The following is a 51,320-nucleotide window of genomic DNA, read 5'->3' on the forward strand; positions in this document are numbered from 1 at the left end:
TTGAAACTGGAATAAACATTAAATATGTTTGTATCCCAGCTACCCTTATCGCATTAGACTGTTCTCGAAAAGTGGGCTGTCACGATTCTTTGAAGAGATTGATTCTTATCAACAAATATATTCGGAAATTCAGCAATAGTATCAAAAACAAGAGAATTCTTAAGCAATCATTAGTTTGCGTATAACTGGAGAGAGTGCGGCTATTCAAATAAAAAATTATATTGAGTCACATTCGTATTTAGAAAATACGGATATAATTCTATTAGTGATTTCTGATCATGAATACTTGCTAAGAAAAGTAAATCAAATACAAAAAAACAAAGGATTGTGTGTGAGGTAGGGATTTATAATCAAGAATTATATGGTATACCATACATTCCAATTTCAAAACTATTTGATATTTCATCAGATAAACTAGATATTTTGTTATCTTTAGAAACTGTAGAATCTGTCATGTCAGTAAATTATGATGCGATATATGCTTACTTGGAAGAACAGTTGGAAGGTTTTGACCTTCAGTTATTAAAGAAAATTTTGCCAAAGAAAAGAGAATAAATCAATAAGAAATGAAACAAGCCTTTATATAATGATTTCAAAGAAAATTTACAACTGTTTGAAAAAGAATTTTGTATAAAATTTGATGATGACGAGTTAGCTAATATAATCCAAATTAAAAAATGTTAAATCATTACTTTTTTATTAAAATTAGTGTATGAAGTTACAGTAATTGGCTAAAAGAACTCTTTAATTATAAAAATGAAATAAAAGATTTGAATAATGATGTTGGCTTATGCATCTTTTTAATCGTTTTTCATTTATACTAGTTTATTATTCTAAATTCTGAGCTAAACTAATAGTAGCAGATTATAATGATATTGGAGGTATAAGATATGAATGATCAAAAAAAAATTCAAGTATTACAAGATGTTATTCGAATTCCATCAGTAAACGGGAAAGAAGCAGAAGTAGCATCCTATCTTTCTAAACTATTTATAGATTACAGTATTGAAAGTGAAAGAGTGCCTTATTGTCCAGGACGAGATAACTTGGTTGTAACTATTTCTACAGGGCACGGCAAAGTCTTAGGGCTTTCTGGGCATATGGATGTTGTGTCTGCTGGAAATGAAAGCATGTGGAATTATCCACCTTTTGAGGCGCATATTGAAGGTAATCGTCTCTATGGACGCGGATCGACAGATATGAAGGCCGGATTAATGGCGATGGTCATTGCTATGATTGAATTAAAAGAAGAAGGATGTCCATTTAATGGGACAATCAAATTGTTGGCGACTGTTGGGGAAGAGGTTGGAGAACTAGGAGCTGAACAATTGACAAAAGAAGGTTATACAGATGATTTGGATGCACTTATTATTGGGGAACCTACTGGATATGTTTTAGGCTATGCTCATAAAGGATCTATTAACTATACGGTAGTGTCTAATGGTAAAGAAGCACATAGTTCAATGCCACAGGAGGGATATAATGCTATTAGATGTTTAAATGATTGCATTATGGTATTCAATCAAAAAATGGACAAGATATCAAACGATTATATCAATGAAGAATTGGGAAAAACAATACATAATGTCACAATTATTCACGGTGGAACCCAAATAAATAGTATTCCAAATAAGGCTATTGCACAAGGAAATATACGGACTATACCAGAATTTGATAATGGTAAAGTGATTGCTCTATTAAAGGAAACAGTTGCACAATTAAATCAAGATAATTTATTTCCATTGGAGTTAACTATTAATTACAACAAAATTCCCGTTGAAGCCAACAAAAACTCCACATTGATTCAAGCTATTCAAAAACAGTTTGATACACCATTGCCAGTTTTAGGAGGCCCTGCTACTACAGATGCTGCAGAGTTTATAAAGTCACAGAAACAATTTGATATAGTGGTTTTTGGACCTGGTGTTACTACAGTTCCTCACCAAATCAATGAATATGTGGAAATTAGTAATTATTTTGAACAAATTGACATCTATAAAAAGATAATTACTACCTACTTAAGTGATGAATAATTGATGAACTTTATAGAGAAAAATAGTAATTAGATTTTTTCGCTGATTAGGTATTGTACAGTGTATGAAGCACTGGTACTATGTCAAGATTTCGGACAATTTAAATACAAGAATTTAGTAAGTCTAATCTAATATTTTATATTTTTTCTCAAATTGGTCCGGCAACATATATTCACAATGCGAACGTATTCTCATTGTGTTTAAAAATTTTTCCAACTATTCAAATATTAGTTTTCATAACCCTGGATTTTAAATCTGTTTATCCACTCACGTTTTATTGATGCATGAAATGTTTCTATACATGCATTATTTCGCAGGTAGCTTTTTTGAATAGCTTTTTATCATATTTTCTGTCAATTCTTTATATATGAGAGATAGAGTTGGATAAAATACACTAAATTGGACAGTTTTTAAGAAAATTATTATATGAAAAAAACAAGAAATGAGGTAATCTGAAATGGTAATCGACAGGATTGTGAGAAAATTAAGCAAGAACTTACATAATTTATAAGTATCACACTAGAGATGGAATTTAGTAAAGAAAAAACTCTGATTACACATAGTAATACTTTTGCTCGTTTTCTCGGATATAATGTCAGAGTACGCTGTGACCAGCAGATTAAACCAAAAGAAAAATTCAAAACCTATTCTATGAACAACAAGGTAGAATTGAGTATTTCATTCAAAGATAAGATAGAGAAATTTCTCAACAAATGGAATTATAAAGCAGAGATCAGACAATGGGAAATTAGAGCCTATACACCGATCACAATTGCTTAACAGAACAGATTTGGAAATAGTGACTATCTATAATGCAGAATTAAGAGATATCTGTAATTACTATGAATTGGCAAGCAATTTTAACAAGCTAATCTATCTCAATTGTCTTGTGGAATATAGCTGTTTGAAAACACTAGCATGAAAGCACCATTCCAAAATTTTTAAAATTAGTACTATGTATAAAGACTGTGCAGGTAAACTTCTAAAAGTATTTTGGAAACAAACGCCCTACGCCAGAAGAATACATTTACAAGATCACTAAAAAGGCAAAAATAAAATTATAAAGAAGTGTATTGACAATATTTCTTAAAAATGACACTTGCATTATTGTAATTGTTATGCTCTGTATAGAATGACGATTTAGGTGTTGCGTGATTTCTAGTAATCGTTGCTTGATTTTAATAAGCAAATTTCCTAAAATAATAGCATAAATAAAGGAGGTTTTGCTATGGAAATCAAACTAAAAAATAAGGGATATATCTTTTTTGTGCTTTCCTTTGCTCTGTTTGGCTTAGCTGGAATGTTTCTTGTTCCTGTTGTAATATTAATTATAAAAATATCAAAACGTTATCCAAAAGTTTTTACATGGATTACTATTGTTGCCTTTTCTTTGATGTGTATATATCTGTTGATAGTTGAGCAGGAATGGAATTTGAGTTTTTTGTTAATGTGTATAGCTGTCGCCATTGGAAATGTTTTAGATACTAAAAACAGATAATGGCGGAACATGGAAATTTCAAAAATAATAAAAGAGGCAAGAATAAAAAAGGAATGACTCAACAACAATTAGCAGACTCTGTGTATGTTACCAGACAGACTATTTCAAAATGGGAGTTAGAGAAAAGTATATCTGATGAAGCATCGCTAGATTTATTATATCAATGTTTGGAAATTAACAATGAGGAGAAAACGGTATTACAGAAACTCGTTCATAATAAGTAAACTATATTTTTGATTGTTGTTAAAGCAGAAATTAAATTTCTTAAAAGAATAAGAGGTGGTTCTATGGATAAGCAGTCATGGGTATTATGTCCATTTTGTAGTAATAAGATACGGACAAGAATACGAGAAGATAGGAACTGGTAAATTTCCCCTTGTTCTGTCCGAAGTGAAAAAAGGAAACTTTAATCAATATAAAGCAGGGAAAAGTAATTATTATCAAAGCGCTAATTGCTAAGACGCAGAGCCGATAATTTGTAGGCTATTGTAACTTATAGATTGTTGGCTTTTATTTGTTTTCTGCAAAGCAGATCAACAAATAAGCCCTTAAGAAATGCAACTAAAAAGTATTTTGTTCATCCCTCTTTTCCGTTCTGCCCTCGTGTAGTTGCACATATTGTTGTTAAAGGTTATTGTCTTTTTCCACTGCACGTCTGCTAGAGGAAAAAGTGATATTCCCTTAATTGTGAAAGTATAATAATTGTTTTTGAATTGTCTGCTGCATAAAAAAGGAGTTAACTATATAAAATTCAAGTAGTTTTTATGAAAAAGTTTGAAAATGTAAAACAATTAGATTTTATAGTTAGTTGAAACTAGATTTTTGAAAATGTGAATATTGGATTAAATACAGGCATGCTGAAAAGAACTTTTAAAATTGAATTTTTAAAAAGTTGCCCTATCTCAATAAGGCAGGGTCAAATGATTGACCTATTTCTAGCAGATGATAAATGATGCTAAGTAGCTTTCTTATGCAGTAACCTTGAGTACTGCGGTGTCCTTTTCTTCGGAAAATCTTTAATTGGTAGTATTGAGTGAATACAGGGATTATTATTGATGACAGGCAGTATGATTTGATACAACGTTTTTCTAAGATATTTAAAACCCTTCTTGGTTATGGCTGTGTACTGTGCATTAAACTGACTCGATTCATAGTGATATAGGGTTATACCTGCAGATTTAATAATTTGAGAAGGCTTAGAATAACCGGTTTTGAACTTTTTCTTTTATTTATCAATGTATATTATTTAAATACCGGAGATATTAAATAATTAAATAATATAAGTTAGAATTCATCTAATTCGGATTGCATGTAAATTATTGAGTTATAAAAATAGAAAAGAATTTTGTAAAGATCTAAGAGCAGTCTACAAGTGATAAATAATTAGAAGCGCTAGACAAGGGCAAAAGTAGGCAAAGAAAAATCTTCCTGTTACTACACAAGAAAAGCAGCAAATAAAGAAGATAGGGTATTACGATAAAATCAAGTATAAATCATAAACGTGTCAAAAACGAAATTTCATAACATCAGAATGTAATCAAAAATTGCCAACTGATATATCAGAATTTTATATAGCAGCAGGTAAACTATATCTATCACCTATTTTAGATCTGCATAATAGAAAGATATTGTCTGATATCTCAGCTTCGCCAAGCTTTGTCCAAATTACAAATATGCTGGATGAGGCATTTTCAAAGTATGGTAATCTTGAAGTGATGATTATACATTCAAATCAAAGATGGCAGTATCAGATGTAGAACTACAAAAAGAAGTTAAATGATAAAAGAATAAAGCAGTCGACGTCAAGAAAAGGCAACTGTTTAGATAGCTCGCCAATAACATATTTTTGAAACATTAGGTGATTTAAAGATTACGATGGAAGAATATGTCGAATATTATAATACAAAGAGAATCACAACAAAATTAAAAGGATTGATTCCTGTACAATACAGGAATCAATCCTTATTAACTATCTAAAAACAAGTTAAGTTAGTGTCCAACAATTAGAGTTCGCTTCAATCACGCCGTGCACCGCTTTTTAGTAATTAGCTGCGGTTGCTACAAAGGAATGATTATGATAGCTGAAGAAAATATAAAATTAAAAATGGATATTTCATCAGTGATTCATAAAAAGTGTGTAATATATTTTATGAAGCGGTTATGGATAACTGTTGTGTAATAAATAAAGGAGGAAAAATTATGATGGGAATTTGAAAAAAACTTGTGTTCTGAATATGGATTGTTGTTTGTACTCAGGCGTAAAAGAATTTTGTTCAATAGAAGTTAGTTTAAGATTTACTACGCGAGATTCCGTTTTCAAAGAAAAAAGTATTTGAAGAGGTTAAGATGTGTAATATTACTATTTTTATTCCTTGTTAACATGTTAGAATAGAGGGGTTCGTGCTCCTGCGAACTTATTTATCTAGTTGAGATTTTAAGAAATACCTCTTATGTCGCTAAAATAGAAGTATGAGAGAGATATAGGTATTTTGCACCATTGAAAGGTAATGATTTTGATATTTCCGTTATTTATTGCTTTCGATAGGAATATACAGAATTTTTTAAGTGTGATTTTCTTCTGAGAGGATCTTTATTCATTTTATAGTATTATAAAGGAAGTATGTTAATTGCGCTAATGTGGGAATACTTATTTTGTGGAGTGAAAAATAGAGGGGGCGTAAAAAGATGAAAAAAAATGCTATAGCATATATTACAAGAAAGAGAAATAGAACTTTAATAATTTTTATCATATTAACTATAGTTCTTTCTTGCTTGTATTCTTGTTTAACAATAATGAAATCAAGCAATGAAATAGAAAAGGCTTTATATGAAAGTTCTAATTCTTCAATATCAATAACAAAAAAAGATGGTAAATATTTTAATGTTAATCAATTTAAAGATATTGAAAAATTAAAAGAAATTGAAGAAAAAATAATTCAATATGATGGATTAGCAAAACTAAAAGATGCTAAAGTAGTTAGCGGAGAACAAAGAATAAATAGAGAAGATTTATCTGACGAGTTTAAGAATGTTGTTTCACTCGAAGCTACAAATAATACTAAAAGAAATATTTTATTTAGTAGTGGGGTATTTACAATTAAAGAAGGTAAAAATATAGAAGAAAATGATAAGAATTCAATTATTGTTCATGAAGAATTTGCTAAACAAAACAATCTAAAATTAGGTGATGAAGTTGATCTTGAATTACTAGATATTGAAAAAAGTGGAAAAATAAAAAGTCATAAATTTAAAATTATAGGAATCTTTTCTGGTAAAAAACAGGAAACATATACAGGATTATCTTCTGATTTTAGTGAAAATATGGTGTTTGTAGATTATTCAACAAGCCAAGAGATATTAAATAAATCAGAAAATAATAAAATCGCAAATAAAATTTTAATGTATTCTGGTAGTGCAGAATCTACAGACTTAGCCTTAAACAAATTGAAAGAGCTTAAAATTGATGAGTCAAAGTATTTTGTTGAAAAAGATTCTAATGCGTTTGAAGAGTCTTTAGAGTCAGTGAGTGGAATAAAACATATAATAAAAATAATGACTTATTCTATTATGTTAGGTGGGATGGTTGTTCTTTCATTAATCTTGATTCTATGGTTAAGAGAAAGAATTTATGAAATAGGTATATTTTTATCTATTGGAACATCTAAGATACAAATTATAATGCAATTTATATTCGAGTTAATATTCATATCGATACCAAGTATAATATCTTCCTTATTTTTAGGAAATGTATTACTAAAAGTAATTGTAGATGGATTCATTAACTCAGAGGACTCAATGATTTCCGGTGGAAGTTTAATAAATAATAGTAGTTTTATGTTAAATATAACAACACTTGGACAAAGTTATTTAATATTAATAAGTATTATTGTTTTATCAGTTGTATTTGCTTCTTCATTAATATTAATCAAGAAGCCTAAAGAAATATTATCAAAAATAAGTTAGGAGAAAATAATGGATATATTAGAAATAAAGAATGTAGCATATAGTTATGCAAATTCTAAAGAAAAAGTTTTGTCAGGAGTAAATCAAAAATTTGAACTTGGGAAGTTTTATGCGATAGTAGGAAAGTCAGGAACAGGAAAATCTACACTTCTCTCCTTACTTGCTGGACTTGATAAACCTCAAACAGGAAAAATATTGTTTAAGAATGAAGATATACAAAAGAAAGGATATAGTAATCATAGAAAAAATAATATATCTTTAGTATTTCAAAACTATAATTTAATAGATTATTTATCACCAATTGAAAATATTAGATTAGTAAATAAATCAGCAGATGAAAGTATCTTGTTTGAACTAGGTTTAGATAAAAAACAAATAAAAAGAAATGTTATGAAATTATCTGGTGGACAGCAACAAAGAGTAGCTATTGCTAGAGCATTGGTATCAGATGCTCCAATAATACTAGCTGATGAGCCTACTGGTAATCTAGACAGTGTTACTGCTGGAGAAATAATTAATATATTAAAGACATTAGCTAAAGATAGAAATAAATGTGTAATAGTTGTAACACATAGTAAGGAAGTAGCAGATTCTGCGGATATCATTTTAGAACTAAGTGGTAAAAAGTTGAAAAAAGTAAATAAAATGAATTTGGAGGTTGAATAATGATAAAAAATGCATTTGCTTATGTAACTAGAAAAAGCTTAAAATCATTAATTATTATATTAGTTATTTTATCTATGTCAACTTTAAGTCTCATTAGTTTATCTATTAAAGATGCTACGGACAGAGCTTCAAAAGAAACATTTGCTAATATAACAAATAGTTTTTCTATGGAGATAAATAGACAAGTAAATCCAGGAACACCTAGAGGTGGGGGAAATGTAAAAGGTGAAGATATTAAAAAGATATCTCAAACAGATAGTATAGACTCCTATGTAAAAAGAATAAACAGTGTTGCAGATTTAGTTGATTATGATATTATTGAAACTCAAGAGACTCTTGCGAATCAATCACCTGAAAGAGCGAAGAATTTTAAAAGAACAGTTATGATAACTGGGGTTAACGATTCATCAAAAGAAACAAAATTTGTATCAGAAGCATATAAATTAGTAGAAGGAAAGCATTTAGAAAATGAAGATAAAAATAAAATCTTAATGCATAAAGATTTAGCTGAAAAAAATAATCTTAAAGTTGGAGATAAGATAAAAATAAAATCTAATTTGTTTGATGCTGATAATGAGAAAGGTGCAGATGAAACAGTAGAAGTAGAAATTAAAGGTCTATTCGATGGGCATAATAGCGGTGGAGTAAGTGCAGCACAAGAACTATACGAAAATACATTAATCACTGATGTTCATACAGCTGCTAAAGTTTATGGTAATACAGAAGATACAGCTGTATACCAAGATGCAACATTCTTTGTAAAAGGTGATAAGAATCTTGATAGTGTAATAAAAGATCTTGGGAAATTAGATATAAATTGGAGAGAATATAATTTGATTAAAAGTTCATCAAATTACCCTGCATTACAACAATCTATATCAGGTATCTACTCAATTTCAAATAAATTATTTGTTGGCTCATTAATATTTGCAGGAGTTGTAGTTTCATTATTATTATTCTTATGGATGAATGCTAGAAAGAAAGAAATAGCAGTATTACTATCATTAGGTATATCAAAATTAGAAATTTTTGGTCAATTCCTAATTGAGATGGTATTTATATCAATCCCCGCATTCGTTGGTTCTTATTTTTTAGCTCAATATACAGCTGATAAGCTTGGGAATAATATATTGAATAAGGTTACTGGTGATATAGCTAAACAAATAGCTAGACAATCTGCATCTAGCCAATTAGGTGGTGGGGCAGAAGCTGAAGGATTTAACAAGACATTATCAAGTTTAGATATAAATGTATTACCTAAATTCATAATTTATGTAGTTATATTTATGAGTTTAGTGCTTCTTGTATCATTGATTATTTCTTCATTCAATATATTAAGAAGGGATCCAAAAGAATTATTAATTGACAATAATTAAAATTTTCGGTGCTTTCTAGCACCGAAAGTTTTTTGACTTTTAAATATCAAATAATATGCTGTATAATATAAGTGTATAGGCTTAAGTGGAGGTATATATGAAAATATTAACTGTTGAAGATGATAATATGATAAGAGAGGGAATAAGTGAATATCTTTCAGAATTTGGATATACTGTTATTCAAGCTAAAGATGGAAGAGAAGCCTTGTCAAAATTTAATAGCAATATAAATTTGGTTATCTTAGACATTCAGATACCTTTTATAAATGGTTTAGAAGTGTTGAAAGAAATTAGAAAGAAAAGCAATTTACCAATTCTAATCTTGACTGCATTTAGTGATGAAGAATATAAAATTGACGCATTTACTAATTTAGTAGACGGGTATGTAGAAAAGCCATTTTCATTGCCAGTATTAAAGGCTAGAATAGACTCTTTAATTAAGAAGAATTATGGACATTTAGAGAAGTTTGAATATAAGGAGCTATCAGTTAATTTTAATAGCTATACAGCTAAAATAAATGGTGAAGAAATAGATGTAAATGCAAAAGAACTAGAAGTATTAAAATGTTTATTGGATAATAATGGACAAGTGTTAACAAGAATGCAAATTATTGATTATGTATGGAAAGATAGCGAAGAAATTCCTTATGATCGAGTAATAGATGTATATATAAAAGAACTTAGAAAAAAATTACAATTAGACTGTATAACTACTATAAGAAATGTAGGATATAAATTGGAGAGAAAATGAAAAAATTAAAGATATTTCCCAAAATGTTCATACAAATATTTTCTGTTCTTGGAATAATAATTATATTAGTTCATTCATTAGTTTTTTTTATTTTTCCTAAAACATATTTGGAAACCAGAAAAGAAGAGATTCATAATAAGGCAAATGAAATTTCCAGTAATATGAATGGAAAAGAAATAAAATATATAGAACAAACGCTGGATCTTTATTCTAAGAGTAGTGAAATAAAGGCATTTATAAAAGAAAAAAATAATAATAATGAATTACAAATCAAAGATAATATAAATTTTAATTTAGAAAGCAATAGTAATTCTTTGATAATTGAAGAAAGAGAAATAAAGCTTAATGATGGTAAAAAAACACATCTACAATTTGTTTCTACAGCTGATATGCAAAAAGATGCGAAAGATTTAAGCCTTAAATTTTTACCATATTCTTTATTAATATCAATTTTATTTTCTGCTATTATTTCTTTAATTTATGCAAAATTAATAAAAAATAATATACAAGAAATAAAAATTGTTACTGATAAAATGATGAAACTTGATAAAAAAATGCGTTTAAAAGTTAGCTCTAATGATGAAGTTGGAGAATTAAAACAACAAATTAATGATTTGTATTCTACTTTATTAAGAACAATTGACGATTTGGAATTTAAAAATAAAGAAATTTTAAAATTAGAAAAGTTAAAATATGACTTTTTTAAAGGTGCATCCCATGAACTTAAAACTCCTCTTGCTAGTCTTAAAATAATACTGGAAAACATGAAATATAATATTGGAAAATATAAAGAAAGAGATATTTATATTAACGAATGCATTGAAATCGTTGATAGTTTAACAAAAAATATTTCTCAAATATTATCAGTTCATTCTATAGAAAATTTGAATAATGATGAAGAATACTTGAAAATAAATGATACATTAGAAGATGTATTAAAAAAGTATGAAATATTAGCAAATCAAAAGAAAATAACTGTTAATAATTATATATTAGACGAGAATGTCTATATAGGAAAAACAGCTTTAAAAATTATTCTATCTAATTTGATTAGCAATGCAATAAAATATACTGACGTAAATGGAATTATTAATATTGGATTAGATAAAGGCTGGTTGTATATTGAAAATTCATATAGAGATAATAAAGTTTCTGATATAACTAAATTATTTGAAGTCAAATTTGATTTGAATAAGGAAAGTAGTAATGGTTTAGGATTATATATTGTAAGCAATCTTTTGAATAATTATAATATAAAATATAAAGCTCTACAAAATAAAGATTTTTTTGTGTTTAAAATAAAAATATCTTAATAAAAATTGTGAAGTCAATCCATATGTTACTGATTTAAACAGATATATTGTACTTTTTAATCGAGATTGTAAAATAATTTGTGTAAAACACCCCTTCATCGGTAGAGTGGTGTCATCTACCAAAGAAGGGGTGTTTGTTATAGGTAAAAAGGATATTATAAAATATATTATTGGTGGTGTGAAACGTTTCTATATGGCAAAAGTAGAAACCATTATACAAAAGGTGTAGGCCTATACAGTCTTATTATTTCTAAAAACAACATACTGCTTTCTCATCGGAATATCAAAAGTAATACAGGAAGTTCCACTATGAGAACAGACGGTATTCCATATCGCTGTTTCTTCTAGCGGACGTGCAGTGAAAAAAATACGATAACCTTTAACAATAATATGTGCAACTATGCGAAAGATAGACGAATTTTAGTGTATAAAAAAATTAGATGGATGTATACAACCTGTATGAATTTTTAAAAGGAATATAGTGTAGGACTGATTACGTATTAACTGTCTAGAGCTATATTCCTTTTTCTAATTAAAGCATTAGATAATTATTAATAGATCAAATGTAGTTCGTTTGATTAATTTAATGATAACTATTTGCTAATAACTATTAGTCAATGTTTTTTAGTACAAAAAATATTTATGAATTAGGAGAAAAAAGTGATTAAGAAAAAAATATGTGACTATTTGTATCTAGTGGCAGGTATATTATTTTTTATCAGTGGATTTATTTACCACAATTCAACATTCTATATCTTAGGGGTATATTTTGTTACTATATGTATTGTGGAGAAAAATAATGACGATAAAAATAATTTAGATAGAGTATATTTAATAAGAAATATACTCTATAGGACAGTATCAGATAGGACAGTATCAGCGGAAAAGTAAAGATTATGAGAAGATTGAGACAACTTATATGATAGTCTAATTTGATAAAATCTATAAGTAAAAATATAGATCGAGTGTATAAGTTATGACAAATAAAACGCCAAGAGTGAAAGAAACTGGAGGTAGAGTTAAAAGTATATTAATCATCTGGAGATAGAGTATGTGTCAAAGAAGAAAGGATAGCGGTGAGAGCGGTGAAATTTGAATATAAACTTGAAGAAACATACAGGAGTAGCATAGGAGCGGTGTTCATGATAGATATGTCTCTCAGTAATATTTTATCAAAAATTGATAGAAAGAACGTATATGACTATATCGTTTACAGCGATGAGATGACATTTATGATAGATGGTATTATTGAGATGGAAAGTTATTGGTATGACATAGAGCTGATTTTTAAATTTTATGGAGAGTATTCATTTTTTAGAGGAAAAGTAATAAGTGGTAGTATTAAGGAAAATGGTTGTATAGCAGTAATCAAGAATACATCGGTGGTAAAAAAAGATCTCAAGGTACTAATGAAAATGGGTAGGAATGATATGAAAAAAGCATATATAGAGCTAAAGAATAAGATGTTAAATAGTTTTGAAGATATTTGGGAATTTCTGAATAAATTGAAAATATTCTACTTGAAAACGATCCGGTTTAATAGAAGTATACTGTTGTTTTGTTAATGAGAGAAAGGGCAAGGAGATTATACTCTGTCAAAATTTCGGACAAAGATATCCTAATTTTTTAATATTTCGTTGAATTCTTTTTCATAATTTAATGGTGATTGGTAATCACAATGTTCATGAATTCTTAGAGTGTTATAAAAACTATTAATATATTCAAATACTAATCTAGATACATGATTATAGTCACATATCTTTTGCCCATTTAAACATTTCCTTTTAATTAATGAACGTAATGAACGGAAGGATTTGGTAGAAGCATTATCCTAAGGTGTTACCTTGTGAGAATAGCTTATAATCATATTGATGCAAGAATAAAAAGTGTAGTTTGAGGGAAATGTAGAGCGGTTTATTAATATTGATAAATAGAGAAGTACATGGCAGGCCATAAAAATGTCTTAAAGATTGGTGATATTATATAATATGTGAAATGGGCTAGACGTATATCCTATAAATGATGACTGTGGTTTTCCCCCTATGTGTATATTTTAATAGTGAAAATATGTAGGTTGATACAGGATATACTCCACACGCCAATTATATTAGTTAAATATAAAACCTTAATTTGTCAGTTAAAAGTAAATAATTAATGTTTAAGTGTGTAGTTCAAAACAATTACATAAAATTCAAAAGATATAGGCAAAGTTACTTACTTCTCTTATACACATTCCTATTTTATATATTATGTTTGTGTATCTATTGCCAAATTGTAATCTTGCATGTTTTACATATTTTGCTGCTGTTATTATCATTGTTTTAATGTCTGTTGATAGTCGCTTTCTTGCCACCGTATGACTCTTATTTCTTTTTTATGTATCATTATAGGCTGAATTGTCCAATATTCGTAAAGTATTATATGCTCTCATAGTTAAATGAAGTATAAAATGTTTGTTGCGAATTTTCCGCTTTTATATGTAATATTTTCAACTTTTATATTCTTAATAAAATGCTTCTCTAAAATAAATGATGAAAATATTTTATCGTATTCACCAGATGAGTGCATTGTATAATAGAAAAATGTTTAGATTATTTCTCATATAATCCAAATATTTGTATTTTTCATCACGTATACAGGTATTATTAAATATTTTGCTAAAAGTGATAAAACATGCATAAAAGGCTATTGAACATACATTTTTATAATGATATGATTGTTGTAGAAGTGAATGCAGTGTTAGGTTTTTATAAAAGAATATGATAATTTTATTTAAACCAAATACATTATGTAAGGAGGGATGTAAGCGCTAACTTTAAATATTTGTATTTTAAAAGGGAAAACAAAAATCAAGAAAGGAGTTAAATTAGTATTTAAATAACGCATAAAACACTAATGAATGATTAATGTTGAAATGTTAATGGGTATTACTTATAGTTTTGGGACTCGCTCTAATAGACATTCACAAACACAGTAGAGTTACTATTCTACTAAATTATAATGATTTACTAATATCGTATTATTGATAAAACAACTGATAATAATTATCATAAATTAAACCTTTAGATAAGGTATTTTAGTCATACTGTTTTTTGTTTATATGGAGGATCTGATTTACCTAATCTGCAACATTAATAAAAACTAGTATATGTATTAACTTATTAATTTAAAGTGAGTAGAAAATGAAAGGGAAAGTATCAATGAATAGGCTACTTAAAGTAGCTGCACCGGCACTTTTGGTAGCTGCTATTATTTGTCAATCAGTAGGTTTTCAAGGCGTTTTAGCTAAAGATAATGTTACAACAGCATCTAGCGATCATGTTTCAAACCTTACTGATCAACAATTACAGGCATTAACAAATCCCGTTCTTCAATCTTATAAAGCAGATAACAGCCATAAAGTTTGGAAAATGACTGCTGATAGTCGATTAGCTGTTCTAGCAAATCAAACTAATATCGAAAATGTAAGATTGCAAGAAGTGGTGAAATTAGTAAATTCAGAATTTGTTGAAAAAGGAATTATTTCATCTCCATTAGCAATGGTTTTTGCTCAAGAAAAAGATGTTAGTTATGGAGATATTTTAATCAATATTGATAAAACAAATCCAATTACAAATAACTCTAATAGCGAAGAAGCATATAAAATCACAATTGGAGAAGATGGAGTTCGTTTAACTGGTGCCAGTGAAAATGCTGTTATGCATGGATTAAGAACAATCCAAAATTTAGCTATTACTAATGATGGTTTAGTTTACGGTGAAATCATGGATTATCCGAATGTTGCAGAACGTAGAGTACATGTTGACTGCGCTAGAAAATACATTTCTAAAGATTGGTTTATTCGCCAAATTAGAGAAATGTCTTATATGAAAATGAATGCTCTTCAAATTCATTTTTCTGAAAATATGGGATTTAGAATTGAATGTGAAACTGATCCAGCTATCGTTTCTGATCAATATTTAACAAAAGTAGAAGTTAGAGAAATTTTAGCAGAGGCTAAAAAATACGGTATCAAAGTTATTCCATCATTTGATAGTCCAGGTCATGTTGACCAAATTTTAAAAGCTCATCCTGAATACGGGCAAGTTAATAATAGCGGAAATCATTATAGATCTGGTTTAGATGTTACTAATCCTGAAGCCATTGCATATATCCGTAGTTTATATGATGAATATATGGATTTATTTGAAGGATGTACTGATTTCCATATTGGTGGCGATGAGTATATGGAGTTTGACCGTCCGCCATTCACTACAGAATATAAGAGTGTATTAAACTCTTATGCAGTTGAAAAATATGGTCAAGGATATATTTGGAAAGACGTAATTGCCGGATATATTAATGATTTAGCTGAATATGTACATGATCGTGGATTTACACCAAGAATTTGGAATGATGGTGTTTATTACGGTGAAAGCTCTTATGAAGGTGCACAAAAAATAAAAATGCATGACTATATTGGAATTGATTTCTGGTCACAAATGTCATGGAATTCAAGTATTGCAAATTTACAAACATTCATTAATAAAGGTCATGATACAATTTATAACATCAATGCAAGTTTCTTCTATTATGTATTACGTAATGATAAACCTACTGATGGTAGAGAACAACACTCATTTGATAATTTGAATGCAGATCGTAAAATCTATAATGAATGGACACCTGGAAAATTCCAAGGTAACCCAGCTGTAGATGATAATTCTGATTTTATTAAAGGTGCTTCAATGGGAATTTGGTGTGACAATCCAAATTTATGTAGCGAAGATGTAATTACTGAAGATATTGCTGATGAATTACGTGCATTAGCTTCTAAATCATGGAATACAAGCAGTAACGCAATTATCAATTTTGATGGTTTCCAAGAAAATTATGCTAAATTAGGTAATGTTGCTGGATTTGAAAAAGGATCTACATTACCAGATGCTGGAGAATTCTTAACAGCTGGTGATTTAGGAAAAATTACTATTCGTTTCGTAGATGAAAATAATCAAGAATTAAAACATGAAGTAATTAAATACGGAACAGTTGGTGAAAAATTTGAATTTAGTGCTGATCCTATTTATGGATACCGTGTAATTGATAATACACCAATTACTGGTACTTACACTAAAGAAGGTGCTGTTTATATATTCACTTATGAATTATATACAGATAAGGCGGCTTTAAATAACGAAGTAACAAATGTATTAAAAGAAAAAGATTATATCAATGAAACATTTAGTGAATATAAAACAGCATTAATAGCTGCTAAAGCTATTAATGATAAAACTGATGCAACACAGGCAGAAGTAGATGAAGTATATGATGAACTTATCGAAGCTAAAGCAAAAGCAGTTAAAATAGAATATTATTCATTATATGTACAAAGTACATATCCACTAAAACAAGATGATTATGTTGGTGGATATGAAGCATATAAACAAGCTGTAGATGCTGGTAAAGTATTATTATCTAGCGATACTTTAAATGCTGAGACTGCTAAAGGAGCTTATGAAGCAATTAAAACTGCTAAATCAAACTTAGTAAAACCTGATGGAAACATTCCAACAATTACCGCTACAGATAACTATTACGAAAAGAATCAATGGTATCCAACTAAAGAATATAGTTATGAAAAAATGTTAGATAACGATTTGAATACTAAGTGCTGGTTTGGACAAGAACAAGCAGCGGATAAAGAATTTAAATTTACTTTTCCTACAGCTGTCAACATGACAAGTGTTCAGGTTATTCAGCCTTCTAATGTAGGTGATGATGCATTGAAAGCTGCTGATATCGAAGTTTCATTAGATGGTGAAACATGGACTAAAGTTGGATCAATTACTGAAAATGATTTAGATTACACAGCAACATTTGAAAAAATTGCAGTTAAATATGTAAGAGTCCGCTTAACTGAGGCTAAACCAGGCTACTGGTATCAAGTTTCTGAAGTGAAATTTGCTTATGAACAACCACAAGAAGATAACACTTTAAGAGATATGATTAATGAAGCAGAAGCATTAGATATAAATGGTAAAGCCCCTATCTTAGTATCTAATATGGTTGATGCTCTAATTGCTGGTCAAAAAGAATATGTTAAAGGTACTACTGATACTACAACTGTAGAAACGACTTTAAGAAATGCTATCGATGCATTAAAAGATGCAGCTGATATTACTAATTTATCAGGACTGATAGAAAAAGTACAAAAATTAAATAAAGCTGATTATACAGTAGATTCATGGAATAATTTAGAAGCTGCTTATAACAAAGCATTAGAAGTTTTGGAAAATACAACCGCAACTCAAGAACAGGTTGATAAGGCCTGCGATGATTTAGATAGGGCTATTAATGCATTAGTTAAAGCTCCTATAGTAGCAGATAAAACTGAATTATTAAAAGCTATTGAAGCAGCTAAAGACTTAGTTGAAAAAGATTATACTTCAGAATCATGGAAGACATTACAAGATGCATTGGATGCAGCAAATAAAGTAGTGGCTAATAAAGATGCTACTCAAGAAGAAATTGATGCTGCAGTTGATGCAATCAATGATGCAATTGATAAATTAGAAGCTAAACCTGTTGAACCAGAAAAGCCAATTGAACCTGAAAAGCCAATGGATCCAGTAAAACCTGCTAAACCAAACCAACCTGCTAAACCAAACCAACCTGCTAAACCAGGTGTAGCAACTGGTGATAATGCAAACTTTATGGCTATTGGAACTCTTATCGCAGCAACTGCTGTTATCGCTTTGTTAAAAAAAGAAAACTAAATTAATTAATGATAATGGACCGTAAATTATCATAAAAAGTGCGGTCCTTCTATATATTTATTTATGTAAGCGCTTTGATGAGGTGGAATGATATGAAAAAAATTAAAAAGCTATTTAAAATTGGACTTTCTATAGCCATTGTGATGTCTGGATTTTTAGCAACTGCTAAAGTTGCTAATGCATCAACATCATTAATGACTTATCCAAATGTTCAACAATATACTAAAGAAGCGGGGCAAGATTTTACTCTTGCTGAAAATAGTCGAATTTTTGTAGTAGCAAATGAAAAAACATTAAATAATACTATTTTATTAAAAGATTTAAAATTAACTAGTTCAAATTTTGAAGCCGCTGGAGTTTTATCCAAAGCCCCAATAATAGTATTCGGTAAAGAAGAAAATGCAGTAGTTAATGATATTGTTGTTAGAATGGAGGATGTGGCTGAATTAGAAGGAAAAGCTGAAAGCTACAAATTAGATATTACTGATAAAATCACAGTAACCGCTAAAGATGAAATTGGTATTTATTATGGTTTAATGTCAGTAATTCAAATGTTAAAGATTAATGATAAAATATTAGAGAAAGGAACTGTTATTGATTATCCAGATGTTGAATTACGTTCAATGCATTTAGACATTGCTCGTAAACCATTCTCTAAAGAATGGATAATTCGTCAAATCAAAGATTTATCTTGGCAAAAATATAATGCGGTTCAACTTCATTTTTCTGAAAATGAAGGATTTAGAATTCAAAGTGATACTCTGGATGCAATCGAAGGATTTAAATATAAATATGATGATGTATTAAGTAAACAAGATATTTTAGATATTATTCAAGTTGCTAATGATTATCATATTGAAATCGTGCCTTCTTTAGATTCTCCAGGTCACCTGGGAGCAGTTTTACAATATCTGCCAACTGATTACAGTTGTAGAGAACTATTCCCAACCGATGATCGACGAAATCAATGCTTTAATATCTTTACAAATCCTGAAGCTAGAGAATTCTTAGTAAATTTAATGACTGAATTTATTGAATTCTTTGGTGATGCGGGATGTAAACATTTTAATATTGGCGGTGATGAGTTCTTAGCTAAATTCTCTAGTTTTAGTAATGAACAATACGGACAAATTATGACATATTTTAATGATATTTCTAAGATAGTTAAAGATAACGGAATGACTCCAAGAGCATGGAATGATGGTTTATTATTTGGTGATTATGAGGGTTATACATTGGATAGTGACATTGAAGTTTGTTACTGGGCAGCTCCTGAAAACTGTGCATCGGTAGCGGATTTTGTTGCTAATGGTAACAAAGTAATCAACTATTCTGATGTTTATATGTACTATGTACTTTCTTGGTGGTGGCAAACTAATGCAGTACCAGAAGGTGATCGTATTTATGATGAATGGCATCCTGGTAAATTCTCTAACTTATCCGGAACAGCACAAACTTTTGAAGAACCTTATCCAGAATATGTAATGGGTGGTTCTTACGCAGTTTGGTGTGATGATCCAAATTATGAAAGCGAACAAAGCGTAGAAGATAAAATCTATCATCGCACACGTGCAACAGCTTATAAGATGTGGAACGCGAACGATAATCAACCAGACTATGATGTTTTTAAAGCTGCTGTTGATAAATTGGGAAGAACTCCAGGCTTCAATGAGGCTTTACCTGCTCCGGGTGAAGTGTTCCAGGGTGAAGATACAGCAACAGTTACTATCAAATATATTGATAATTTTGGTAAGACTATTGCTGCAGATGATGTATTCTATGGTCTAAATGATAGTGAGTATCATTTTGAAGCAAAAGAATTATTTGGATATAGTTTTATTGAATCAGATTTACCATTAGATGGTAAATATAACGGTAATATGACAATTACTTTAAAATATCAATTACATTGTGATAAAACTGATTTAAAAAAAGAAATATTTGAACCATTAGCAGTAAGTGAATATATTAATGAAACTGTAGCTGATTATAATAAAGCATTAACAATGGCAAAAGAAATATATTTTGACGAAACAAGTGGACAATTAGCTGTTAATAACGCATTAAGAGCATTACAAGATGCTAAAAATAAAGCTGTAAAATTGGAATATTATTCATTATATGTTGAAGTTACATATCCATTAAATGAAAGTGACTATTCAAGTGGATATCAAGCTTATAAAAATGCTGTAACTACAGGAAAAACATTACTTAATAGTGAAGGATTAACTGTTGAAAAAGCTAAAGAAGCTTATAATGCAATTCAAACAGCTAAGCAATCATTAGTTAAACCTAATGCTAAAGTTCCAACTATTTCAGCAACTGATACTTATTATCAATCTAATAACTACAATAATATGATTGATGGTAATATTAATACTAAATGTTGGTTTAATAGCAACCAAGAAATTGGTAAAGAAGTTAAATTCACATTTACTCGTCCAATAAATATTAGTTCTATCCAAATCATTCAACCAAGCAATGCTGGTGAAGATATAATTGATGGTGCTGATGTGCAAATCTCCACTGATGGAAAAAATTGGACAACAGTAGGAACGTTAGATAATTCAGCATTTGAAAAAACTATTACTTTTGATAAGACATTGACTAAATATGTTAGAATTGTTCTTACCGAAGGTAAGGGGAACTGGTATCAAATTGCAGAAGTTAAGTTTGAATTAGAAGAAATACCTGAAGATTCAACTTTAAAAGATATGATTTTAGAAGCTGAAACATTAAATATTACTGGTAAATCTAGTGGCTCAGTAAATGAAATGATTGATGCATTAATTGTTGCTCAAAAATCTTATGTTGAAGGAAAAGTTGATGTAACTGAAGAAACTAATAATTTACGTAATGCAATCAATGCATTAAGAGATACAGTTACCTCAAACAAAGAAAAACTAACAAATAAGATTAATGATGCAAAAGAAATAGAAAATAATAACTATTCTATTGAATCATGGTCAAGATTTGAAAAAGCTTTATTAGAAGCAATCATTGTTAATGAAGATAGTAATGCTACTCAAGAACAAGTTGATAAAGCACTTAAAACACTTGATGATGCTATCAAAGGTCTTAAAGCTCCTAGTGATACAAGTGAATTAGAGACTGTTATTGATAAAGCAAATAAGCTGGATGCAAGCAAGTATACTGAAAAATCATGGAACGCATTGCAAAATGCAATTGATGCTGGTAATAAAGTTCTAGAAAACAAAGATGCTACTCAAGAAGAAATCAATGCAGCAGTTGATGCAATCAATAATGCAATTGATAAATTAGAAGTTAAACCTGTCGATCCTGATAAACCGGCAAAGCCAGAAAAACCAATGGATCCAGTAAAACCTACTAAGCCAGGTGTTGCAACTGGGGACAATACAAACTTTATGGCTATTGGAACTTTACTAGTAGCAGCTACTGGGATTGCTTTACTTAAAAAGAAGAAAAAAGAAAATTAATTAAACCTGAATCCGTGACGAATTGTTTATCACGGATTTGCTTAATTATAATCATTATAGCTATGATTTAATCTCAGTTACCCTGTTTTAGGACATAGTAAAATTTAGATGTTAAACTATTCTTAGATTTAATATTATATCTGAGAATAGTTTTATTTTACTGGTAGAATCAAGAGATGCTATTATTAATTTTAGTTAAAACTATTGAATTGAGGTAGAATTAATTCAGTATTGACAAATATGTAAAACAATTTGAATATGCGTATGCTTGAAGCAGTCCGAGGGTGTGTTTGATAAAGAAGAATTAACTCCTTCACGAATGCTGACTATTACGTTAGATATGATGGGGTTTCATCAGATATGGTAGAAAAAATGAGTGAAATGGATCCAGCCTCTATGATGAACCAGATGTATTATAGTGCAATGAGGTTACTTCCAATATTTATTCTGATTATTATTTTATCAAATTCTTTAATTGCAGACCAGGTAGATCAAGGGGCAATGGCTTTTGGAGGTGGACTAAGTATGTTTTTTCCTTGCTTCAACGATTGGTATGTTTGGCTCTGGAAATATGCTTAACACTGGTATGGGTGTTACAGAATTAAGTATATTTAATAAACTTACCTAGTGGGGGTGTATGATATGGGGTCATTAAAGCATATGGCAGAGATGATAAGTCTTGAAACTGGAATAAACATTAAATATGTTTGTATCCCAGCTACCCTTATCGCATTAGACTGTTCTCGAAAAGTGGGCTGTCACGATTCTTTGAAGAGATTGATTCTTATCAACAAATATATTCGGAAATTCAGCAATAGTATCAAAAACAAGAGAATTCTTAAGCAATCATTAGTTTGCGTATAACTGGAGAGAGTGCGGCTATTCAAATAAAAAATTATATTGAGTCACATTCGTATTTAGAAAATACGGATATAATTCTATTAGTGATTTCTGATCATGAATACTTGCTAAGAAAAGTAAATCAAATACAAAAAAACAAAGGATTGTGTGTGAGGTAGGGACTTATAATCAAGAATTATGGGGACAGCAACACAAACGCTATCTGAAAGAATATAAAAATGTAACTTACACAACGCTCTTGATAAGTGGCAAATTGAACAGCTATTTTGCTGACATCAACAAACAGGCACTGGAACGTTTAGAAACATTTATCGAACAAATGAAACAGGCGCAAGGTGTAACAGAGCAGTTAAAAGCTGAAAATGCTTTTGAATGGATTGGAAGAATGAATAACATTCGAGCTTGTGCTGTGGAGATTGTGAACACGGAAATCATTTACGCATAAGGCAAAGCGACAGGGAGAAATCACTGCCGCTTTGTCTTTAGGAAAACGTGAAAGTTAGAAATATTTCACTTACCTTATTGACATTCATAAGTTAAGGCGATATATTTATAACATCTCAAGTGCGAAATATATAACATGAGAGGAGCCTAATATGAATAAAAAAGTATCTTTAAAAGAAATTGTCGGAACTAAAATTGTTTATGCCATCATTCTTACATCCTACTATTGGATGTGGGCAAGAACCGATTGGGAAGACTGGTATTTAACAGCACAGTATGTACTTGGCTGTGTTCTCATTGCTTTTTTCTTGTTTCAGTATGTGAGAATTAAGAATTACAAGAAAGAAGGCGTTGATGAAATGGCAGAACAAAACTTGAAACGATGTGACTCAATTTGTTTAAAAATTTTTGTTGGTGTAATGGTTGTAGTTGCTTTTGGTGCTGCCATTCTCGGTCATGCAAATGCCGTCAATACAGGATTTATTGGGTGGACAATTGTTTTGTCAATTTTGGTTTTATCTATTATTAGAACAGTGATGTTTGTGGTTATGGATAGCAAGGGGGTGTAATATGGCTCTCATTACAAAAATCAAAGAATACCGAGAAAAGGCAGGATATAAACAAAGTGAACTCGCTGAGATGGTTGGTGCAAGGAGAGAAACCATTGTTCACCTTGAAAATGGCAGATATAATCCTTCCTTAAAGTTAGCTATGGATATAGCGAAAATATTCAATGTGGCTGTCGAAGAATTGTTTGAATTTGTAGATAGCGAAAATTAAAGAGGTTTTTTATAAAGAAGCAGTAAATGCTGTCATAAAACTATGTAATCCGCCGTGTATGGGTAAAACCATAGCGGCGGTTTTTCTTGAGAGTGTAAATAATGGAAAGCCAAATCCTCATTATGAGTTTTTTTATTCTCTATATTTGAAATCTGTCTATATAATTCGTTAATGCTGATATTCATATCTATGAGTGCTTTGTATATATCTTCAAGTATATGAATATGTAGTTATTCACTGCCTCTTATATGTGGTCTTCTACCATTATAATCATTGTGTTTTTATATATTAAAATATTTGCCCATATCTTTATGGATTTTTCATAATTGATGCAATACATGACTTTTGTCCAATTTTTATATCTATTACTTGATGTTTTAAGAAGTTTATCTTTTTCTTGGTCATTATCTCATAATCAGTTCTAAAACCAATTAATTCATGTATTTATGTATACATATTTAAAAAATGCATAAAATATATTGATATGTATAGAAAAAAGAGTATAATATAATTTATATCAATTTGGATTGTGACTTTAAGCAGGCAAGACCAAATGTAATATAGATACATTTTTTAAGTGTGTCTATATTACATTCGGTCTTTTTTGTTGGAAAGTTGAGGTGAAATGGAAAAATACGTAATCAGGTGTAATCATGTATTGAAAAACAAATAAAGGAAGGGAAACTATGAAAGGAAAGACAGTTAATAAAACTTTATGTGGGGCTTTAACAGCAATAATGCTTATTTCGTTATTAATGATGCCTCAAGCAGTTAACGCATTAGAACCTACAAACTTATGCTTAGGAAAAACAGCAACAGCGACTGCACAATACAACGATACAACTCGTTCTGCAGCAATGGCAATTGATGGAAATTTAGAAACATGGTGGTCAACAGATGGTTATAAACCAGCTCAATCAATTACAGTTGATTTAAAAGACAAAACAGAATTTAATAAGTTTATGATTTATTATGAAGTTGGACAAAAAATGAAATCATTTAAGATTGAAGGATCTAATGATAATCAAAACTTCACATTATTACATGAAGATGCAAAAGCAGATGGTTTTACAAGTGATCACAGTGTTGTTTTAGGTGAAAAAGTATCTTATAGATATGTTAAATTAACAGTTAAAGAAGTTATTGGTGCTTATCAAAATGTAACAATTAGAGAATTCCAAATCTATAACGTCAATGAAACAGAAAAAAATGTAAACTTAGCTTTAAATAAACCAGTTACTGCTTCAGCAAACCATGGAGCTAATTTAGATAAAGCTAACTTAACAGATGGTAAAGAAAGTACACGTTGGTCTACTGAAATGGGACCAGTTCAATGGGCTTATGTAGATTTAGGAAAAACTGAATCAATGAATACATTCCGTGTTATTTGGGAAAGCGATACAGTTTATGCAAGCGCATATAAAATTTATGTATCTGATGATAAAGATAACTTTGGTAATGCTGTTGTAACAAGAACAGACAATACAAAAAAAGATGTTACAGAAATGATTTCTGAACCTGTATCAGGTCGTTATGTAAAAATTGAAGTTACTAAACAATTTGGATATCCTTCAGTATCTGCACGTGAATTTGAAGTATCTTTAACAGAGCATAAAGTTCAAGATCCTACTGCAAACGTTGCATTAAAAAAACCTGGATATGCAAGTTCAGAAGAAGATCCTAGTGTAGAGGCATCTAATGCTTTCGATGGAAATGCATCAGCTAGAGATTCTCGTTGGGGAAGTGATATTGGAAATGGTCCTCATTGGATTTATACAGATTTAGGTGAAAAATATACTGTGAAAACTATAAAAGTTTTCTGGGAAAATAGAAAGGCAACAAGTTATGAACTTCAAGTTGCTGATGAATTATCATCACCTATGAGTGATTCTGACTGGACTACAGTAAAATCATCGACTTCAAGACCTAAAAATAAAAATGAACGTATTGTATTAGATGAAGCTGTTGAGGCAAGATATGTACGTTTAAAAATTAATTCATTCACAGCAGATGATCCTGATGGTGGAGTTACATGGAATACAATTTCTATTTATGAAATGGAGGTTTATGGTGGTGAATTAAAAGAAGATAGTTCTGAAATTGGTGATAAAATCACTATTGATGATGTTAAACCTGGAGATACTCATTTAAAAGTGAATATTCCAAGTAGTGAAGATTATGATATTACTTATAATGGAACTGATTATGAACAAGTTGTAGATACAGATTATAGAATTTATCAACCAATCGTTGATACAGAAGTATCTGTTTCATTTAAATTGGTTGATAAGAAAACAAAAGACTATACTTTTAAAGAAATCAGAAAAACAATTCCTGGAAAATATTCTAAAGAAGAAGGAGATAATGCTTCACCAGTAGTATTACCTGAACTTAGAGAATGGAAAGGATTTACTGGTAAGTATACTATCCAATCATCAAGTAAAGTTGTTTATAAAGATAGTAGTTTAAAGAAAACTGCCCAAGCTTTAGCTGATGATTATAAAGAAATGACTGGTAGGTCATTAAAAGTTGTTCAAGGAACTAAAGAAGATGTAAAAGCTGGAGATATTTATTTTGCATTAACTACTGATGAATCTAAAGGTTTACAAGATGAAGGTAACATCATTGAAATTCAAGATTCTATTAGTGTTGAAGCATTTACAACAACTGGTGCTTTCTGGGCAACTCGTACTATTTTACAATCTTTAAAACAAGGCGGTAATGAATATATTAATAAAGGTATCGCAAGAGATTATCCTTTATATAAAGTTAGAGGATTTATTTTAGATGTTGGTCGTAAAACATTTACAATGGATTACTTAAAACAATTAACTAAAGAAATGTCATGGTATAAGATGAATGACTTACAAATTCATTTAAATGACAACTTAATTCCTTTAGAAGATTATACTAAACATGATAAAAATGTTTTTGATGCTTATTCTGCATTCCGTCTTGAATCTGATGTTAAAGAAGGTGGAAATGGTGGTTTAAATAAAGCTGATTTAACTGCTAAAGATGTTTGGTATACAAAAGAAGAATTTAAAAACTATATTAAAGAATCTAGAGATTATGGTGTAAATATCGTACCTGAAATTGATACACCAGCACATTCATTAGCTCTTACTAAAGTTAGACCTGATTTAAGACATGGTACTAGCGGTAGACAAAATGATCACTTAAACTTAACTACAAAATATGATGAATCAGTAGAATTCGTACAAGGAATCTTTGATGAATATATGAAAGGTCAAGATCCAGTATTTGATGCTCAAACAACAGTACATGTTGGTGCTGATGAATACAGTGCAGATGGTACTGCATACCGTAAATTCTGTAATGATATGTTAAAATATGTTCAAGATACAGGTAGAACTGCTCGGATTTGGGGAAGTTTATCATCTATCAAAGGTGATGTTGAAGTTACAAGCAAAGATGTTCAAATGAACTTATGGAACTTTGGTTGGGCAAATATGGATAAGATGTATGAAGAAGGTTTCGATTTAATTAACTGTAATGATGGAAACTACTACATCGTACCAGCTGCTGGATATTACTATGATTATTTAAATAATGGAACAATGTATAATTTAAATATCAATACTATCGGTGGTGTTACTGTACCTGCAGGTGATAAACAAATGATAGGTGGAGCCTTCGCAGTATGGAATGATATGACTGACTACTTAGAAAATGGTATGAGTGAATATGATATTTATGATCGTATTGTAAAAGGATTACCATTATTTGCTGCTAAATTATGGGGTAAACAATCTTTAGATTTAGCTGGTGCTGAAAGTGTCGCTAAACAATTAGGAGATGCTCCAGGAACAAACTTCGGTTATGATGTAGAAAATAAAGATGGTGTTATTTTACATGAAACATTTAATACTTTAAAAAATGCAGAAGTTAAAACTGTTGATGGTAAACAAGCTTTACAATTAACTGGTAAAGAAAGTTATGTAACAACTGATTTGGAAACTGCTGGTTTAGGTAATGATTTACGTGTTAAAGTAAAAAGAACAAGTGCTTCTATTGATGAACAAATTTTATTTGAATCAGATTATGGAAGTATCAAAGCTGTACAAAAGGATACAGGTAAAGTTGGTTTCTCTAGAGAAAACCATGATTACTCATTTAATTACATCTTACCAGTAAATGAATGGGTTGAATTAGAATTCAAAAATAGAAAAGATGTTACTGAATTATATGTTAATGGAAAATTAGTATCAACTATTGATCCAGCTAAAGATAAAACATCTAATGAAATGGCTGATTTAACTGGAAACTATAAACCATTACATGCAACTACAATGTTACCACTTGCTAGAATTGGTAGTGAAACAAATGCATTTGTTGGATATGTTGATGATGTACGTGTTGGTGTAAATGATACTTATAATTCTACTATGGAATTAGATAACGCTTTAGTTATTGCTTCTAAATTAGTAGATAAAAATCCAAATTTACAATCATTAATTAATAATGGACAAGCAGTATTAAATAAATTTAATCCTACTCAAGAAGAAATCACTAATGCTTTAAATGCCTTAAATAATGCATTAAAAGATGTAGAATATACAAAAGCTAATTATTCAAGAGTAGAAAAATACTTAAAATTAATTGATGAAACTGCATTAAGTAACTATACAGATGATAGTGTAGCTATGTTACAAGCTGCAATCAACAATGTTAAATATGGTTTGCCTGTATCTATGCAAGATACAGTAGATGGATATGAATTAGCTTTAGCTAATGCATTAGCTTCATTAAAATTATCTAATGCAACTAATGTAAACTTCATTGATTCATCATTAATTACTGGTAAATCACCATCTCAAGATGCATCAAGTAGTATTGATAAAGCATTAGATGGAAATCCAGGAACTATGTTCCATTCACCATGGAATGATACAACAACTAAACATATCTTAGAATTTAACTTTAAAAACACTTCAAGTGTAAGTGGAATTTCATATTTACCAAGACAAACAGGTTCTAATGGTATCTTAACTAAATATGCAATTACTGCTAAAAAAGCAGGTTCTAATGAATGGACACAAATTGCAACTGGAAATCTTAAAAATGATGCAACTGAAAAACAAATCATCTTTGATCAAGCTTATGATGTTGATGGAATAAGAATTCAATTCTTAGAATCAGTTGGTGGATTTGCTTCAGCAGCTGAAATCAAATTCCATGATGGTACTGTTGTTGTAAATACTGAAGGATTAAAAGATGCTATTGATGCAGCAAAAGCTATTGATACAAAAGATTATTCTAAAGTATCTGTAGATAACTTAAATGATATTATCGAAGAAGCTGAAGCATTATTAAATAGTGAAAATCCAGATGCAAATGATGTAGAAGTTATGATTAAAACGTTAAATGATGCAAAAATGCGTTTAATTTTAAAAGCTAACAAAACTACATTAAAAGAATTAGTAGATACAGTAAGTGTATTAACTTCATCTGATTATACAGCTGATTCATGGTTAGATTTTGAAAATGCATTAGAAAATGCAAATGATGTATTAGATGAATCTGAACCAACTCAAGAAGACATTGATCAAGCATACGCTGATTTATTAAATACTTGTAGTGATTTAGTAAATATTTATACATACGATAGCTTACAAGATTTATTAAATAAAGCTAATGGATATGAAGCTAAAGACTATACAACAGAAAGTTATGAAAACTTACAAAAAGCAATCACTGCTGGAAAAGCTGCAACTGCAGATATGTCAAACAGTGAATTAAAAGTTTTAATTACATCTTTAAATGATGCAATTAATAAATTAGAAAAGAATGAAATTAAAGTTGAAGATGGAAGTCAAACTAATCTATCAAAACCTGGTCAAGTAACACCATCTGTAAAAGGAGATGTTGCTACAGGAGACAAAGTAAATGTATTACCATTTGCCTTAACTTCATTACTTTCATTATCATCAATTCTTTACTTCATGAAAAGAAGAAAAGAAAACAATTAATCTAGTCACGAAAAGGACCTAATGGTCCTTTTCGTTTTTGAGTTTTACAATTGCCTATGAAATTATTCAACATTATGGGATAAGTAGTGATGAATATTTAGCTGCAAATAATTTTGATCAAAATAATAAGCATTGAGATGAAACAATTAACAAATTGAGAAATCAATTACATAACTATGGGGAAAGAATGATGCAATAATTCACTATAAAATAAATCATGGATAAATTCTACTGCGGGGTGCTGTGAAGGTCTTTACATTTGAATAAATTAGAAATTTATATGGAATAGTGAAACCGAGTGATAAAGACTATATTGCTAAATCTATTTTTACTGTTAATGTTCAAAATAAAAGAGCTTCAAAATTACATACTTATCTCCAGTTACTTGTTGTTGCAAGAAATCTATGTGCACATGATGAATTATTTTTTAATTTTGTTCAAGGTGTAATCAATATATCTATAACACCATATCACAGCCATTTTAAACTTAACAAAACACAAAATGGGAACTAATTCAAGGGCGATAAGATTTATTTGCATTATTAATTGTAATTAAACATCTTGTTAATAAAACGAGATATAAAAAATTTATTAATGCTTTACATAAGGAAATTGTAAAACAAGCTAATAAAAGTCAATGTTACACGTATGAGGAATTGCTCAATTATATGCATTTGCCTGAAGCTTTGAAAATATTGCATCCTTGTAAATTATTTTTGCTAGATATTCTCAATCATGAATTTTATTTAAAGATTTTTAGATTGATTTCTACTCGATAAAATGATTTTATAAGTCCAGGTTGAGAAGGGTATTGACTACGCTCGGTACCCTCTTTATATAGGGGCATGGATTATTACAGTAGGATAGTTAATATGAATAAACCTGTAGCAAGCAAATTAATAACAAGCAATAATTATTTTTCTTTCTTTGTAAAAAATGTAGACAAGCTGAAAGACGAAGATTTTATAGATTATTTTAAAAAACTTGAAACCCCACATGGGCGACTATTATTCATTTAACCTCTGGAAAAATAAAGGAATATTTGTTTTAACTCCTAAAAAAATAGATGCTTTATATGATGCAATAAGTGATGTATGTAAATGATGCAATACTGGACAAGGAAATAGGTGGAAGATTAACAATATTTTGGTTAGTAAAGGTATTATTTCGTATCAAAATATTAGAAAGAGAATATGAAAAAAGGATAAAATCATAAAAAAGAGGCAGTTTGCCTCTTTTTTTGTGAGAAATATAGTAAAAAAAATTGTGCCTTTTTTGTAAAACAGATATGCTATGCTTTTTATATAGTTATTATAAATATATATAAATTAAATTATAAAATTACAAAAAGGAGACATGTTCATGATTTCAAAAAAGAAAGCAAATTATATGGAGACAAATTATACAATGATAAAAGGATTTAGTATTTTATGCAAAGCGCTAATTATATACATACTGTTTTACTTTATAATTGGAGCAGTTTTAATTAGTGTTGTACCAGATGATTTATCAGTATATCTTCGATTGACAGTCACATGTATAACTTTTATAGGAATGATTTTTATTTCAAAAGATTATTTTAAAAATAAGTTTGTGAATGATTCTATGGATGTTATGGATAACAGTTTAAAACTAGCAATTATTTCATTTTCTCTTGTAATGGTTAATAGTTTTCTAACTCATATTAATGAATCAATGATAACTGCATCAACATACAATAATGATTTAATTAAAAATATATATACAGACAGCCCTGTTATCCTGGGTATTATAAGTATTGCACTTTTGCCATTTATTGAAGAAATATTTTTTAAATACGTGCTTTTTAAAAATACTGATTGTTTAAAAAAACACTGGATTATTAAGACTTTGATCATAGGGTTGCTATTTGCTTCTTTACATTGTGCAAGCGAAGTTATTAAGCTTGATATAACAGCATTTATCTGTATGTTTAATTATTTCATTTTCTATGTTGCTACTAATATTATTTATCATAAAAAAGAAAATCTGATGATGGTAGTAATAATACACATGCTGATAAATATATGTGCTGTTGTTTTAATGTAAAGTAAAAGAGTTGAATAATATTCAAAAAATGTTCACTTTTTTGAAAAAAAATTGTGCCTTTTTGAAACAAAGGTTATGCTAAAATTAGTATAGTTAAAATTATGCAAAGAGGCAGAATGCCTCTTTTTTGTCTTTAATTTTAAGAAATTATTAAGGAAAGTAGGTGGAATCAATGGGTTTAGAAGAATCTTCAATGAAAAAAGCAACAATTCAAATGAATCTGTTTGACTATTTTTATGAACAGGACAATTTTACCATAAAAGAAGCTACTGAACTGGTAAAAGAAGTTAGAGGAAAAAGAGTAAATGATGAAAGTATTAGGGCGAGAATATATGAAGGCATAGATAGAGGAATCTTCAAAAGGGTTTCTCGAGGCGTTTATAAGGTGGAGAGCCAAATAAACGGAACAACAAATCAATGTCTTTTAATTAATGGTGACGGCAGAGATTTATCAATGATAAAAGATAATTCTATTGATGGGATAATCACTGATCATCCTTATAAACTGCCTAAGCAGTTAAAAGGCGGTAATCGAAATTTTGCAGAATATGAACTTTTTAAATATGAGGAAAAAGATTTTAAAGAGAAAAGTCGAGTACTGAAAGATGGTGCTTTTATAGTTGAATTTTTACCCGAGGAATCAGAAATCAACTATGAGTATCTGTACGAAATAAAACAAATGGCAAAAAAAAGCGGGTTGAAATATTTTGCGAAAGTACCATGGATAAAGGGAAATTCTGTCGCTAATACTGGAAGAAAATCAAAAAACACTGAAGATGTTATGATTTTTTCAAAGGGAAAACCCAGATCATTAAAACTTAATGCAAAGAAAAACATTCAAACTGCATTAAATAATGGTCTGGATATAAAAGGAATGGATTCATCTCAGGTCAAAGCGTTATTAGAGGAAAATAATTTAGTTGTTCATTACATGAGCGGAACATCAAGTATGCTTCCTACGCAGTTTAACTATCAGCCAAAAAGTATAACTAAAAGAGTACATCAGGCTGAAAAACCAGTCGAGTTGCTAGAGGAAATAATCAGTTATATATCGCTTCCATATGAAGTTATTCTTGATCAGTTTGCTGGAAGCGGTAATTTAGCTGTAGCTGCATTGAATGTGTCCAGAAATGCAATCGTTATTGAAGGAGTTGAAAATATACAAAATACCTCACAGGAAAAAAGAAATTTAGCAAAAGAAAATTTTAATCTAATGAAAAAAAATATAGAAGAACAGCTGGATAAAAAAGCTACTATAATTGATATAAATCCTATTACATATTCCAATGAAAGTACTGTAGGATATGAGAAATTAGAAAATGATTATGATTTAGAAATATAATTTGGAGAAAAGTTATGGAAAATGAACTAATTAAAACTAAAATTGAAAATCTTATCAAAGAAACAAAACAACTCAAAATTGACGATGTAATATCATATATAAAAATTAAATTTCCTGAAAATGAATTCAGTTGGGAAAATATTGATGAAAGAAGTGATTTTTATTATGATCGTCGAGATATTATTCATTTAACAAATCAAACTGATTTGATTATTAATTATCCTGGGGGTGACAGATTTGGTGATATATTCGCTGAACCATATACTGATATAAGTTTTCATAATTTAAAGTTGATTAATAAATATGATGATTTGGAAGATAAATTATATTTATTTTTAAACGATAAATATAACAGCGAGAATAAAATATCCAACTATGTGAATGAATTGTCACGTAATGACAATCTTTCAATCGAAGAAATAATTATGCATTTAAGTACAGATATGAATATTCCTAATCATATTTTAAATCAAATATCAAATGAACAGTTACAAAATATTAAAGTAAGAGAGGCAATAGTCAATTGTGTTGAAAATAGTGCATTTCATAGACATTTTGATGCATGTGATCAATATCAGTATGGGCAATATGGAGGTGAAGATGTAGATGAATGGAGATTATCTAAATCACTTCAATTCATGGCTATCTGGGAAAACTTGCCTGATAAGGTGAAAGAAAATTGCAATTATGAACTTGAAAAAGCTTGGTTGCAGATTCCTGATACAAAAAATGTACTGAATGAAGAAATAGAACAGTTACAAGAAAGAATTGATATTTTATATCAATTAGAATCTAATCAGGATAACATAATACAGGATATACATAACAGATACATTTTATTAGAAAAATACGATACTTATTTATCTGATGATTTTCCTTTAAGGAAAGCGATTTCTACATTGTGGTGGAATTGTCTTGAACAGTTAGATACTGATAATCATCTCGAATTTATTAATAATAAGATAAGTGAGATAAATAACTGTAGAAAAGAGTTATATATTGAAAATACATTATTAAAACAGGAAAATGAAATACTTCAGCAAAAAAAGTATTATTTTTGGCGGTGGGAGGAAAAAAATAAAGACAGAGAAAGACTTGCAGACAATTTAAATGAAATCAATAAAAATAATGACACTGTAGCTGAATTAGAAGAACAGCTAAATACATTATCTAAAAAACATAACATTGGGATTCAGTTAAAAGAAGATATTTGTAAAATGGTTAAAAATAATCAAATTAAAGATATAAATATGCTATATCAGAGTCTTATTTCTGACTATAATACAAATGATTTAAACAATTATTCTGAGGAAGAGTTTATAGTAATGATTAAAGATATAACATCAAGTAAATTATTACAATTAGAACCAATGAATAATGAATTAATTAATTTAAATGAAACATTATCCAAGATCAGTATATCAAAATCTGACAATGAAATAGAAAATGATGACAATGTGTATAAAGAATATAATATAATTTATAAAAATGAAGATAATTACGAAATGGAAATGTAAAAAGAGGCAAAATGCCTCTTTTTTCTTAAAACTAAGGAGTTGTAAAAATGATACAAAAAAGAGCTAAAAAAGGATTTTTTGCAGTTGAAGATGATAATTTTTGCTTTGAAGGTTATTCTTTAAAAAATTTCACTTTCAAAGGATATGTAATACCCTACTTTACAAAAAATGTAGTAGAACAAATGCATGAAGTATTTGATGAATTAGAATTTAAATACAATGAAATTAATGATACTTTTTCTGTTACATGGATAGATGATGAATATGTCGACACTACAGAATATAGTGCAACAGATATTGTATTAGATGATAATACTAAAATCCACGTTTATGGAATTGGCGCAGGAGACTGGCCTTGGGATAGGTATGAAAATAGCAATAATCATGAATTTTGTATTACTTCTCTAGGAAGTAATAAGCATAATACAGAGACTATAATTAAACATGAAAATTATTTTGTTTCTAATTTTTTAAAAAGTCATTTTGCTGATAATTATCAAATAGCAGATAAAGTTTATTACATCAATAATAATATCATTGCAGGGAAAAAGAAAGATATTGCCCAAATTATTTATAGAAATAATATAGATTTAAAACGAATTCTATCTAATTTTAATGATAATGATATTATTAGTTTTGAAATCGTTGATAAAGATACTGCTTATCTAGATACAATTAAAGAATGTATGCATGGATTGAATCTATTAGATGAATTCAAAGTATTTAGTAAATTGCTTTTATTGGATATTTACGCATATGCACTTCCATTTGATTTAATGATGGAGTGTTTAGGTCAACTGCCCTTGCCCACTTTAAAACATATATCAACAATAACCAAAGATATTTCAATTATTCAAAATTCAAAAACAAATGAAATATCAATTTTTATAGAAAACGATGATTATTCAAAAAATATTTTATTTTATGGAACTATTGATGAACTGAAAAATGATTTTAAAATACTGCATAATAATATTTTTGCTGAACAAGCTATTTCAAATGAAGATTTGCATTTGGATAAAGATATTGATGATGATAGAGAAATATAAAAGGAGTTGAATTTTTATGGATTATACCAGTGCGGTTGAATTTCTAAGAGATTTAAAAAATAATACTTATCATTTTAATATTAGACAAAGAATGAAGATGTTATTAGTTGTTATAGGAGAACATCCTGATTCTATGTCACTGATCCAGAATATGGGAATTATAGATCCTGACAGAATAAAAGTTTTATGTCAAAAAGGTGCTAATGGATATGTACTTGCACAAGCTCTAATGGATTCAATAGAAATTTCTACACCAAATAGTGATGAACTTTCCTTAAAGGCTTTTGGATATATAAAACCGATTACACCTGCTGAACTAGATAATTATATTGACGAGGTAATAGAACGTTTAGAAAACCAGAAACAATATTTAAAGAATGAGACTGAGGTTGAAAGAATTAATCAGGAAATTGCTTTAGATGAATTAGAACAGTTTTTATAATTCACAATAAACTAAAATACTTAATTAATTATTTCTAACATGTTATTTTGGCTATATTTACATCAAATATATGGCAGGTTCATCGTTTTGGAGAAGAAAATACTCGAAGGCTTTATTTATTAAAAAGTACATTCAGTTCCTGGTTTTGGAAAATCTGAAAACAAAGAAAAATTTTTGATGACAATGAAAATGAAATCAATCTATAAATTATTAAAGTATTATTTGTATTTTGAAAAGAGGCAAAGTGCCTCTTTTTTACTGGATAAAGAAAATAGAAAGGGAGAAGAAGAAATGAAGAAAGAAAATCATGAGATTATTTGTGTTAAATTAAGAAATTCAAAGAACACTGAAACATGTATTTTAGAATGTTATGGGTATGAACATGCAAAAAAAACGATTGAAAATCAAATTGAAGTTATTAAAGATGATTGGCATGTTGTTATTGATAGTCCTATAGTAGAGCAAATTGTTAGTGAATTATATTATGAGAGTGATCAATATAAAACTGGCAAAGCAATGGATATTTTTAAAAATTACTGTGAAACAAAAATAAAGGAGTTTGAACCATATTTGTATACAGACGAATACGGTAATTCCAGAAAAGCTGAAGTGTTACTGGAGTATTCATATTTTAGAGGTTATAAAGATGGTTTGATTGTGGATGCGCCAGAAATAATTGATAGTCAGGATGGAATTGCTTATACTGCAAAGAATAGTAATATGATTCCAATTGACTGTTCTATGATTACTTTTGTAGAACTTGTAAAACAAATGGATTTTAAATACATTTCGGATAAGTGCTATGAAAACATTTTAGAGTATTGGGATGAGATATTTATGACAGAAATTTTGGAGATGAATAATGATGAAATTCAAGATGAAAATGAAGTGGAATTATAGGAGAAAGAAGATGAAAAAAGTACAAATTTTTATATGCGATGAAGAGACAGAAGTAAGTGACGAAGATGTAATAGAAGAATTATTTTATCCACTAGATTTTGGAGATGAGTAATCATGAAAAGAGAGATGAGCAAGGCAAGGCAGGCGTTAGTTGATTCTTATATAGAATCACTGGAAAAAGAAATCATACCATGGAAGCAGGGGTGGTCTACAGTCAAAAACTATAATCCTGTTACCAAAACACAATACAGAGGAATAAATCGCCTTATTCTTTATAATGCTGTTGCAAAGAATAATTATAACGATCCACGATGGATGACGTTTTCACAAATTAAAGCAGCAAATTATAAATTAAATAATGCAAAGGGCAAGGGTGTTCCATTGGAAAAATGTTCTTTATATGATATGGAGACAAAAAAATACTTAAATATTAGCGATGTAGATAAAATTGTCAGAGAAGAAAATCTCAGTCGGCAGGAAAAGTATGAACGCTTTAAGTGGTCGGTTAAAGTATTTTATGTTTTTAATGCTTCACTTATTGAAGGAATAGAACCCTACACGATAGAAGAAAAAGACATTCATATTGATGTAAATGATTTGGCCTGCAGATTTATTGATAGATATTGCAAAAATGCTAATCTTAGTATTGTTGAAAATTTTTTATGTGAGTGCCCTGTTTATAAACCAGTAAATGACATGATCTTAATTCCAGCTAAAGGTAGTTTTGATGATGAATACGAGTTTGTATCAGCGGTATTGCACGAGTGCTGTCATTCAACGATGAAAGAAAACCGATTAGGAAGAAGTTACCCTAATTTAAAAACAAATAATGAAAGATATGCATTTGAAGAATTATATGCTGAGATAGCTTCATCTTTTTTATGTGCTGATATTGGAATAGAAATAAAGCAGGAAAAGATAGATAATCATACTGCATATGTACAATTTTGGTATAAGCAGATTAAGAAAAATCCTGAAATTATATTTAGCGCTCTAAACGGTGCTGAGGAAATTTCAGAATATATAGAAGTAAAAGGTGAATTACAGGAACTGCTGATAGAATCAAAAAAAGAAATTTATACAGAATTTGATGAAGAAACCAATACATATGATTTGTGTGTTTAAAAAGAGGCAATATGCCTCTTTTTTTTGAATATGATATAATGGAGGAAAGAATAGATGCCAAAAAAAAGTATGGGAGGAAGAAAAAATGGACAAATTGGTGAAAGAAAATGGGAACAAATCTCAATATTTGATGATTACCTCATGGGGGATGTCGAAGGACAGGATGATGAATATTTTGAAAGAAAAGAACCCGCAAATGTATTTAGAATTGATAATAAACAAGACAATCAACACAGAAATCGAGGACTTGATGAAAGCTTCAGAGATAGCTTATCAGCAGATCAAAAAATTAGTGGCAGTGGAGTATCCAGAGCCACTGGAACTTTCGTTCATTCAGAAGCTGTCACTGTCGAAAATGAAACAGGACATGGTTCAAAAGAAGATGATGGAATGGTTGATGAATCAGCCACTTATCAAGAATCGACCAACTTACATTTAAACAGAGATTTTAGATTAACTGTAGAACATGATGAACATTTATCTTTAAGGGAAAAACTGAATAACAATATAAATGCGATAAAAGTACTTAGAAATTTACAGTCTAGCAGTAATTTAAGTATTTTACCTGAACAGCAGGAAGTTCTTTCTAAATATTCAGGCTGGGGTGGATTGCCACATGTTTTCAATGAAGATGATATAAAATATGCTGCCGAAAGAAATATTTTAAAACAGATGTTAACAATTAAAGAATATCAAAATGCACGTGCTTCAACATTATCGAGTTTTTATACACCTTTAGTAATTGTTGAAAAGATATATGAAATATTAGATCAGTTGGGATTTAAGAAAGGTAATATATTGGAGCCGAGTCTTGGTACAGGAAATTTTATTGGAATGATGCCTTATGATATGCTTAATGAATCTTCTATTCACGGCGTTGAACTTGATACTATAACGGGCGGTATTGCACAAATGCTTTATCCGTCTGCAAAGGTTGAAATATCGGGTTTTGAGGAGGCAAATGTACCTGATAATTTTTATGATCTGGCTATTTCAAATGTACCTTTTGGAAATTATCAGGTACACGACATAAATTTAAACAGTTATGGATTTGCTATCCATAACTATTTTTTTGCCAAATCTTTATCTAAAGTAAGAGAAGGAGGGATTATCTGTTTTATAACATCGACAAATACGATGGACGGTTCATCCAGGATACTGGAGTACATTAATTTGAGAGCAGATTTTATTGGAGCGGTAAGACTGCCGACTAATATATTTAATATTAATGGTGCTAATACTACAACCACTACTGATGTTATTATTTTGCAAAAAAACAGTAATAAACAGCCTTATAATAAGATTGAAAACTGGATGCAGTCTGAATATTTTTCATCTGAACTAAAAATCAATAAATATTTTATTGATAATCCTGATATGATATTTGGTACACCAAAGGACGAAATAGGCAGATTTGGACAACATGTAATGAGAGTCAATTATGATGGAATTTCTCTTGATGAACATTTTGCTAGAGCAATGGCAGTCCTGCCTTCAAATATATATTATGAAGCTGTTCAGGAAACTGTAGCTGATACTATTGCGATTGATAATGAATCATTTAATCTGAAACTGAATACTTATTTTGTGAAAGATGATAATGTATATATTAGAGATGAAAATTACTGCATACTGGTACACGATAATGAGTTAAATAATCTTCGTAGAAAGGAACTTATTAAAATTGCAGAGCTTGCTGAAGAAACAGTTAGTATACAGTCATCTAACAAATTCGATGAGAAGGCATATCTTGCTTTAAGAAATTCATTAAATATAGCATATGACAGTTTTATAAAAAAGCATAATTATATCAATTCCAGGGCTATTAAGAATCTTTTAGAAAGAGATCCACGGCAGTATCTTATTTTAAATCTGGAATCTAAAGGCGTAGAGGCAAATACATATATAAAATCAGATATTTTTAAAATCAGAACTATCAATCCCGTTGTTGAAATAAAACATGTTGAAAGTATACAGGATGCAATTTCTGCATCATTAAATTTTAAAGGTATGTTAGATTTAAATTATATGAGCATTATTTATGATAAAAGTATTGAAAGCATTGAAAAGGAAATGCACTCATCGGCTATGGTATTTTATGATCCTAAGGAAGAAAGGTGGCAATTAGAAAGTGAGTATCTTTCTGGAAATATTCTAGAAAAAATAGACTTTATAAGAGAAAATAATTTAATTGACAGATATGAAAAAAATATCAATGCATTGAATAACGTTATGCCTGAACCGTTGACTATTACTGATATAACTTTTCAATTGGGTGCGCCATATATACCAACACACATATATGAGGATTTCGCCTGCTACCTTTTTCGATTTGAAAATATGATGTATGATTCCAAGTCACTGACAATAAGCTTTATTAATGAAACAGGACAGTTTGCAATGGATTATTACGAGTATAGATTCTTTGGGAATAGTTTTATTGAAGATGAATGGGGAGTACCTTTATCTGAAAATATTGATACTGACGGTGTAATTAAAAGACAGCCAAGATATAATGGCTTTGACCTGCTGAACGATGTTTTGAATTCCAGAATCCCAACGTTGAAAAACTATTGGGAGGAAATAAATGAAGGTGGCATCGTAAAAACAAAAAGTGAAATTAACAGCGAAAGGACTGGACAGGCAAGAGAATTGTCGTCACAGTTGGAAAATACATTTGTTGAGTTCGTATTTGACAATGAGAAATACTGCAGAGAGATTGAAGATGAGTATAATCGACTGTTTAATGTTATAAGGCCAAGAATTTATAATGGAGAATTTTTAAGCTTTCCTGAAATGAATAACAGTTTTCAGATGGAAGAATATCAAAAAAATGCTATTGCAAGAATAATCTATGGCAAAAATACTCTTTTATCACAACAGGTGGGAGCTGGCAAAACATTCGAAATGATTGCAAGTGGTATGGAAATGAAAAGAATGGGTAAAAGAAATAAACTGCTGTATGTTGTACCTAACCATTTGATTGGACAATGGCGTAATGAATTTATGACACTATATCCACAGGCAAATATTTTGGCAATTTCTACTAATGATTTTGGCACAAAGAAAAGAGCAGATATAGTAAATAAGATGGCAGTGAATAATTATGATGCAGTAATAATGGGTCACTCGTCTTTTAAACTGATTCCTATGGATAATGAGATACAGTTAAATTTTTTGAATGAAGAAATAGATAAATTAGTAACTGCAATTGAAGAAGCAAAAGCAAATGGAAGCCATCAAAATACTGCTGTTGTTAAGTTGCTCGAACGTTCTAAAAAGGCCGTAGAAAAAAATGTAAAGAAGCTTACAGATATTAAAAGAGATCAGGGGATCACTTTCGATAAATTAGGAGTAGATTATATGTTTGTTGACGAGGCACACGAATTTAAGAATTTATATACGTATACTGCTATGTCAAATATCGCAGGTGTTCCTCAAGCTAGAAGTCAAAAAGCCAGTGATATGTATATGAAATGCAAATTTATACAAAAAAGCGGTGGTAATGTCTGCTTTGCAACAGGTACGCCAATTACAAATACTATGGCTGAGCTGTTTACAATGCAGAGATATTTACAGGAAGAGGAATTAGAAAGATTAAATATTCATAATTTTGATGCCTGGGCAAAAACATTTGGTAAAGTTGTTACTTCTCTAGAGGTATCAGTAGACGGAAGCGGATTTCAAACCAGACAGAGGTTTAACAAATTTTTTAATATACCTGAATTAATGAATTCATTTAGAGAGGTTGCAGAAATTCAAACAGAGTCGATGCTGAATAATGCACTTGAAAATTCTAAACTGCAAAGAAAAAGGGCTATACCGCCAAAACATGCGGGCGATAAGGCAAAGGTAGTTTCAATAGAACCAAGTCCAGAGTTGGAGGATTATATTGCAAATGTAGTCGAAAGAACTGAAGCAATACATAATTCGGCAGTTGCTCCATATGAAGATAATATGTTAAAGGTAACCAGTGACAGCAAGAAGGCATCAATAGATCTGCGTCTTATTGACGAAAGCTACGGTTTGACTTCAGATAATAAATTAACTGTAATTTCAGAACAGATATATAGAATATATGATGAGTACAGGGATCAAAAAGCTACTCAACTCGTTTTTTGTGATTCTTCTACTCCTAAATCACAATTCAATGTATATGACGAAATCAAAAACAATTTAATTAAATTAGGTGTAAATGATGAAGAAATTGCATTTATACATGACTATAAAACAACTCTAAAAAAAGAAAAACTTTATAGAGATGTAAATAAAGGAGAAGTCAGAGTACTGATTGGTTCAACAGCAAAACTTGGTGCAGGTACAAACGTTCAGCAAAGAATGATTGCAATTCATCATGTTGACGTACCATGGAGAGCCTCAGATATTGCACAACGAAATGGACGGGTCTTTAGGCAGGGAAATATGAATAATGAAGTATATGAATTTAGATATGCAACAAAAAAATCATTCGATGCCTACTCATGGCAACTGATAGAAACCAAGTCAACGTATATGAATCAACTGCTTGAAGGCAGTGGATGTGCACGAGAAATTGAAGAAGATACAAAGGCAACTTTTTCGTATGCAGAAATTAAAGCTATTGCAAGCGGTAATCCTTTAATAAGAGAAAAACTTGAAGTAGACACACGCTTAAAAACTCTTGAATCCAGTCTGGCAAGACACAGAAAAGCAATTAGAAAGTCACAGGATGATAAGCGTAATATGCCTGAAAAAATAAAAAATTTAGAAATGAAATTCGATCGTATAAGTAAAGACTATTCTGTATTTAAAAAGCATATCAATTTTGAATATGAAATGATTAATGAGAAAATGGATATTGATTTTAAAGTTGAATATAAAGACAAAGTCTTTACCGATTTAAAGGAGTATGGTGATTTTATCATCAGATTATCTGACATGAATAAAGAAAAAAATTCAATTCCTATTGGAAAAATGATGGGTTTTGAATTTATTCTTGATTATAATGTTGGAAATGGTTGGAATATCTGTTTTAAAGGAGCGAATAACTATCTGTACAATGCTGGATTGTTAAACGCAGTAGGCAGAGTTAATGTTGGGAGAATGATTAGAAAAATTTTTGAAATAAAAAAAGATTATGAAAAGTATTTTATACAAATTAATAACATGAAAGAAAATTATGCAAAACTTGATGATATTATAAATAAAAAATTTGAATCACAGGAAGAACTGCTTAGTTTGAGACAAAGACAAAAAGAGATCACTAATCTTTTAACTGACAATAACAATGGAGTTGTATTAGAGGAAAATGAAGCTGAGGAAATCGAACTAGAAATTTAAAAAGAGTAAGTTTTGTTACGACAAAACTTACTAAAGAACAGAAAAAGGTAAATAAAATAAAGTGAATATTATTCAAAAAATGTTCACTTTTTTGAAAAAAAATTGTGCCTTTTTGAAACAAAGGATATGCTAAGATTAGTATAGTTAAAATTATGCAATAAAGGAGAATTGTGTTATAGCAAATCTTAAAAGAGGCAAATTGCCTCTTTTTTATATTTTAACAAAGAAAGAAGGAAATAAAAGAAATGTTCAAATTCAAAAAAATGACAAACATATTAACCGAAAAGGAGGCAAAAAAAATCGCAAACGATTTCTACAGCAGAAATAACAGCAGTATGTTTAAAAAGCATGATATTTTCTTAGAGTGCTGGATTGAAGAAACAATGGACAATCAGAAATTTAAAATTGAGCTTCATACTATTGTATCACCCAATTATGATGAGTATGGTGAATGCGAATTTACCAGTTATTATGATTCATATAAAGAATTATTAGAAAAAAATATATACTGCCATATTTATAGGGCTTTAACAGATGGAGCGACTACGGTTACGCCAGCAATTGAAAATCCTAATAATTTATTAATGTCAAGAATTTTTAGCCCTATAAAAATATATATTAATTCTCAAATTGTTTTACCAGTAAAAATCATGGAACAATTAGGATGTCACGACTGGATCAACGATTATTACAGAAACAAAGCAAATATGGAATTTATAAACGTGAAATTGGGAAAAGATAAATATACAAAGCTTGCATCTCAAGAAGATTTTGATAGTGCAATAAATAATTATTTTAAGGAGTATCTCAAAAAGAATAATATTAAATTGTCTTTGAAGCAGGAAAAAAATATTGGTACTGAATTTAAGAAACTGTTAAATGATGATAATTTTAAATGTATATTAGGCTTATTTGTTACTCTAGATGAGCAGTATTGTTTCGAAAGCTTTTTTGAAAAGAATAATAAAACTGGCATAGAGCGGATTATTATTGAACATCCAGAAGAGTCTGAAAAATTCCATCATGGATATAGATGGAGCGCTTTGTATGATTTTATTGATAACCTAAGAATAAATTCAGATGAAAAGGCACTTATCATAGAAAATAGGGAAATGTTGCTGGATATATATGAACATTATCCTAATCACCTTCAAACATTGAATCATGAAATTCGAAAATCATATTTAAGTGATGAATTCGAAACGCATTTTAGATATACAGAATATGAATTTGTAGATGAAAGAGAATTATAGAAAATATAGTTAAAGTTATTAAAGAAAGTATGTAACAAAATGGAATTATATAAAAAGAGGCAATTTGCCTCTTTTTATATTTATAGGAGTGAATAAAAATGACTAATGTAAAAATATTAAGCAATTCTGAAAAAGAATACCGTAAAACTATCGTAAGTGAAATGCTCAAGGAGCTTACATGTATAGAAGTTGCAACAAATGTTTTTAATCTTACTGTTCATAAAAGCAGTAGAAGTCAACGATATCTTAAACCAGTTGAACATAGTTCGATGGTATTTGATATTTTAAAAAACAAAGTATACTGGAATGCTCGTTGCGGGTCAGTACCTTTAAATGTAATTGAGTTTTACAGTGAATACACTAATACTTCAACATATGATGCAATTAATATACTTTTAGAGTACTTTTATTCAAGAAATCCAAATGAAATTGAGCAGTATTTGTATGATTTTTCTATGGACGAAAGTCATATCAGCCAAGGACTTGTATTAACACAAAAAAACGATAATAATGAGAGAGCAATTCATTATCTGACCAATGAAAGAAAACTAAGCGATTCACTTGTTAGCAAACTAATAGAGGATGGCATTGTATATGAAGATATATATCACAATGTGGTATTTGTTGGATATGATGTAAATAATATAAAAGAAAAAAAACCAGTTTTTGCAATCCGCAGAGGTACGGGCAATTCAAAATTTCATATAGACTGTAAAGGGTCATTTAAAAATAACGGGCTATTTTATCAGAATTTTGAAGGAATAAAAAAAATTGTAGTTACAGAAAGCGTAATTGATGGACTTAGCTATATTTCTCTAAATAGAAACAATCTAACTGCTCATGTATTAATGTGCAGCGGAGTAGGTACGATGCTTAACACACTTAAATATAATTTAAAGAATAATCCTGCTCTAAAAAATTTAGAAGAAATAGAAATTATGCCAGATTTAGATGATGCTGGTGTGATAGCGGGTAATAAAATAAAGAAATGGTATGACAATGAAGGGGTGTTCAACGATAATGGTAATACAGTTTCACTAGAAATAAAAAATATACGGCTATGATGGAAAACCAAATCTTAAAATTAAGGATTTAAACGACCTTTTACGTGTAACTGTTTATTATGAAGAAAATAGAATTTTAAGGGAACAGTCAGAATTAGAAGATAGAGAAAGCAATGATAACATGGAGATGTAGGAAAAGATATATTTTGTCTTTTTTATAGGAATAATCAATTTGTGTTACATTTTATGTTTAAAGTGATATACTTATAACATAAGTATAGGAGATTGGAAATGACAGATATAGAAAAATTAAAAAAGGAACTTATAGAACAAAAACAATCAAAATTTCCTGGTAACATTTATCATGTTTCACAGGTATTGTTTGCATATAATTCAAATAAAATAGAAGGAAGTCGATTAACAGAAGAACAGACTGAAATGATATTTGAAACTAATTCTTTTTTTCCTGATAAAGACGAGAAGGTAGTCAGAGTAGATGATATTACAGAAACAGTAAATCATTTTAAACTCTTTGATTTCATCTTGGATCATATTGATGATAGGTTAAATAAAGATATGATTATTGAAATGAATAAAATTCTAAAAAAGGGAACTTCTGATGAATCAAATCCCAGATATAATGTAGGAGAATTTAAAATCCATCCCAATGTAATTGGACTGGTAAATGTTATTAAAACCTCAAAACCAGACGAAGTTGAAAGAGATATAGACGTACTCATTGAAGAGTATAACAGGCTAGGCAAAGTAACATTGGAAGATATTGTTGACTTCCATTTACGCTTTGAGAGAATTCATCCGTTTGGTGATGGCAATGGTCGTGTTGGGCGTGCGATCATGTTCAAGGAATGTTTAAAAAATAATATTGTTCCTTTTATTATTCTTGATAGGGACAAGCCGTATTATTTACGTGGATTAAAAGAATATGACAGAGACAGGACGTACCTGTTTGAAACCTGTTTAAATGAGCAGGACATATACACTGATCTATGTAAGCAGCTTTTGAATTTAGATTTTAATATCACTGTTGATAATGAACAGGATGAAGATATGGAATTATGATTAAGTTATGTAAAAAAGAGGCAAACTGCCTCTTTTTTACATACAGTACTATTTTATAAAGAAGGAGCTAATAAATGTGAAGCATGAATATATAATCGAGGAACTTGATGAAAAATACATCAATCTCTCGTGAAAACTATGCTGAAGAAGATGAAAATGAGAGAGAATTATAACAAGGAGAACAGGATGAAAAAAATTAGTTACAGTATTTTAAAGGAACTGATAGATAATATAAAGGACGATGAGGAGATTGTTATAGATGAAAATGGAATAAAAAAGGTGAAGAGAGCAAATGAACAGTATTGATGTTGTTGGAATCAGATTAGTTAAGGAAAGAGAGTTTTTATGTGAAAAGAGTATAAGAACACCGCTGGATGCTGTCGAAGTTTTAGCAAATGAATTAAAGTTTTTAGATCGAGAAATTTTAATGACCTTAAATATGAATAGTAAAAATAAAATTATTAATGCTCATGTATGCTCGATAGGAAGTGCAAATATGGGAATAGTTGATCCAAAAAGTGTCTTTAAATCAGCTCTACTATCAGGAGCAAATAGGGTAATGATTATACACAACCATCCTTCTGGTGACTGTACTCCAAGTCAGGAGGATATTGACGTGACAAATTTATTAATCAAGGGAGGGCGCATTTTAGAAATAGAAGTCCTTGATCATATTGTGATAGGTGAGAATGAATATTATTCTATTGTAGGGGATCGTCAAGAAAAATACACTGAAATAAATAATACAGATAATTTACAAAACAGTTATGAATCTTTAGAGCTGTGTGAGAATAATGACAAAAAAATTTGGTTAGAAGAAGATGTGACGGAAATGATAATTTAAAAAAGAGGCATTTTGCCTCTTTTTTACTTTGCAGAAGGAGGTAAAAATGGAAAATGTCGTAAATAGTGAGTATTTCAAATTAGCAGTTGTGTTAAAAAGTGTATTAGGAATTACTCATCATGAAATGAAAGATATCAGAGAAAATATTTCTAAATATAAAAAAAGAAAAGAAATAGTCCAGGAGATTAATGATTATCTTAATGATGATGAAATCTCTATCTTTTTACCTGATAATTATAAACAGCAGGCGCAGAGATTAGTTCTTATTTTTAATAATAACTATGATGACAATTTTATGTTGAATGAATGTAAAAAAGATACTTTTATATCAGATAATATTCTATCTTATGATAAATACATGGATCTTATTGATTTGTTAGGTGGAATAGAAAGTGATGAAGATGGCAGTCAATTTGTTAAAGTACAAGTCGATAAAATGATCAAATACTTTTTAGTTCCAGTAAGCAGGGGTGACAAGCTTTCAAAAGAAATTGTTAAAGAATATATAGAGAAAAATGCTATAAATAAGTTAGAGAAGGAAATAGAAAATGATAATGAACTCGAACTTTTGTGAGAAAAAAATCATATTTTTTATGTGAATATATTTACTATAAGCAGTTAATAGATTGGTGGTGAAATAAATGAAAAATGAAATAGACATTTTGTTGGAGGATTTTGAATATGAATTAATTTTCGGCAAACAAAGTTTACTTTTAACAGTTGAAGTCGGGACAAAAAAGATAGAAAAATACTATAAAGATAATTACGGTGATAGAAAAGCGGAAGAGTTTTTACTTAAATTCAAAAAAAATTATCAAGAGATTAAGGATGTAAGCGATCATCAGCTTAGAAGGGTAGAGAATTTAACAGAAATTTTGAATGAATTTGAAATTTCTATTTCAGAACTTCATCGAATGATAGTTGCAAAGAATTTTTGTGAATCGTACCTAAAAGACAGTTATTATACATTTTTTGATTTTGTTAAAGAAAGAGCAGATGAGTCCATTAATAAAAAAATTGAGAAACTGTTGGAAATGGAAAACTATGAGTATCTAAATAATGATTTTAAAGAGCAGGTGGTTGAATAAGAATATAATATTAAACAGCACAATGAATGATAAAGAGGAAAATTTGATGGAAAAAGAAGATAGAGTGGTGTGCTATAGAAAATTGTGTGAAGAAATTCAAAGAATGATAAATGATCTTCCAGTGCCTGAAGGAAACTGTGTACAGATAGAGAAGGCAAAGAGAGTAAGATACTTTTACATCACTGTTTATTATATGTATCTAAATAAAAATAATAATTATAACAATTTTTTTAAGTTAATGTTATTTTAGCAACATTGAAGAAAGCCCTCAAACGGAAACAGTCAACTTTTTGGATTAACTATCACAATGACTTGTTCGAGGGGATTTTGTTAAATAATATATGGCTGTGAAAAACTATAACTGCTGACAAAAAGGAAGAGGCTGTAGATTTACTTGCAGATTTAAATAGAGAGGGTAAATTAACTATTGAAGAAATCGTATTAATTATACAGGATAAAGAATATGTTCCAAGTATTGATGTCGATGTATAAATGTACAAGATGCATGTAATACACTGCCTTTTGTAAGTAATGGTTGTAAGATAAAACGCAAAAAAAATTGTGCCCTCTCTAATATGCAAATATGCTAAGATGTGTTTGCAGGTAATAAATGTAGACAATTAAATAATAGTATACTTTTGGATTAGAAAACTGTCTGTCGAAAAGCGATGTTTGCATGATTACCTGTATTTTTTTCCTTTATACAAGAAAGAGTGGAGTTCTCATCACTCTTTCTTTTTGGTTAATTTTTATTGTATTATAATGGAATCGGGGAAGAATAAAAATGAAAAGAGTTTTAACTATTTTATTGAAGTGAAGTGAAAAATACAGCAGTATGAAACAATCGATAAGACTTGGATTGATAATGTTTTAATGGAAAGTTGTTATTAATAACTTGAAAAAGAGGCAAATTGCCTCTTTTTTATAGTCAAGAAATATTTTTAGTAGATATTTTTAGTAGAAAATGAGTATTTGTATTACTAATATAATGATTTAACAAAAGAAAAAAAACTGATGAAATCAGTTTTTTTTAAATAGTGTGAATATTATTCAAAAAATATTCACTTTTTTGAAAAAAAATTGTGCCTTTTTGAAACAAAGGATATGTTAAAATTAGTATAGTTAAAATTGTATCCAAAAATTGAGAGCATTTATTGGTATTTCGACCAATGACTGCTTTTTTTATTGCAGTTATATACGTAAAAAAAATTGTGCCCTAACCTTTTTTCTTTATTGATATCATTAAATTGTAAAGGAAATATCAGGAGGAATACAGATGAGAACAATTGAATTGAATTAGTTTTAATACTACTATTTTTGTTTCTCTTTGTAGCAATGCTACCTAAAGTAGCAACAGATTTTATATGATTTGCACGGGAGGAACATTCATTATGGAAATAGGAGAACGCTTAAAGCAGTTGAGGATAAAAAGAAAGTTAACACAGTTCGAAGTAGAAGAGTTAACAGGCATAAATCGATCTACATTATCATTATATGAATTAGGAATCCGAGTGCCACCAATCGATAAGCTAATGCAGCTTGCTTTGCTATATAAAGTATCGATTGACTATTTATGTGGAATAGAGAAGTCCTATAGTGAGGATGTTGAAAAGGTAAAACAGGGAGAAAAAGCACAATGAAAAAAATGTTATTAAATTATTTAGATACAAGAAATAAAAAGATTATCGCAGGAATTAGTGTAGTGGCAGTGATTTTAGCTAGTACACTGGGTATATATGCTTTAACAAAAGATAATTTACCCGATTTCGTTCTAAGTAATAGTAAAACTATTAAATTAGAATATGGAGATAAATATTCTGTTAACGGCATGAAATTATTGAATACAGAAGGTATGGATGATAAAGATAAAAAAATATTAAAAAATGGTTTAAGTATAAAATCTAATTTTAAATATGAGGACGGTAAAGATTATCCAGCAGTTGGAGAGTATAAGATAACAATGATCTTTAATGATGATTCACTTGTTAAAAAGGTTAAAGTTGCTGATACGACTGCACCAGAACTTAATACAGAATTTCGTGATATTGATATAGTTAAAGGTACTGATCTAAATACCTATGATTTCGGCGGTCTTAATTTATTTAATGCAACAGATCTATCGCCTGTAGAGGCAGGATACGACAGCAGTGCAATTAACAGTAGTACAGTAGGAACATATGTATTAAAAGTTACTGCTAAGGATACTTCTAGTAATGAAACTACTAAAGAATTAACAGTTAATATAACAGAAACTCCAAATGAAAATCAGGAATTAGTAACAGAAACAGTAACTAATGAGGATGGAACAAAATCTATTCGCAATACATTAAGAGATAAAGCGACGGCTCAAGACGATACAGCAAATACTAAAATTAGTTCTAATTCCAGTAAAGGAAGCA

Annotated in this window: 43 protein-coding genes and 1 pseudogene; 42 read left to right on the top strand and 2 right to left on the bottom strand. The window is 29.4% G+C overall.

Features of this window, described 5'->3' with window-relative positions; all coding sequences use genetic code 11:
- From KSU54_RS12085 to KSU54_RS19300, 7 genes are all read left to right on the top strand, one after another.
- Positions 1–185 (top strand): hypothetical protein (locus KSU54_RS12085; RefSeq protein ID WP_217749035.1); only part of this gene is annotated, 185 nt, incomplete at its 5' end.
- Between the two features lie 142 nt (positions 186–327).
- The gene (locus KSU54_RS12090; protein ID WP_224209083.1) at positions 328–555 is read left to right on the top strand and encodes a hypothetical protein; all 228 of its coding nucleotides are present in this window, start codon (positions 328–330) and stop codon (positions 553–555) included.
- Positions 556–890: 335 nt separating this feature from the next.
- Positions 891–2,033 carry an ArgE/DapE family deacylase gene (locus KSU54_RS12095; RefSeq protein WP_009299755.1) on the top strand — a complete coding sequence of 381 codons (1,143 nt, stop codon included), beginning with the start codon at positions 891–893 and terminating at the stop codon, positions 2,031–2,033.
- 757 nt (positions 2,034–2,790) lie between these two features.
- Complete coding sequence (locus KSU54_RS19475) at positions 2,791–2,955, top strand: group II intron reverse transcriptase/maturase (protein WP_368735796.1); 165 nt, start codon at positions 2,791–2,793, stop codon at positions 2,953–2,955.
- 306 nt (positions 2,956–3,261) lie between these two features.
- Complete coding sequence (locus KSU54_RS12105) at positions 3,262–3,531, top strand: hypothetical protein (RefSeq protein WP_008792835.1); 270 nt, start codon at positions 3,262–3,264, stop codon at positions 3,529–3,531.
- 53 nt (positions 3,532–3,584) lie between these two features.
- Positions 3,585–3,755, top strand: a complete 171-nt coding sequence (locus KSU54_RS12110) for a helix-turn-helix domain-containing protein (protein ID WP_224209115.1) — start codon at positions 3,585–3,587, stop codon at positions 3,753–3,755.
- A gap of 63 nt (positions 3,756–3,818) precedes the next feature.
- On the top strand, positions 3,819–3,899 hold the full coding sequence (locus KSU54_RS19300) for a cysteine-rich KTR domain-containing protein (protein ID WP_306660072.1): 81 nt from the start codon (positions 3,819–3,821) through the stop codon (positions 3,897–3,899).
- Between the two features lie 587 nt (positions 3,900–4,486).
- Here the strand turns inward: KSU54_RS19300 and KSU54_RS18920 are convergent.
- The gene (locus KSU54_RS18920; protein WP_226814614.1) at positions 4,487–4,717 is read right to left on the bottom strand and encodes an IS110 family transposase; all 231 of its coding nucleotides are present in this window, start codon (positions 4,715–4,717) and stop codon (positions 4,487–4,489) included.
- A gap of 358 nt (positions 4,718–5,075) precedes the next feature.
- Here KSU54_RS18920 and KSU54_RS19480 point away from each other — a divergent pair, with 358 nt between their 5' ends.
- The 8 genes from KSU54_RS19480 (at position 5,076) to KSU54_RS12155 (ending at position 13,165) form a co-directional block, all read left to right on the top strand.
- Complete coding sequence (locus KSU54_RS19480; protein WP_368735795.1) at positions 5,076–5,288, top strand: DDE-type integrase/transposase/recombinase; 213 nt, start codon at positions 5,076–5,078, stop codon at positions 5,286–5,288.
- Between the two features lie 85 nt (positions 5,289–5,373).
- The gene (locus KSU54_RS19485) at positions 5,374–5,508 is read left to right on the top strand and encodes an IS3 family transposase (protein WP_224209116.1); all 135 of its coding nucleotides are present in this window, start codon (positions 5,374–5,376) and stop codon (positions 5,506–5,508) included.
- 708 nt (positions 5,509–6,216) lie between these two features.
- On the top strand, positions 6,217–7,494 hold the full coding sequence (locus tag KSU54_RS12130) for an ABC transporter permease (RefSeq protein ID WP_008792833.1): 1,278 nt from the start codon (positions 6,217–6,219) through the stop codon (positions 7,492–7,494).
- A gap of 9 nt (positions 7,495–7,503) precedes the next feature.
- A complete protein-coding gene (locus tag KSU54_RS12135) occupies positions 7,504–8,160 on the top strand; it encodes an ABC transporter ATP-binding protein (RefSeq protein WP_003426165.1) in 657 nt (218 codons plus the stop codon).
- Complete coding sequence (locus KSU54_RS12140; protein WP_008792832.1) at positions 8,160–9,536, top strand: ABC transporter permease; 1,377 nt, start codon at positions 8,160–8,162, stop codon at positions 9,534–9,536. Before KSU54_RS12135 ends, KSU54_RS12140 begins: the two co-directional genes overlap by 1 nt.
- A 97-nt stretch (positions 9,537–9,633) precedes the next feature.
- Entirely contained in the window at positions 9,634–10,287 is a 654-nt protein-coding gene (locus tag KSU54_RS12145; RefSeq protein ID WP_008792831.1) for a response regulator transcription factor, read from the top strand.
- Positions 10,284–11,600, top strand: a complete 1,317-nt coding sequence (locus KSU54_RS12150) for a sensor histidine kinase (RefSeq protein WP_008792830.1) — start codon at positions 10,284–10,286, stop codon at positions 11,598–11,600. The genes KSU54_RS12145 and KSU54_RS12150 overlap by 4 nt, the downstream gene beginning before the upstream one ends.
- Positions 11,601–12,742: 1,142 nt before the next feature.
- Positions 12,743–13,165 (top strand): hypothetical protein, encoded by a 423-nt coding sequence (locus tag KSU54_RS12155; RefSeq protein ID WP_009299759.1) that lies wholly within the window; start codon positions 12,743–12,745, stop codon positions 13,163–13,165.
- Between the two features lie 53 nt (positions 13,166–13,218).
- Here the strand turns inward: KSU54_RS12155 and KSU54_RS19490 are convergent, their stop codons facing one another.
- Positions 13,219–13,389 carry an IS3 family transposase gene (locus tag KSU54_RS19490; protein WP_081723979.1) on the bottom strand — a complete coding sequence of 57 codons (171 nt, stop codon included), beginning with the start codon at positions 13,387–13,389 and terminating at the stop codon, positions 13,219–13,221.
- Between the two features lie 1,393 nt (positions 13,390–14,782).
- Here KSU54_RS19490 and KSU54_RS12165 point away from each other — a divergent pair.
- From KSU54_RS12165 to KSU54_RS12295, 27 genes and pseudogenes are all read left to right on the top strand, one after another.
- Positions 14,783–18,355, top strand: a complete 3,573-nt coding sequence (locus KSU54_RS12165) for a family 20 glycosylhydrolase (protein ID WP_117792005.1) — start codon at positions 14,783–14,785, stop codon at positions 18,353–18,355.
- A 92-nt stretch (positions 18,356–18,447) separates the two neighbouring features.
- Positions 18,448–21,813 (top strand): family 20 glycosylhydrolase, encoded by a 3,366-nt coding sequence (locus tag KSU54_RS12170; protein WP_117792004.1) that lies wholly within the window; start codon positions 18,448–18,450, stop codon positions 21,811–21,813.
- 360 nt (positions 21,814–22,173) lie between these two features.
- Positions 22,174–22,392: a hypothetical protein gene (locus tag KSU54_RS12175; RefSeq protein ID WP_029482346.1), complete on the top strand. Its 219-nt coding sequence runs from the start codon at positions 22,174–22,176 to the stop codon at positions 22,390–22,392.
- A 63-nt stretch (positions 22,393–22,455) separates the two neighbouring features.
- Entirely contained in the window at positions 22,456–22,677 is a 222-nt protein-coding gene (locus KSU54_RS12180; protein WP_199414798.1) for a hypothetical protein, read from the top strand.
- 142 nt (positions 22,678–22,819) lie between these two features.
- Entirely contained in the window at positions 22,820–23,119 is a 300-nt protein-coding gene (locus tag KSU54_RS12185; protein ID WP_009299762.1) for a TnpV protein, read from the top strand.
- A gap of 151 nt (positions 23,120–23,270) precedes the next feature.
- Positions 23,271–23,687 (top strand): hypothetical protein, encoded by a 417-nt coding sequence (locus KSU54_RS12190; RefSeq protein ID WP_008792822.1) that lies wholly within the window; start codon positions 23,271–23,273, stop codon positions 23,685–23,687.
- Between the two features lies 1 nt (position 23,688).
- Entirely contained in the window at positions 23,689–23,898 is a 210-nt protein-coding gene (locus KSU54_RS12195) for a helix-turn-helix transcriptional regulator (RefSeq protein WP_008792821.1), read from the top strand.
- 686 nt (positions 23,899–24,584) lie between these two features.
- Positions 24,585–29,891, top strand: a complete 5,307-nt coding sequence (locus KSU54_RS12200) for a discoidin domain-containing protein (protein WP_009299763.1) — start codon at positions 24,585–24,587, stop codon at positions 29,889–29,891.
- Between the two features lie 285 nt (positions 29,892–30,176).
- On the top strand, positions 30,177–30,404 hold the full coding sequence (locus KSU54_RS19495; RefSeq protein ID WP_335755908.1) for a hypothetical protein: 228 nt from the start codon (positions 30,177–30,179) through the stop codon (positions 30,402–30,404).
- Positions 30,405–30,763: 359 nt separating this feature from the next.
- On the top strand, positions 30,764–30,910 hold the full coding sequence (locus KSU54_RS12210; RefSeq protein ID WP_008792819.1) for a hypothetical protein: 147 nt from the start codon (positions 30,764–30,766) through the stop codon (positions 30,908–30,910).
- A gap of 343 nt (positions 30,911–31,253) precedes the next feature.
- Positions 31,254–31,958, top strand: a complete 705-nt coding sequence (locus KSU54_RS12215) for a CPBP family intramembrane glutamic endopeptidase (RefSeq protein WP_008792818.1) — start codon at positions 31,254–31,256, stop codon at positions 31,956–31,958.
- A gap of 172 nt (positions 31,959–32,130) precedes the next feature.
- A complete protein-coding gene (locus KSU54_RS12220; protein ID WP_008792817.1) occupies positions 32,131–33,300 on the top strand; it encodes a DNA-methyltransferase in 1,170 nt (389 codons plus the stop codon).
- A gap of 14 nt (positions 33,301–33,314) precedes the next feature.
- The gene (locus tag KSU54_RS12225) at positions 33,315–34,817 is read left to right on the top strand and encodes a hypothetical protein (RefSeq protein ID WP_009299765.1); all 1,503 of its coding nucleotides are present in this window, start codon (positions 33,315–33,317) and stop codon (positions 34,815–34,817) included.
- Positions 34,818–34,864: 47 nt separating this feature from the next.
- Complete coding sequence (locus tag KSU54_RS12230; protein WP_009299766.1) at positions 34,865–35,866, top strand: hypothetical protein; 1,002 nt, start codon at positions 34,865–34,867, stop codon at positions 35,864–35,866.
- A gap of 16 nt (positions 35,867–35,882) precedes the next feature.
- A complete protein-coding gene (locus KSU54_RS12235) occupies positions 35,883–36,308 on the top strand; it encodes a hypothetical protein (protein WP_009299767.1) in 426 nt (141 codons plus the stop codon).
- Between the two features lie 291 nt (positions 36,309–36,599).
- Positions 36,600–37,208: a hypothetical protein gene (locus tag KSU54_RS12240; protein ID WP_147333314.1), complete on the top strand. Its 609-nt coding sequence runs from the start codon at positions 36,600–36,602 to the stop codon at positions 37,206–37,208.
- 114 nt (positions 37,209–37,322) lie between these two features.
- The gene (locus KSU54_RS12245; RefSeq protein WP_009299770.1) at positions 37,323–38,333 is read left to right on the top strand and encodes a zincin-like metallopeptidase domain-containing protein; all 1,011 of its coding nucleotides are present in this window, start codon (positions 37,323–37,325) and stop codon (positions 38,331–38,333) included.
- Between the two features lie 54 nt (positions 38,334–38,387).
- Positions 38,388–43,652 (top strand): SNF2-related protein, encoded by a 5,265-nt coding sequence (locus KSU54_RS12250; protein ID WP_117798660.1) that lies wholly within the window; start codon positions 38,388–38,390, stop codon positions 43,650–43,652.
- 245 nt (positions 43,653–43,897) lie between these two features.
- The gene (locus KSU54_RS12255) at positions 43,898–44,905 is read left to right on the top strand and encodes a hypothetical protein (RefSeq protein ID WP_117792002.1); all 1,008 of its coding nucleotides are present in this window, start codon (positions 43,898–43,900) and stop codon (positions 44,903–44,905) included.
- Positions 44,906–45,003: 98 nt separating this feature from the next.
- Entirely contained in the window at positions 45,004–45,969 is a 966-nt protein-coding gene (locus tag KSU54_RS12260; protein WP_029482363.1) for a DUF3991 domain-containing protein, read from the top strand.
- A 231-nt stretch (positions 45,970–46,200) separates the two neighbouring features.
- Entirely contained in the window at positions 46,201–46,989 is a 789-nt protein-coding gene (locus tag KSU54_RS12265; protein ID WP_034559970.1) for a Fic family protein, read from the top strand.
- Positions 46,990–47,281: 292 nt separating this feature from the next.
- Entirely contained in the window at positions 47,282–47,833 is a 552-nt protein-coding gene (locus KSU54_RS12270; protein ID WP_009299783.1) for a JAB domain-containing protein, read from the top strand.
- Positions 47,834–47,879: 46 nt separating this feature from the next.
- Positions 47,880–48,407 carry a hypothetical protein gene (locus KSU54_RS12275; RefSeq protein ID WP_009299784.1) on the top strand — a complete coding sequence of 176 codons (528 nt, stop codon included), beginning with the start codon at positions 47,880–47,882 and terminating at the stop codon, positions 48,405–48,407.
- Between the two features lie 67 nt (positions 48,408–48,474).
- Positions 48,475–48,921, top strand: coding sequence for a hypothetical protein (locus KSU54_RS12280; protein ID WP_029482367.1), 447 nt, complete (start codon positions 48,475–48,477; stop codon positions 48,919–48,921).
- A gap of 46 nt (positions 48,922–48,967) precedes the next feature.
- Entirely contained in the window at positions 48,968–49,171 is a 204-nt protein-coding gene (locus tag KSU54_RS12285) for a hypothetical protein (protein WP_147336597.1), read from the top strand.
- Positions 49,172–50,312: 1,141 nt separating this feature from the next.
- Positions 50,313–50,561: a helix-turn-helix domain-containing protein gene (locus KSU54_RS12290; RefSeq protein ID WP_008791071.1), complete on the top strand. Its 249-nt coding sequence runs from the start codon at positions 50,313–50,315 to the stop codon at positions 50,559–50,561.
- Positions 50,558–51,320 (top strand): annotated as a pseudogene (locus tag KSU54_RS12295) (L,D-transpeptidase family protein); the annotation flags it as partial. The gene KSU54_RS12290 and the pseudogene KSU54_RS12295, both read left to right, overlap by 4 nt.

The sequence above is a fragment of the Erysipelatoclostridium sp. MSK.23.31 genome (assembly GCF_019125875.1).
Classification (GTDB): Bacteria; Bacillota_I; Bacilli_A; order Erysipelotrichales; family Coprobacillaceae; genus Thomasclavelia; species Thomasclavelia ramosa.

What these genes read in the sequence shown, in the direction of transcription:
- KSU54_RS12095 (WP_009299755.1), top strand. Translation starts at nt 891, where the DNA reads ATGAATGATCAAAAAAAAATTCAAGTATTACAAGATGTTATTCGAATT.
- KSU54_RS12105 (WP_008792835.1), top strand. Translation starts at nt 3,262, where the DNA reads ATGGAAATCAAACTAAAAAATAAGGGATATATCTTTTTTGTGCTTTCC.
- KSU54_RS12110 (WP_224209115.1), top strand. Translation starts at nt 3,585, where the DNA reads ATGACTCAACAACAATTAGCAGACTCTGTGTATGTTACCAGACAGACT.
- KSU54_RS19300 (WP_306660072.1), top strand. Translation starts at nt 3,819, where the DNA reads ATGGATAAGCAGTCATGGGTATTATGTCCATTTTGTAGTAATAAGATA.
- KSU54_RS12130 (WP_008792833.1), top strand. Translation starts at nt 6,217, where the DNA reads ATGAAAAAAAATGCTATAGCATATATTACAAGAAAGAGAAATAGAACT.
- KSU54_RS12135 (WP_003426165.1), top strand. Translation starts at nt 7,504, where the DNA reads ATGGATATATTAGAAATAAAGAATGTAGCATATAGTTATGCAAATTCT.
- KSU54_RS12140 (WP_008792832.1), top strand. Translation starts at nt 8,160, where the DNA reads ATGATAAAAAATGCATTTGCTTATGTAACTAGAAAAAGCTTAAAATCA.
- KSU54_RS12145 (WP_008792831.1), top strand. Translation starts at nt 9,634, where the DNA reads ATGAAAATATTAACTGTTGAAGATGATAATATGATAAGAGAGGGAATA.
- KSU54_RS12150 (WP_008792830.1), top strand. Translation starts at nt 10,284, where the DNA reads ATGAAAAAATTAAAGATATTTCCCAAAATGTTCATACAAATATTTTCT.
- KSU54_RS12155 (WP_009299759.1), top strand. Translation starts at nt 12,743, where the DNA reads ATGATAGATATGTCTCTCAGTAATATTTTATCAAAAATTGATAGAAAG.
- KSU54_RS12165 (WP_117792005.1), top strand. Translation starts at nt 14,783, where the DNA reads ATGAAAGGGAAAGTATCAATGAATAGGCTACTTAAAGTAGCTGCACCG.
- KSU54_RS12170 (WP_117792004.1), top strand. Translation starts at nt 18,448, where the DNA reads ATGAAAAAAATTAAAAAGCTATTTAAAATTGGACTTTCTATAGCCATT.
- KSU54_RS12175 (WP_029482346.1), top strand. Translation starts at nt 22,174, where the DNA reads ATGGTAGAAAAAATGAGTGAAATGGATCCAGCCTCTATGATGAACCAG.
- KSU54_RS12180 (WP_199414798.1), top strand. Translation starts at nt 22,456, where the DNA reads ATGGGGTCATTAAAGCATATGGCAGAGATGATAAGTCTTGAAACTGGA.
- KSU54_RS12190 (WP_008792822.1), top strand. Translation starts at nt 23,271, where the DNA reads ATGAATAAAAAAGTATCTTTAAAAGAAATTGTCGGAACTAAAATTGTT.
- KSU54_RS12195 (WP_008792821.1), top strand. Translation starts at nt 23,689, where the DNA reads ATGGCTCTCATTACAAAAATCAAAGAATACCGAGAAAAGGCAGGATAT.
- KSU54_RS12200 (WP_009299763.1), top strand. Translation starts at nt 24,585, where the DNA reads ATGAAAGGAAAGACAGTTAATAAAACTTTATGTGGGGCTTTAACAGCA.
- KSU54_RS12210 (WP_008792819.1), top strand. Translation starts at nt 30,764, where the DNA reads ATGAATAAACCTGTAGCAAGCAAATTAATAACAAGCAATAATTATTTT.
- KSU54_RS12215 (WP_008792818.1), top strand. Translation starts at nt 31,254, where the DNA reads ATGATTTCAAAAAAGAAAGCAAATTATATGGAGACAAATTATACAATG.
- KSU54_RS12220 (WP_008792817.1), top strand. Translation starts at nt 32,131, where the DNA reads ATGGGTTTAGAAGAATCTTCAATGAAAAAAGCAACAATTCAAATGAAT.
- KSU54_RS12225 (WP_009299765.1), top strand. Translation starts at nt 33,315, where the DNA reads ATGGAAAATGAACTAATTAAAACTAAAATTGAAAATCTTATCAAAGAA.
- KSU54_RS12230 (WP_009299766.1), top strand. Translation starts at nt 34,865, where the DNA reads ATGATACAAAAAAGAGCTAAAAAAGGATTTTTTGCAGTTGAAGATGAT.
- KSU54_RS12235 (WP_009299767.1), top strand. Translation starts at nt 35,883, where the DNA reads ATGGATTATACCAGTGCGGTTGAATTTCTAAGAGATTTAAAAAATAAT.
- KSU54_RS12240 (WP_147333314.1), top strand. Translation starts at nt 36,600, where the DNA reads ATGAAGAAAGAAAATCATGAGATTATTTGTGTTAAATTAAGAAATTCA.
- KSU54_RS12245 (WP_009299770.1), top strand. Translation starts at nt 37,323, where the DNA reads ATGAAAAGAGAGATGAGCAAGGCAAGGCAGGCGTTAGTTGATTCTTAT.
- KSU54_RS12250 (WP_117798660.1), top strand. Translation starts at nt 38,388, where the DNA reads ATGCCAAAAAAAAGTATGGGAGGAAGAAAAAATGGACAAATTGGTGAA.
- KSU54_RS12255 (WP_117792002.1), top strand. Translation starts at nt 43,898, where the DNA reads ATGTTCAAATTCAAAAAAATGACAAACATATTAACCGAAAAGGAGGCA.
- KSU54_RS12260 (WP_029482363.1), top strand. Translation starts at nt 45,004, where the DNA reads ATGACTAATGTAAAAATATTAAGCAATTCTGAAAAAGAATACCGTAAA.
- KSU54_RS12265 (WP_034559970.1), top strand. Translation starts at nt 46,201, where the DNA reads ATGACAGATATAGAAAAATTAAAAAAGGAACTTATAGAACAAAAACAA.
- KSU54_RS12270 (WP_009299783.1), top strand. Translation starts at nt 47,282, where the DNA reads ATGAACAGTATTGATGTTGTTGGAATCAGATTAGTTAAGGAAAGAGAG.
- KSU54_RS12275 (WP_009299784.1), top strand. Translation starts at nt 47,880, where the DNA reads ATGGAAAATGTCGTAAATAGTGAGTATTTCAAATTAGCAGTTGTGTTA.
- KSU54_RS12280 (WP_029482367.1), top strand. Translation starts at nt 48,475, where the DNA reads ATGAAAAATGAAATAGACATTTTGTTGGAGGATTTTGAATATGAATTA.
- KSU54_RS12285 (WP_147336597.1), top strand. Translation starts at nt 48,968, where the DNA reads ATGGAAAAAGAAGATAGAGTGGTGTGCTATAGAAAATTGTGTGAAGAA.
- KSU54_RS12290 (WP_008791071.1), top strand. Translation starts at nt 50,313, where the DNA reads ATGGAAATAGGAGAACGCTTAAAGCAGTTGAGGATAAAAAGAAAGTTA.